This is a genomic window from Falsibacillus pallidus (assembly GCF_003350505.1).
GTDB lineage: Bacteria > Bacillota > Bacilli > Bacillales > DSM-25281 > Falsibacillus > Falsibacillus pallidus.
Genome location: NZ_QQAY01000020.1, coordinates 1 through 56509, shown reverse-complemented (window position 1 = coordinate 56509; position 56509 = coordinate 1). Strand labels below are relative to the sequence as shown.

Annotated in this window: 54 protein-coding genes, 2 tRNA genes, 2 rRNA genes and 3 riboswitches; of the genes, 5 read left to right on the top strand and 53 right to left on the bottom strand. The window is 42.4% G+C overall.

What is annotated here, in order from left to right; all coding sequences use genetic code 11:
• The 24 genes from DFR59_RS18265 to cpaB form a co-directional block, all read right to left on the bottom strand.
• A 16S ribosomal RNA gene (locus DFR59_RS18265) occupies positions 1-74 on the bottom strand; the annotation flags it as partial.
• Between the two features lie 348 nt (positions 75-422).
• A complete protein-coding gene (gene ptsG, locus DFR59_RS18260) occupies positions 423-2486 on the bottom strand; it encodes a glucose-specific PTS transporter subunit IIBC (RefSeq protein ID WP_114747106.1) in 2064 nt (687 codons plus the stop codon).
• A 176-nt stretch (positions 2487-2662) separates the two neighbouring features.
• A complete protein-coding gene (glcT, locus tag DFR59_RS18255) occupies positions 2663-3508 on the bottom strand; it encodes a glucose PTS transporter transcription antiterminator GlcT (RefSeq protein WP_114747105.1) in 846 nt (281 codons plus the stop codon).
• Between the two features lie 159 nt (positions 3509-3667).
• Positions 3668-5005 (bottom strand): NCS2 family permease, encoded by a 1338-nt coding sequence (locus DFR59_RS18250; protein WP_114747104.1) that lies wholly within the window; start codon positions 5003-5005, stop codon positions 3668-3670.
• Positions 5006-5190: 185 nt separating this feature from the next.
• A riboswitch (purine riboswitch) is annotated at positions 5191-5292 on the bottom strand.
• Between the two features lie 94 nt (positions 5293-5386).
• Positions 5387-6940: a glutamine-hydrolyzing GMP synthase gene (guaA, locus tag DFR59_RS18245; protein ID WP_114747103.1), complete on the bottom strand. Its 1554-nt coding sequence runs from the start codon at positions 6938-6940 to the stop codon at positions 5387-5389.
• Between the two features lie 160 nt (positions 6941-7100).
• A riboswitch (purine riboswitch) is annotated at positions 7101-7202 on the bottom strand.
• A 63-nt stretch (positions 7203-7265) separates the two neighbouring features.
• Complete coding sequence (locus DFR59_RS18240; RefSeq protein WP_114747102.1) at positions 7266-9464, bottom strand: DUF4129 domain-containing transglutaminase family protein; 2199 nt, start codon at positions 9462-9464, stop codon at positions 7266-7268.
• A complete protein-coding gene (locus tag DFR59_RS18235; protein WP_114747101.1) occupies positions 9461-10681 on the bottom strand; it encodes a DUF58 domain-containing protein in 1221 nt (406 codons plus the stop codon). Before DFR59_RS18235 ends, DFR59_RS18240 begins: the two co-directional genes overlap by 4 nt.
• Before the next feature lie 2 nt (positions 10682-10683).
• Complete coding sequence (locus DFR59_RS18230) at positions 10684-11637, bottom strand: AAA family ATPase (RefSeq protein WP_114747100.1); 954 nt, start codon at positions 11635-11637, stop codon at positions 10684-10686.
• 329 nt (positions 11638-11966) lie between these two features.
• Positions 11967-12794 carry an ammonia-dependent NAD(+) synthetase gene (gene nadE, locus DFR59_RS18225; protein WP_114747099.1) on the bottom strand — a complete coding sequence of 276 codons (828 nt, stop codon included), beginning with the start codon at positions 12792-12794 and terminating at the stop codon, positions 11967-11969.
• 195 nt (positions 12795-12989) lie between these two features.
• Positions 12990-14366 (bottom strand): vWA domain-containing protein, encoded by a 1377-nt coding sequence (locus DFR59_RS18220; RefSeq protein WP_114747098.1) that lies wholly within the window; start codon positions 14364-14366, stop codon positions 12990-12992.
• A 129-nt stretch (positions 14367-14495) separates the two neighbouring features.
• Entirely contained in the window at positions 14496-15320 is an 825-nt protein-coding gene (locus tag DFR59_RS18215; RefSeq protein ID WP_114747097.1) for a hypothetical protein, read from the bottom strand.
• A 140-nt stretch (positions 15321-15460) separates the two neighbouring features.
• Positions 15461-15667, bottom strand: a complete 207-nt coding sequence (locus DFR59_RS18210) for a hypothetical protein (RefSeq protein ID WP_114747096.1) — start codon at positions 15665-15667, stop codon at positions 15461-15463.
• A 15-nt stretch (positions 15668-15682) separates the two neighbouring features.
• A complete protein-coding gene (locus DFR59_RS18205; RefSeq protein WP_114747095.1) occupies positions 15683-16375 on the bottom strand; it encodes a Tad domain-containing protein in 693 nt (230 codons plus the stop codon).
• Positions 16365-16775 (bottom strand): TadE family protein, encoded by a 411-nt coding sequence (locus tag DFR59_RS18200; protein ID WP_245948530.1) that lies wholly within the window; start codon positions 16773-16775, stop codon positions 16365-16367. Before DFR59_RS18200 ends, DFR59_RS18205 begins: the two co-directional genes overlap by 11 nt.
• Before the next feature lie 18 nt (positions 16776-16793).
• Positions 16794-17480, bottom strand: coding sequence for a hypothetical protein (locus DFR59_RS18195; protein ID WP_114747094.1), 687 nt, complete (start codon positions 17478-17480; stop codon positions 16794-16796).
• On the bottom strand, positions 17477-18319 hold the full coding sequence (locus tag DFR59_RS18190) for a hypothetical protein (protein WP_114747093.1): 843 nt from the start codon (positions 18317-18319) through the stop codon (positions 17477-17479). The genes DFR59_RS18195 and DFR59_RS18190 overlap by 4 nt, the downstream gene beginning before the upstream one ends.
• A 16-nt stretch (positions 18320-18335) precedes the next feature.
• Complete coding sequence (locus DFR59_RS18185) at positions 18336-19607, bottom strand: hypothetical protein (RefSeq protein WP_114747092.1); 1272 nt, start codon at positions 19605-19607, stop codon at positions 18336-18338.
• A gap of 50 nt (positions 19608-19657) precedes the next feature.
• Positions 19658-21043: a VWA domain-containing protein gene (locus tag DFR59_RS18180; protein WP_158538436.1), complete on the bottom strand. Its 1386-nt coding sequence runs from the start codon at positions 21041-21043 to the stop codon at positions 19658-19660.
• A 24-nt stretch (positions 21044-21067) separates the two neighbouring features.
• On the bottom strand, positions 21068-21286 hold the full coding sequence (locus tag DFR59_RS18175; protein ID WP_114747090.1) for a hypothetical protein: 219 nt from the start codon (positions 21284-21286) through the stop codon (positions 21068-21070).
• 16 nt (positions 21287-21302) lie between these two features.
• Positions 21303-22244, bottom strand: coding sequence for a type II secretion system F family protein (locus DFR59_RS18170; protein ID WP_114747089.1), 942 nt, complete (start codon positions 22242-22244; stop codon positions 21303-21305).
• Between the two features lie 3 nt (positions 22245-22247).
• Positions 22248-23180 carry a type II secretion system F family protein gene (locus DFR59_RS18165; protein WP_114747088.1) on the bottom strand — a complete coding sequence of 311 codons (933 nt, stop codon included), beginning with the start codon at positions 23178-23180 and terminating at the stop codon, positions 22248-22250.
• Positions 23149-24528, bottom strand: coding sequence for a TadA family conjugal transfer-associated ATPase (locus DFR59_RS18160; RefSeq protein WP_114747087.1), 1380 nt, complete (start codon positions 24526-24528; stop codon positions 23149-23151). The genes DFR59_RS18165 and DFR59_RS18160 overlap by 32 nt, the downstream gene beginning before the upstream one ends.
• Before the next feature lie 27 nt (positions 24529-24555).
• A complete protein-coding gene (locus DFR59_RS18155) occupies positions 24556-25704 on the bottom strand; it encodes a CpaE/TadZ family protein (RefSeq protein ID WP_114747086.1) in 1149 nt (382 codons plus the stop codon).
• A gap of 33 nt (positions 25705-25737) precedes the next feature.
• On the bottom strand, positions 25738-26544 hold the full coding sequence (gene cpaB / locus DFR59_RS18150; protein WP_114747085.1) for a Flp pilus assembly protein CpaB: 807 nt from the start codon (positions 26542-26544) through the stop codon (positions 25738-25740).
• A 696-nt stretch (positions 26545-27240) separates the two neighbouring features.
• Here cpaB and DFR59_RS18145 point away from each other — a divergent pair.
• Positions 27241-28017, top strand: a complete 777-nt coding sequence (locus tag DFR59_RS18145; protein ID WP_114747084.1) for an NUDIX hydrolase — start codon at positions 27241-27243, stop codon at positions 28015-28017.
• A 56-nt stretch (positions 28018-28073) separates the two neighbouring features.
• Here DFR59_RS18145 and DFR59_RS18140 read toward each other — a convergent pair whose 3' ends face one another.
• The 15 genes from DFR59_RS18140 to groES all read right to left on the bottom strand — a co-directional run bounded on the left by DFR59_RS18140 (position 28074) and on the right by groES (position 41953).
• Complete coding sequence (locus DFR59_RS18140) at positions 28074-28691, bottom strand: HAD family hydrolase (RefSeq protein ID WP_114747083.1); 618 nt, start codon at positions 28689-28691, stop codon at positions 28074-28076.
• Positions 28692-28822: 131 nt separating this feature from the next.
• Positions 28823-30217: a hypothetical protein gene (locus DFR59_RS18135; protein WP_114747082.1), complete on the bottom strand. Its 1395-nt coding sequence runs from the start codon at positions 30215-30217 to the stop codon at positions 28823-28825.
• 123 nt (positions 30218-30340) lie between these two features.
• Entirely contained in the window at positions 30341-30601 is a 261-nt protein-coding gene (locus tag DFR59_RS18130) for a hypothetical protein (protein ID WP_114747081.1), read from the bottom strand.
• Between the two features lie 146 nt (positions 30602-30747).
• Positions 30748-31077, bottom strand: a complete 330-nt coding sequence (locus DFR59_RS18125; protein WP_114747080.1) for a hypothetical protein — start codon at positions 31075-31077, stop codon at positions 30748-30750.
• 380 nt (positions 31078-31457) lie between these two features.
• Positions 31458-31985 (bottom strand): ABC transporter permease, encoded by a 528-nt coding sequence (locus DFR59_RS18120; RefSeq protein WP_245948529.1) that lies wholly within the window; start codon positions 31983-31985, stop codon positions 31458-31460.
• Positions 31986-32196: 211 nt separating this feature from the next.
• On the bottom strand, positions 32197-33927 hold the full coding sequence (gene abc-f / locus DFR59_RS18115; protein ID WP_114747079.1) for a ribosomal protection-like ABC-F family protein: 1731 nt from the start codon (positions 33925-33927) through the stop codon (positions 32197-32199).
• Positions 33928-34284: 357 nt separating this feature from the next.
• On the bottom strand, positions 34285-34782 hold the full coding sequence (locus DFR59_RS18110; RefSeq protein ID WP_114747078.1) for an LURP-one-related/scramblase family protein: 498 nt from the start codon (positions 34780-34782) through the stop codon (positions 34285-34287).
• Positions 34783-35017: 235 nt separating this feature from the next.
• Complete coding sequence (locus tag DFR59_RS18105; protein WP_114747077.1) at positions 35018-36091, bottom strand: beta-propeller fold lactonase family protein; 1074 nt, start codon at positions 36089-36091, stop codon at positions 35018-35020.
• Between the two features lie 207 nt (positions 36092-36298).
• Positions 36299-36631 (bottom strand): hypothetical protein, encoded by a 333-nt coding sequence (locus tag DFR59_RS18100; protein ID WP_114747076.1) that lies wholly within the window; start codon positions 36629-36631, stop codon positions 36299-36301.
• 189 nt (positions 36632-36820) lie between these two features.
• Positions 36821-38041 carry a multidrug effflux MFS transporter gene (locus DFR59_RS18095; RefSeq protein WP_114747075.1) on the bottom strand — a complete coding sequence of 407 codons (1221 nt, stop codon included), beginning with the start codon at positions 38039-38041 and terminating at the stop codon, positions 36821-36823.
• Between the two features lie 303 nt (positions 38042-38344).
• On the bottom strand, positions 38345-38638 hold the full coding sequence (locus DFR59_RS18090) for a hypothetical protein (RefSeq protein ID WP_114747074.1): 294 nt from the start codon (positions 38636-38638) through the stop codon (positions 38345-38347).
• 24 nt (positions 38639-38662) lie between these two features.
• Positions 38663-39313 carry a permease prefix domain 1-containing protein gene (locus DFR59_RS18085; protein WP_114747073.1) on the bottom strand — a complete coding sequence of 217 codons (651 nt, stop codon included), beginning with the start codon at positions 39311-39313 and terminating at the stop codon, positions 38663-38665.
• Positions 39310-39636 (bottom strand): PadR family transcriptional regulator, encoded by a 327-nt coding sequence (locus tag DFR59_RS18080; protein ID WP_114747072.1) that lies wholly within the window; start codon positions 39634-39636, stop codon positions 39310-39312. The genes DFR59_RS18085 and DFR59_RS18080 overlap by 4 nt, the downstream gene beginning before the upstream one ends.
• A gap of 349 nt (positions 39637-39985) precedes the next feature.
• Positions 39986-41620: a chaperonin GroEL gene (groL, locus tag DFR59_RS18075; RefSeq protein ID WP_114747071.1), complete on the bottom strand. Its 1635-nt coding sequence runs from the start codon at positions 41618-41620 to the stop codon at positions 39986-39988.
• Between the two features lie 45 nt (positions 41621-41665).
• Positions 41666-41953 carry a co-chaperone GroES gene (gene groES, locus DFR59_RS18070; protein ID WP_114747070.1) on the bottom strand — a complete coding sequence of 96 codons (288 nt, stop codon included), beginning with the start codon at positions 41951-41953 and terminating at the stop codon, positions 41666-41668.
• A gap of 307 nt (positions 41954-42260) precedes the next feature.
• On the opposite strand from groES, the gene DFR59_RS18065 reads away from it, so the two are divergent.
• Both DFR59_RS18065 and DFR59_RS18060 read left to right on the top strand, forming a co-directional pair.
• Positions 42261-43004 (top strand): CPBP family intramembrane glutamic endopeptidase, encoded by a 744-nt coding sequence (locus tag DFR59_RS18065; protein ID WP_114747069.1) that lies wholly within the window; start codon positions 42261-42263, stop codon positions 43002-43004.
• The gene (locus DFR59_RS18060) at positions 43001-43213 is read left to right on the top strand and encodes a YdiK family protein (protein WP_114747068.1); all 213 of its coding nucleotides are present in this window, start codon (positions 43001-43003) and stop codon (positions 43211-43213) included. Before DFR59_RS18065 ends, DFR59_RS18060 begins: the two co-directional genes overlap by 4 nt.
• Before the next feature lie 26 nt (positions 43214-43239).
• Here DFR59_RS18060 and tatC read toward each other — a convergent pair whose 3' ends face one another.
• The 4 genes from tatC to moaC are packed head-to-tail and all read right to left on the bottom strand — an operon-like array spanning position 43240 to position 45443.
• Positions 43240-44001 (bottom strand): twin-arginine translocase subunit TatC, encoded by a 762-nt coding sequence (gene tatC, locus DFR59_RS18055; RefSeq protein ID WP_114747067.1) that lies wholly within the window; start codon positions 43999-44001, stop codon positions 43240-43242.
• A gap of 15 nt (positions 44002-44016) precedes the next feature.
• The gene (locus DFR59_RS18050; RefSeq protein WP_114747066.1) at positions 44017-44193 is read right to left on the bottom strand and encodes a twin-arginine translocase TatA/TatE family subunit; all 177 of its coding nucleotides are present in this window, start codon (positions 44191-44193) and stop codon (positions 44017-44019) included.
• A gap of 50 nt (positions 44194-44243) precedes the next feature.
• Entirely contained in the window at positions 44244-44921 is a 678-nt protein-coding gene (locus tag DFR59_RS18045; RefSeq protein ID WP_114747065.1) for a redox-sensing transcriptional repressor Rex, read from the bottom strand.
• A gap of 27 nt (positions 44922-44948) precedes the next feature.
• Positions 44949-45443 (bottom strand): cyclic pyranopterin monophosphate synthase MoaC, encoded by a 495-nt coding sequence (moaC, locus tag DFR59_RS18040; protein ID WP_114747064.1) that lies wholly within the window; start codon positions 45441-45443, stop codon positions 44949-44951.
• Positions 45444-45603: 160 nt separating this feature from the next.
• Between moaC and DFR59_RS18035 the strand changes: the two genes are divergently transcribed.
• A complete protein-coding gene (locus tag DFR59_RS18035) occupies positions 45604-47547 on the top strand; it encodes an ABC-F family ATP-binding cassette domain-containing protein (protein WP_114747063.1) in 1944 nt (647 codons plus the stop codon).
• A 257-nt stretch (positions 47548-47804) separates the two neighbouring features.
• Here the strand turns inward: DFR59_RS18035 and DFR59_RS18030 are convergent, their stop codons facing one another.
• The 7 genes from DFR59_RS18030 to tsaE form a co-directional block, all read right to left on the bottom strand.
• Positions 47805-48815, bottom strand: coding sequence for a homoserine dehydrogenase (locus tag DFR59_RS18030; protein WP_114747062.1), 1011 nt, complete (start codon positions 48813-48815; stop codon positions 47805-47807).
• Positions 48805-49878 (bottom strand): homoserine O-acetyltransferase MetX, encoded by a 1074-nt coding sequence (gene metX, locus DFR59_RS18025; protein ID WP_245948528.1) that lies wholly within the window; start codon positions 49876-49878, stop codon positions 48805-48807. Before metX ends, DFR59_RS18030 begins: the two co-directional genes overlap by 11 nt.
• Entirely contained in the window at positions 49868-51175 is a 1308-nt protein-coding gene (locus DFR59_RS18020; protein WP_114747060.1) for a homocysteine synthase, read from the bottom strand. Before DFR59_RS18020 ends, metX begins: the two co-directional genes overlap by 11 nt.
• Before the next feature lie 84 nt (positions 51176-51259).
• Positions 51260-51373, bottom strand: a riboswitch (SAM riboswitch).
• A 536-nt stretch (positions 51374-51909) separates the two neighbouring features.
• Positions 51910-52929 (bottom strand): tRNA (adenosine(37)-N6)-threonylcarbamoyltransferase complex transferase subunit TsaD, encoded by a 1020-nt coding sequence (gene tsaD / locus DFR59_RS18015; RefSeq protein WP_114747059.1) that lies wholly within the window; start codon positions 52927-52929, stop codon positions 51910-51912.
• The gene (gene rimI, locus DFR59_RS18010) at positions 52922-53386 is read right to left on the bottom strand and encodes a ribosomal protein S18-alanine N-acetyltransferase (protein WP_211318573.1); all 465 of its coding nucleotides are present in this window, start codon (positions 53384-53386) and stop codon (positions 52922-52924) included. Before rimI ends, tsaD begins: the two co-directional genes overlap by 8 nt.
• Positions 53387-53391: 5 nt before the next feature.
• Positions 53392-54090, bottom strand: coding sequence for a tRNA (adenosine(37)-N6)-threonylcarbamoyltransferase complex dimerization subunit type 1 TsaB (gene tsaB / locus DFR59_RS18005; RefSeq protein WP_114747058.1), 699 nt, complete (start codon positions 54088-54090; stop codon positions 53392-53394).
• Positions 54087-54542, bottom strand: coding sequence for a tRNA (adenosine(37)-N6)-threonylcarbamoyltransferase complex ATPase subunit type 1 TsaE (gene tsaE / locus DFR59_RS18000; protein WP_114747057.1), 456 nt, complete (start codon positions 54540-54542; stop codon positions 54087-54089). Before tsaE ends, tsaB begins: the two co-directional genes overlap by 4 nt.
• A 225-nt stretch (positions 54543-54767) precedes the next feature.
• On the opposite strand from tsaE, the gene DFR59_RS17995 reads away from it, so the two are divergent.
• Positions 54768-55979 (top strand): hypothetical protein, encoded by a 1212-nt coding sequence (locus DFR59_RS17995; protein ID WP_114747056.1) that lies wholly within the window; start codon positions 54768-54770, stop codon positions 55977-55979.
• Between the two features lie 129 nt (positions 55980-56108).
• Here the strand turns inward: DFR59_RS17995 and DFR59_RS17990 are convergent.
• The 3 genes from DFR59_RS17990 to rrf form a co-directional block, all read right to left on the bottom strand.
• Positions 56109-56185 (bottom strand) — tRNA-Asp (locus DFR59_RS17990).
• Between the two features lie 74 nt (positions 56186-56259).
• Positions 56260-56333 (bottom strand) — tRNA-Met (locus DFR59_RS17985).
• Between the two features lie 82 nt (positions 56334-56415).
• Positions 56416-56509 (bottom strand): 5S ribosomal RNA (gene rrf, locus DFR59_RS17980); the annotation flags it as partial.

The following is a 56509-nucleotide window of genomic DNA, read 5'->3' as shown; positions in this document are numbered from 1 at the left end:
TCAATCCGCTCGACTTGCATGTATTAGGCACGCCGCCAGCGTTCGTCCTGAGCCAGGATCAAACTCTCCGAAAAATTGTTGGCTCAAAGCCACAAAGTTTCAAGCTTGATTAGCTCGATTTTTAAAAAATAGATTAACGTTGACGTTTTGTTTTGTTCAGTTTTCAAAGATCAATTTCGCCTCGTCTCTCAGAAGCGACTTTATTAATTTACCATGCTAGCGAGTTAAAGTCAATAACTTTTTTCGAAAGTTTTTTTCGTTCAACTTGTCTTTGCTTGGCTCGTCTGTTGTGACGATGTTTATAATATTATCACCCTCCCACCTCCTCGTCAATATATTTTTCGACATTATTTATAATAAGTTTAAATTAGTAAAAAACACCCATCCCTTTTCAATAAGGGATGGGTGTTTTGACACACAGATTATTTAATATCAATGATGTCTTTTTGTTTTAAGTCTACGTTTCCTTCTTTATTGATGACAACCTGTTCGCCTTCTTTTAGATTCGTAAAGACGATAGGAGTAATAATGGAAGGAGCGTTCGATTTGATGAAGTCCAGATCTACTTTAAGAAGAGGCTGCCCTGCTTCTACAATATCCCCTTCTGAAACTAATGTTTCAAAACCTTCACCTTGAAGTTTCACTGTATCGATTCCGACATGGATCAAGATTTCACGGCCTGCTTCGGATTCGATTCCGATCGCATGCTTCGTCGGGAATAGGTTTACGATCTTACCATTGACCGGAGATACAATGGTACCTTCGGATGGAACGATCGCAAAACCGTCGCCCATCATTTTGCCTGAGAATACTTGGTCAGGAACTTCTGTGATCGGCTTCAATTCACCTTTAATAGGAGAAATGATTTTTTCGCTTGAAGGATCTACTTCTGATTGCAATGCTGCTGGATTTACTTCTTCAATTTGCTGCTGTACTTCTTCTTCCGGGTTTGTTTTAACCGGTCTTGGACGTTTTCCATCAATAATATCCTTCATTTGGGATTTGATTGTATCGGATTTTGGTCCAAAGATTGCCTGTACGTTGTTTCCTACTTCCAGTACACCCGCAGCGCCCAATTTCTTCAGGCGGTTTTTATCTACATTTTTAATATCGTTTACAGAAATGCGCAGACGTGTGATACACGCATCCAAATGGCTGATGTTTTCTTTTCCGCCGAATGCTTCAAGGATTTCATATGGAAGGTCGCTGGTTGGACCTGCAGTACCTTCATCTTCGTCCACTTCATCTTCACGTCCTGGTGTTTTCAAGTTGAATTTGCGGATCGCAAAACGGAATCCGAAATAGTAGATGACAGAGAATACTAAACCTACTGGGATTACCAACCACCAATGTGTCTGTGGATTAAGTACTCCAAATAGAATGAAGTCGATCAGACCGCCTGAGAAAGTCATCCCGATCTTAACATCCAATAGATGCATGACCATGAATGATAAACCTGCAAAGATTGTATGGATACCAAACAATACTGGTGCTACGAATAAGAATGAGAATTCAATTGGTTCAGTGATACCTGTTAGGAATGCAGTCAATGCTGCAGATCCCATGATACCTGCTACGAACTTTTTGCGTTCTGGACGTGCTTCGTGATAGATAGCAAGTGCTGCAGCTGGAAGACCGAACATCATGAACGGGAATTTACCTGTCATGAATGTACCTGCAGTCAAGTTTTTCACGCCGTCTTTAACCTGCGCCATGAAGATCGCCTGGTCACCGTGTACGATGTTTCCTGCAGCTGTTTTGTAAGAACCAAACTCAAACCAGAATGGTGCATAGAAGATATGATGAAGACCGAACGGAATCAAGGCACGTTCTACCACACCAAAGATAAATGCAGCCAGTGTCAAGTTGGAATTCAGCATGTTTTCAGAGAAGTTATTCAAGCCTGTTTGGATTGGAGGCCAGATAACGATCATGATCAATCCGAGGATAACCGCACTTGCTGCAGTTGCAATCGGAACGAAGCGCTTTCCTGCAAAGAATCCTAAATAAGACGGAAGTTCAATTTCAAAGAATTTGTTGTACATATACGCCGCGATAATCCCCAGGATAATCCCGCCGAATACTCCTGTTTGAAGGGTAGGAATCCCTAAAACGCTTGCATATTCCGGATGGCCTTTAAGGTCAGTAGCATCGATCCCCAATGCTGTGCCCATCGTCACGTTCATGATTAAGAATCCAACGATGGCCGCTAAACCAGCAACCCCTTCTCCGCCAGCCAGCCCAATGGCTACCCCTACAGCGAATAGAAGTGCTAAGTTTCCAAATATGATACCGCCGGCATCTTCCATAACTGATGCAATCATGACAACTACATGATTGTTAAGGAAAGGCGCCATTTCAGTCAATGTCGGGTTTTGCAGTGCATTACCAAGTGCAAGCAGGATACCTGCTGCAGGCAAGATTGCTACCGGGAGCATCAATCCTTTACCGACTTTTTGCAGAACGCCAAAAGCTTTTTTAAACATGTGGTTTACCTCCTGAAATTTTTATATTGCTTCATCAAAATAGAGCTGCAAACGCAAAAAAGGCATGAGGAAAGAAGATACTAAAATGCTTATAGGGATAGAGTACCCCTATTTCAACATTTCATTTATCTTCCTCACTCATGCCTGATCGTATCAGTAACACGTAAGAAAAATAGCTATTTGATTTTGTCCTGTATCCTCTGAAGATGCATGGTCAGATATACCGCCTCAGCATCATATACAGGTTTTTTTAACGTTTGCTGCATCATTTTGACCAGCTTCCATGAGAGATTGTAGCACAAAGGGTACTCTTCTTTCAATAAGGAAGCTATTTTTTTTGGTTCTTCCACTATTTCCCCGGTCAATACGCGCTCGATTGTATAGCGAAGATGTCGGACAAGCCTCATGTAGTCGACGCTTTCCTTATTCAATTCGATCTTGAATTGTTCTTCGATAGTTTGAATCAAGCTTCCGATCAGCTGTGAGTGCTGATTGATCTCGGATAAATCTTTGTTGACCATGGCACTGTGGATATGAAGGGCGATGAAACCGATCTCCCCTTCCGGAAGATTCACATTGGCTGTTTCATTGATCAGCTCAACCACTTCCCGCGCCACCTCATATTCAAATGGATATAAGGCCCTTGTTTCGATAAGGAATGGATTTCTGATGGACATCCCTCTCATAAGCCTGGTAATGGCAAACATGATATGGTCCGTCAAAGCCACGTGGATATGTTCATTGAGGAAAGTGTTTGTTCTTTCCCTGATCAATTCAATAGAGGAAATGATGATGCCAAGCATGTCTTCGTCAATGAATGGGAGTAGCTTTTTATATTGTTCTTTTTCTTTTTCACCCTTCAGGACAAAGGTTTTTTCGACCGAAGATTCATCAATGGAATCTCCTTTTTTTCGATTGAACCCAATCCCTTTGCCGATTAGGACAACCTCATCCTTTTCCTCGGCAAACTGTGCTATGAGCACATTATTATTCAATACTCTTGCGACAATATATTCAGCCATAGTTGTTCTCCCTATTTCGACATGATTCGACTTTTCCCTCTTTCCTCCTATTTTAGCGGACCTTTGACTTATTATCAATTGAAATCGCTCTCAGTATGAGCAGCAATGTTTTAATAAAAAGAAAAACCCCGGGAAATTCCCGAGGCTAAACGGTTTTCATTAAGGTGCAAGGAAAATGAAGTAAAGAACAAAGATAACAAACAAGAAATACATGATTGGGTTAATTTCTTTCGCTCTTCCTTTTACGATCATTGTGATTGGATAGAAAATGAATCCACAGGCAATCCCTGTTGCGATTGAGTAAGTCAATGGCATTGCAATGATGGTCAAGAATGCCGGAACAGCAACTTCAAATCGTTTCCAGTCTATTTCAGAAAGACTAGAAACCATGAGCACCCCTACAATAATTAAAGCCGGGGCAGTAACTGATGCTGTGATGACAGACAACAGCGGGAAGAAGAATAAAGATAAAATGAACAATGCTGCAGTTACCAGTGAAGCAAATCCTGTTCTTGCTCCGGCTGCTACACCTGCTGATGATTCGATGTAAGCAGTAGTCGTAGATGTACCCAGGATGGCACCTACTACAGTGGCAGTGGAATCTGCCAATAACCCGCGGCCAGCACGTGGAAGGACGTTATCCTTCATTAACCCTGCTTGGTTGGATACTGCAACAAGTGTACCTGCTGTATCGAAGAAATCGACGAATAAGAAAGTCAAGATGACGACAATCATCTGGATGTTGAACACTTTATCCGGATGATGGATGAAGTTGTCGATTGCAACACCGAATGTCGGCTTGATGCTTGGAACCGATGAAACCACTTGATGCGGTACTTCAATCAAACCTGCGAACATTCCAACGATGGCTGTGATGACCATCCCGAAGAATACTCCGCCTTTGACGCCTCTTGTCATAAGGATGACCGTGATGATCAATCCAAAGATGGCAAGCAGCGTATGTCCTGCAGTTAAATCCCCGATTCCTACAAGAACTGCGTCATTATTGACGATGATTCCTGCATTTTGGAAACCGATGAATGTAATGAATAATCCGATCCCTGCTCCAACAGCAAATTTCAATTCTGCCGGAATGGCATTGATAATTTTTTCACGTACCCCTGATAAGGTTAAAAGAATGAATATAATACCTGAACATAAAACACCTGATAAAGCAGTTTGCCAAGGGATGTGATAAGTCAGCATAACGGTATAAGCAAAAAAAGCATTCAATCCCATACCCGGCGCAAGGGCTATCGGGTACCTCGCAAGCAGCCCCATGATAATCGACCCGATTGCTGCTGCAAGTGCTGTCGCAACGAATACCGCACCGTAGTCCATACGCATTGCATCCGGCAGATCTTTAACCGAAGACAAGGAAAGTGTCAGCGGGTTGACGGCCAAAATATAAGCCATGGATAAAAAGGTAGTCAATCCACCAAGGATTTCACGGCGGTAATTCGTACCCAGTTCTTCAAACTGAAAATACTTTTTCATTATTTCTTCTCCCTTCGTTTTATTACGTCTGTATTTCTTGCATGCCTGTTTCTTTTATCGTTGGCTTAAGTCCTGTGTTTTATTACTTCCGACAAAAGGAAAAGCCCCAAACGAGACGTCGCTTGGAGCTTTCTGACTGAAAGGTTAGGGAGAAGAAATTGTAAGCTTTAATAAAGCGACAATCTTCTATATCCGCATTACCTCGTAGTCAAGCCATTTACGGTAGCTTGGTAGAAACTTTTGGGCCATATCCCCAACATTATACGACGTAAACATATTTAATTATTGCGTTCTGTTGCTATTTTATCAGCCAAATGTACTGTTCGTCAATATTAAACACGAACATTTTTTGATAATTTTAAACGAATGTTCGTTTATCAATTATTCCCATTCGATTGTTGCAGGCGGCTTGCTCGTTACATCGTAGACGACACGGTTGATATGATCGACCTCGTTGACAATGCGTGTAGAGATTTTCTCCAGCACATCCCAAGGGATCCTTGCCCAGTCGGAAGTCATTCCATCAATGGATGTAACGGCACGGATGCCGATTGTGTAGTCATATGTTCTAGCATCCCCCATGACACCGACGCTTCGGATATCAGGAAGGACAGTGAAATACTGCCAGATGTCGCGGTCAAGTCCCGCTTTTTTGATTTCTTCGCGGAGAATCGCATCGGATTCGCGGACGATTTCCAGTTTTTCTTCAGAAATTGCCCCCAATACACGGATGCCAAGTCCAGGACCTGGGAAAGGCTGTCTCCAAACGATTTCATCCGGAATGCCCAATTCGGATCCAAGAGCGCGCACTTCATCTTTGAAAAGAGTATTCAACGGTTCAATCAACGTGAATTGCATATCTTCCGGCAGACCGCCTACGTTATGGTGGGACTTGATTGTCTGTGCAGTAGCCGTACCGCTCTCGATGATATCTGTGTAAAGAGTCCCTTGAGCAAGGAAGTCGATTCCTTGGAGTTTATGTGCTTCATCATCAAATACATATATGAATTCGTTTCCGATGATTTTTCGCTTCTGCTCCGGATCGGATACGCCTTCTAATTTAGATAAGAAGCGGTCCCTTGCATCCACTTTGATGACGTTCATATTGAAGCCGTCAGCGAAAGTTTTCATGACGCTGTCCGCTTCCCCTTTGCGAAGCAAACCGTGGTCGACAAAGATACATGTCAATTGGTCGCCGATTGCCTTATGGATCAGCACTGCGACAACAGAGGAATCTACCCCGCCGCTCAATGCACAAAGAACTTTTTTATCTCCGACCGTTTGGCGGATTTTTTCCATTTCGATCTCGATGAAGTTTTCCATTGACCACTCATCATTGCATCCACATGCGCCGAAGACGAAATTCTTCAGAATATCGTTCCCATATTGGGAATGGCGAACTTCCGGATGGAATTGAACGGCATAAAGCTTTCTTGCTTCATCGCTCATGGAAGCAATCGGACAGGATGGGTTGGTTGCATCCACTGTGAAGCCTTCTGGTGCTTCCACAACAAGGTCGCCATGGCTCATCCACACAACCTGCTCCTGCGGAAGGTCGCTGAAAAGAGCTGATTGGTTATGAATGTTCATCGTAGCTTTCCCGTATTCACGGTGTTTCGCTCTTTCTACTTTTCCACCGAAATGCTTCGTCATCAGCTGCATTCCGTAGCAGATGCCAAGGACTGGCACGCCAAGATCAAAAATCCGTTCGTCGCAAGAAAATGCGTTGTCGCCGTAGACGCTGTTTGGCCCGCCGGAGAAAATGATTCCCTTTGGATTCATTTCTTTGATTTCTTCCACTGTAATGGTATGTGGATGAAGTTCGCTGTAAACGCCAAATTCACGAATGCGTCTTGTAATCAATTGGTTATACTGGCTTCCAAAATCCAGGACTACGATGATTTCCTGGTTATGTAGTTCTGCTTTACCTGTCATGATTAGTCACCCCAAGTTTTATTTGAATTATGATGGAAGTAAGAAACGGCCTACAGCCTTCGCATTCCTTTAGTTTATCCTTTTTAAAAAAATAAAAACTAGAATTCCCGCCTCTACAATAAATAAGAAGACAGAATTCTAGTTTTTGGTATGAGAAAAAAATCAGAATTTCTGCCTTCATAGTCAAATCATTTACGGTGATTTGGTAGAAACTTTCGAACCATATTATCGAGGATATACGAAGGACTGTATGAGAGGGCTTCTTAAATGCCCTCACCGCACAATATATTATTTTTTCTCATTTTATACTTGATTAATATAAGGGTCAACCCGTTGTCTTTTTAATTAAATTTTCCCACAATTTCCGCGTTTCATCCCAATTCGCCGCATCCTTCTCTCTTCGATAGAGAACACGTTCATAGATGGCAGTCAATCGGCTCATTTCCCTTGTGGAGAAAAAGGAATCGATATATTTGGCATAGCCTCTCAGCGTCTGGCCGTCATCCATCTTCAGACCGGACCGATCAAGCTGCTTCAACAAGGAAAGATAGGCTTTTTCAAATGTATCATCCCCATGCTTCCTCTTATATTTGATTAAAAGGAAATAAGGAATCCATCTTCCCCTTGCTTTGTAGAAGATCCAGCTGATGATGCCAAGCATGACTGCCCCAAGCAGGATCCAGCCCCAGGAGTTCTTCCAGAAAGAAACAATATCATTCCACATATCAATGAAAGAAAAGCGATCTGTGTTTTTGACGGTCGTTTCTTTCCCTAGATCTTTTGCAGGCTTCTTCTCCGGAGTTTCCGGCTTTTTGACTGGTGGAGGCGTGGTGCTTTTATCCACATTCAAATCATACTTGTAGTTGATGTTTCCGTCGAAGCCTTTCGTCGGTTCGAACGGAACCCAGCCGACGTTTGGAAAATAAACTTCGACCCAGGAATGAGCATCATTATTGGTTACTTCATACACCTTGAAATTTCCCGTTTTTGAAAACTTGAATTGCCCGTCGCTGTATCCTTTTACCCAGCGGGAAGGAATGCCAACGGATCTCAGGAGCACGATCATCGAGGTAGAAAAGTTATCACAGTACCCTTTTTGTGTATCAAATAAAAATTGATCCACATAATCCTGGTTCTTGCCTGGGACTGCCACATCTGATTGATCATAGATAAAGCCAGGATTTTTAAAATAGCCTTCAATGGCTTTCGCTTGATCGAACCAGTTATCCTTTCCTTCTATGATGCTTTTCGCCAATTCTTTTACCCTGAGCGGAACTGTATCCGGCAGCTGCGTATATCTTTTGAGGATGTCCGCTTCCACATGTTCACCGGTCGTCCCTCTCATCGCCTTCATACTGTAAGAAGGCTCTTTGTAATCAAGCGTATACTTTTCAATTTCATATGGCTTTCCTTTTCGATACGGCACCCACTTTTCCGAAGCCGTATTCAAATGATATTCATCGTTCTGCTGCCCATTGATTTGAAGAAGGCCAGCAGGCTGGACAATGAATTCATACGGAAGATTAAAGGAGAGCTTTGCCGTTTCATCAGGACTGTCAGCTGAAACTGATGGATTGACATCCGGAACCTGCTCGCCGGGTCCAATCACTTTCTCTTCATTTGGTGCATCCGACAGCACCCAGCCCTTTCCAGTGTACTGATCCTTTGTTTCGATCTTCCAATAATGCTTCGTCGTATCTTCAGCGGTAAATACGATTGTATTATCGCCATTGAACGGTCCGCCAAGCTGCGTATCATCCGTACCGTAGCCGATTTTGGCCACTCCACCAGGACCAGTGCCAGCCCCTTCGGCATAGGATTTCAAATAAGGAACAGGATCCGGCCAGATCGGATCGGCCTTCGGAGCAGCATAGGCAGCCACAGCGCTTCCACCGACCATGATCGCAAGCGGCAATATCCATTTTCTCATCTGAAGACCCTGCTCTTCGATCCCTTCCCTTTCCGTCAAGCGGTTAAAGAATAAGATCCCCAGCAAAATGAAGCCCACGACAATGATCCTGATAATTGCATGATCCGCTTTATATGGAGAAAACGTATCTAATATAGTGATATAAATAATCGTCAAAAAATAGAAAATGAAGATCTTTTTCCTGACCATCAGCCAATAGTGCATCAAGTATGCCATCAGCCATAGCAATACAAAAAACAGAAGGCTTCTGAACAAATCCGAGAGACCATACCAATCCTGGTGAACAATCAAGCTCAGATTATGCGATAGATCTCCAAAGAAATACTTAAGCCATTGCAGTTCCATTAAAGGCCCTTCAAAGAAGATGAGATGAAGCGTAAATAAAAGGTAGACCACTTTAATAATGGAAGAAATGGCCCAATGAACAGAGAAAAACGATAGGACGAGACATAAAATGATAAAAACAAGAAACCGCTGAATTTCACCCGTCATCGTCAATTGCTCTAGCGGACGGATCCACTCCCAGAGTAAAAGAAAGCCGAGAAAATATAATACAGCCCCATAAACGCCTTTTACATTCAGACCTTGGCTCATGCCCGCTTCACCTCCGTAAAAGCATAGGTAAATTCAGGTTCATGAAGCACTTTGACATGGACTCCCCTTGCAGCAGCCATTTCGCGGAAAGCCGCTTCTTCTTTTCCTAACGGCTCTTTTTCAGGCTTGATGACAAAAAGGACCACGACGCCCCTCCGCTTTGCATGATAGCCAGCTGTTTGGACAAGCTCCTGAGTCAACTCTGACGAAATAATCAACATCGTAACACTCTGTTGAAAATAATTGACTTCCTCCTTAAGGATTTTACCGATCGGAATGCCGCTGTCAGGCTTTACCTTGGCAAGGTGGTAGAAAAGCTGCTGCTGCTGGAAATCCCCTCCTCTGATTGGGAATGAAGCCGGGGTTTCCCCGATGGAGATCATCCCCATCTGTGCGCCTCTTTTCAAAATGGCCTTCACAATAGATGCCGTGAATTTGACCATCAGCTCAAAGCTTCTAGAAGGCGTACGGTCCAGGACAACGAGTACATCATGGGATTCCTTTTCTTCGAATTCCTTCGTCATGATCGTATTGGTCTTTGCCGTTGCTTTCCAATGCACCCACGACACACGGTCCCCAGGGAGATATTCTCTGACGCCCGAGACCATCGTCGTATCCTTTTGGATTTTCACTTTCGACGAAGTCGTCCCTTGATCATATCGGCTCTCAAGCGTGCGATACGTCAAATCTGTATAAGACGGGTAGACAAGCAGATCCGATTGCTTAGAGACGAGCCTCTCTTTTTCAATCAGTCCGATCGCATCCCCGGTTTTGAGTTTGAATTCAGAAAAAATGTGCTCACCACGCGGAAGACGCTTTATCGCATACTCATACTTCATCTTCCGTTTAAAGCCCGGGAAGAGAACTCTTTTCCCCCTGGCAGCAGGCAGAATCCCAGCCAGCGTCTCAGGGACTACATCCTCGACAATGAGGAAAAACAGAGGGATGGAGATGCTGCGTTCTATGGTCACAGTGACTGCAAGAGAGTCGCCGTCTTTTAAATCCCCAGACCGGTTAAATGTTCGCTGAACAGTAAAATCCCCAAGCGGATAAAATGCCAGAAGCACAGAATACAGACCAAAAGGCATGAAGCTGTAAAAAAGGAACCAGCTGACAAATCCGCCCTGAAACATGGAATAAGAAAAAGCCAGTGCGATAAATAAGAATAAGAGGACAATCTTGGTGATTGATTTAATCCATAATATATTCTTCTTCATTATTATCTAGCTGCCTTTTGCACCGGAATCGGAATCCTCGTCATCACCATTTTGACCACTTCCTCTGTAGTGGTGCCTTCATACTTCGCTTCTGCTTTCAGGATGATGCGGTGGGAGAAGACAAATGGGGCGAGATATTGAACATCGTCCGGAATCACGAAGTCGCGGTCATGGATGTAGGCATAAGCCTGAGCTGCCTTCATCAGTGCAATGGATCCACGAGGGCTGGCACCGAGGTATACATCTGAATGGGTACGCGTCCTTCTGGCGATTTCAACGATGTATCGTTTAAGCGTTTCATCTACGAAAACGTTCTTCACTTCCTGTTGAAGGTCACGCAGTTCATTAATGGAAATGACAGGCTCAAGATCTTCGATTGGCGGAACCTTTTGCGCACGGCTCAACACTTCCATTTCTTCATCCAATTCGGGATAGCCCATTTCTAATTTTAATAGGAAACGGTCAAGCTGTGCTTCCGGAAGCGGATAAGTGCCCTCGTACTCAATCGGGTTCTGTGTTGCCATGACAAAGAACGGCCTATCTAATTTATGTGTGACGCCGTCCATCGTGATGCTCTTTTCTTCCATCCCTTCAAGCAGGGCCGACTGGGTTTTAGGTGAAGTACGATTGATTTCATCTGCTAAAATAATATTGCCCATGATGGGACCTGGACGGAATTGAAATTCCATTTCTTTTGGATTATAAATGGAGACGCCGATGACATCTGAAGGAAGCAGATCTGGGGTGAATTGGATTCGTTTGAACTGTGCATTGATCGATTTGGCAAGGGCGCGGACCATCATGGTCTTCCCTACCCCCGGCACATCTTCGAGTAGGACATGCCCTTCTGCAAGAATGGCAACAAGGCTCAACTCGGCCACTTTTGTTTTTCCGATCATGACTCTTTCAATATTATCTATTACTTTCTTTAATGTTGGATGGTAGCTTTCTATCATCTTTTTATTCCCCCTTTGGATTACCGACAAAAAAAGTGTAACCATTTTACTATTCTCTGAATAATGCCATTTTTCCTCTAAAATAATGAAATTCGAACCATTTCCAATTATTTTCAACACGAAAAGCGGAAGCGCCTGTTCAGAGGCGCCGAGGTTGGACTGAAGCACCACGAGATAAAGGAATCACGATGAGCTTTAGCGAATCGATGATGACTTATCGTAAGTGTGCTGAAGGAAACCTCCCAGCCTCTAGGCGCTGGAGCTGGACAAGTGAAAAGCCGAAAGCTCACACTCAGCTTTCGGCTTTATTTTATCAAATGAACCTTATTTCATTTCCAAAAATCATCATAGATCGTAATCGGCAAATGACGTTTATGGGCGGATTTGAGGTAGTGGGATTCAATGGTTTTTCGCGCCTCTTCCCCTACATCCTTCCCTTCAAGGAAATCATCGATTTGATCATATGTGACGCCAAGCGCCGTTTCATCCGGCAGCTGAGGACGATCTTCTTCAAGGTCGGCCGTCGGCTTTTTCATATAAAGATGCTCAGGACATCCAAGTTCCTTCAGGAGCATTTTCCCTTGCCTCTTATTGAGACGGAAAATCGGCACTAAGTCAGCGCCGCCATCGCCATATTTCGTATAGAACCCAGTGACGGCTTCTGCAGAATGGTCTGTTCCAAGAACGACACAATTATTCATGGCCGCTACACTGTAGTGAACCTTCATGCGCTCTCTTGCTTTCTCATTCCCTTTAACAAAGTCGGAAAGCTCGATGCCTGCTTCTTTCAAAGAAGAAACACTCGCATCGACTGCAGGTTTAATATTGACTGTCATCACTTTCGTCGGTTCAATAAAACGGATGGCATCCTGGCAGTCGTCTTCATCTTTCTGAACCCCGTAAGGAAGGCGGATAGCAATGAATTGATAGTCTTGCGTGCCGCTTTCGTCATTCATTTCATTGATGGCCATTTGAGCTAATTTACCCGTTAATGTTGAATCCTGTCCTCCTGAAATCCCCAGGACAAAACCTTTCAAAAAGCTGTGCTTCTTCAAGTACGCTTTCAGGAAATCCACACTCTTGCGAACTTCTTCCTTCGGATCGATCGTTGGCTGAACCTTCAATTCCTCAATGATTTCTCTCTGCAAAGCATCCATTTCAACACCACTCCTTATATATGAATCTGATTCACACAATACATATTTAATACCACTAGAATACCACCAAAAACCACCCATTACTATTATGGCAGATCAAGCACCAAAAAAACCGGAGCGACACCAAAGTGACAGGCACGCCCCGGTTTTTGTCGGAATATGTTTTTTGGTGCCGCTACTGCCCCAATTGAAAAATCAATTCCCGCTATTCTGCTTATACTTATCTTCAATCTGCTTTTTCATTTCTTCATAAGTGAGGTCGTTGATGTTATGAAGATCTTTTGCAAATTGGTCCTTCAGCTGGATGATCATTCGTCTCCGCTCGTGTTCTTTATTCGAAATGTACCTATAATTTTTACCCGTCAATACTTCTTTTTCATCCCTCAAATAAAGCAGGGTATCCATTATGTTCGTATCCTCATCAAAGCTTTTTTGCGACCAATCATTATCCAGCGCTATTATGTCATAACCACGAAAGAGAGCGGTACCAATGGCGTCAGAATTAGATTTAATCTTCCATGTATCCCACTTCTCAGCGATTTCCTTCGCATTGTTGAATTCATTCTGCAGCTCTGATTGGTCAGTTACATTGGCATAAAGCCCATCCGCAGCTTCTGCGACTTCTTGAAGCTGTTTTTGTCCCGCCGCATCCACATCAAAGCCGATCACATTGACAATCGGAGACACATTGGATTCTTTTAATTCTTTTGCGGCTGCGACAGGGTCTCCATCACATGTTTCTATCCCGTCGCTTACGAGATAAACGATATTGGTATTGTTTTCTTCCGGATACGCAGATAAATCCTCTTTCGCTTTCTGAAGGGAAGCAGCCACCGGAGTCCACCCTTTCGGTTCGAACTTGTTCAAGGAATCCTTCAGTTTGCCCTCTTCGTAGGGAGCAAACGAATACATAAGCTCATTGCTGCTGCAGGACATTTGTTTATCGCTGTCAGAACCGCTTCCCTTAAATCCGTAAACCCGGAGTGCCACATTAGCGCTTTTTGGAAGGGACGCCGCAAATTCGGTAATGGCTTCCTTCGCGAGTTCCATCCTCGATTTCCCACCCATTTTTTCCGCCATACTTCCACTTGAATCCAGAATAATTTCCACGTTCAAATGGTCTTTGAATTGATAGCGTGGATCTTTGATTTCAGGGTCTCCGAATGATTTGACCTTCATTTCTTCGAATAGATATGCTGGATCCTTATAATCCTTGGAGAATAAAGAAACCAATGTCCGCCAGTAGGCATCCAGCACCTCTTGATCTGCATCCTCTTTTAATTTTGGAAGCTTATCAAGCCTTGCAGTAATCTCTTCTTTATTTTCTTTGAAATTCTTATTGGCGAATGGACCAGCAGGATAGCTGGAAATTTCTTTAACCGTTTGAGGCAGTTCCGGCGCTTTTTTCAATTCGGCATATTCATCCTTAGCCGCCTCTTTTCCGTTGGTATCTTCTACTTGTTTTTCTGCAGCAGGCTGATCCTTTTTCTCAGAGGATGCCTTCTCATTATTTTGGCAAGCGGTTAATAGTATAAGGAGCAAAATAACCGCTGAATATAGGAGCTTTTTCAAATGATCTTCCTCCCTCAAATATCTTGTTGTCTTAAATATGTAACAAGAGAACCCGACACCAAAGTGACAGGCACCCCCCGGATTTTGTCGGAAAATGTTTATTACGCGGTGACGGTGACAGTTTATGATTTAATTTCGAATGTTCGGAACGGAGTTTTTCTGTAATATCATTTCTGTTTCTTTATCTTTCATTTGCTTAAACATCTCTGCCCCTTCTTCATTTATTGGAAGGGTCCTCGGATCGCCTATAGAAGGTTCTACCATATTCTTAATAGAATCTTTAAGAATTCTTTTTCTCTCTATTCCAATCAAAAGCTTTAAATTTTTGATGGCCCATCTTTTTTCCCTAAAGGTCTGTCCTTTCAAAAAATCGATCAGAACGGGAATCGTTGAGAGATTCTTGTCCTGGAGCATACCATCCAAGAACAGTCTTCGGTGCGTTTCGTTATAGGCTTCAAGGATTCTCTCATAAAACTCATTGGATAATAGACTCTTCTGCAGAACTTCATCATACGCAAGCTTAATAGTTTGGTGAATCTCAATTAATCTTTCTTTATTGTCATTTAGATACACACTCATATGCTCAAAGTTCTTGAAAGCTTCCTGCACTTTCGGATCGCTGCTTCTCTCCACCACCGGTTTGATTGCATCTGAAGTTTTGATCAAAAAACCAGGGGAGCGCTGTATGTTTTCCGTTAACCCCGTCCTTGCAAATCTAATGATAGAGTTGATTATTTCTGGTCGGAATGCAACCGCAATCGCTGTCTGCCGATCCGGCATTTCGCCGTTTTCTTCTATAACAAATGCTCCTGTTCCCTTTCGTGTAATAATATTTTTATAGAGGAAATAAAAGTAGACTTTATGATTAAATTCTACTGAATAGGTGTATTTTTCTTTTATCTCAAGCATCCCTTTTGGGGCAGTGGCTGCTTTTTCTATTACTCCTGTACTCAATTGCAATTCCACCTTTCTTTGTGTGGATGACTCATTTCTATTAATCGAGACTATCCTGCTTAGCTCGCCCATTTTTGTTTATTCGTTATGAACTAAATAAAAAACCTGCACTTTCCAATTCGAAAGGCAGGCATTGTATCTTAAGCTCCAGGGTTTTCTTTTGCCTGAATTTGCTGAAGGTGATTTTTTCTGATGGCAGGCAATGCTCCCCCGACAACGACTGCCGTTATAGGAAGACTCCCGTCGCCGCCAAGCCATTCTAAAATGGAAACAGGTACGAAGATTGCATAGATGAATATCATCATAATCAGATAGAATCGTCTCCAACGCTTTTCTTTTTTAGACATTCCTTCATCTCCCAGCTAATAGTCTAGTGATCGAACAATTTCATGTGGAAAATAATCGAGCTCTTCCATAAAGTCCACTTTTGGACCTCCTGAGGTTTGAAAGAGGTCTCCTGTTAAATTGTGAAAAAATCCTTTGATGGAAGTCCCACTCACTTTATTCGAAGCCCGGACATATACTTGACCATTTTCAATGACAAGCTGCGCACCAGTCAGTTTTCCGTGGTTATCCAGGATTGTTTGGCGAGCTTGTTTCATCATTTCCGGCAGAATCTCATTTCTTATGTGCTGTTCCAATACTTCGTCCAGCTTTTTATTACCGATTCCATGCCTCAATTCATCTGTCAGTACAATATCCATCGCTTCCAGGGATATTTCATTGTTTGAGTAATCACTGTAGCTGGAATCTGACTGCAGCTCGACCTTTTTCTTATCGATTTTCATTTCGATCGATTCTGGAAGAGAATCAACAGTTCCAATCAACGTTGTCTCGTAATCTTTAATCGCTTCATCCAGGCCACCGTACAGCACTGCAGTTGCTGCCAAACTTGCTTGCTGGGTCGTAGTCTGGGCTTCTTCCTTTACAGCGAACACTTTCGTCAGATTGAATACAAAGACGAATAGCACCATCATGATACCCAGCATCCCAATCATGAATAATGCTGCATTTCCCCGTTCTTCCTTGAGGCAGGCACTGATTCTAGCTTTCATTCTTAATCACCTTGCCGCTTGCCTTAGAAGAGTAGGAAATCGATGGTGCCTGATGATTTGAAAAGATGCTTTTCGGAATAAAAACCAAATCGATGTTTACGTTGACCGTAGTGGTGAAATCTTTATCGAACAATCCGGTTGCACTCTCAAACTTCAAATAAGATCCCCCGGTATTGACAATCTTCCGGGCTGCCTGCTCAGCCTCCACCGGATTGTCCGTTATAGAGTAGACCTTTGCCGCTTCATTCGCAGCAGACTGCGTGACGACGATTGCCTGGACCGTTACAATCAGCTGCCAGGCGATCATGATGACAATCAAAATAAAAGGAAGAATCCCGAGGAACTCTATCGTGGACGAACCTTCTTCATTTTTCAGTTTCATATTTATCAAGTTCCACACATTTTTTCACCATCCTGACTAGGCCAGCTGATATTTCTCTTTCCACTCCATATAAAAATACGTCACCCAGATTGCCAAAAAAGGAAAAACCAATAAATTCAACAGCATTTGAAACAATACTTGAGCTAACAGTGATGGAGTAATGGAATAAATCAGGTACATGCTGATCCAGCCGATTATCAATTCCACCAAGCTGACAAAGAATATCAGAAATAATAGCGGAAAGAATTTCTTTTTCGCAAAGATAATTGATGTTTTAGTAGATTTCCATACAGAGCGATTCTCCAATATGGCTTCATAGGGGGATGCAAACAAAAAGAGAAGAACGACCAATCCAGGGATGATAAAGAGCATAACCCCTATGGATGTTAATAAAGATAGGCAAATACCATAAACAAACAAAGAAAAAGCGTTTGTTATGAACACATAAAATATATTTTTGTATCTGATTTCCCCTTCCTGTTCATACAATTTTACAAATTGGATAAACGGAATCTGTGAGACGACAAAGAAAATGAACGTCAAGAACACATAGTAAAAATCAGCTAATGCGGATGTAAAAGCATTAAATACAAATGCATATACAATATTCAGCAAGTACCAATCTATTAATAGCAGAGGAAGGAGGATAGTGAGGGAGAGCAGTGCCACTCCCTCAAACTTTCCAGTATAGATCCTCCAGCTATTCCTAAATGAGTTGATCATCCTCTTGCCTCCTGAACCGAAGGATTACGGACTCTTCTTTTGATGAAGTCTTCATTTAAAGGTTTAACAATACCTTTTTCATAACGTTCGATTTGATTCTTTATAAGTTCATCATGTGATTTCTCTTTTAGTTCATCTATTTTTCCAAACTGATGTAATGAACCATCAACTTTTCTAAATGAATCTTCGTCAACCATTAGTTTGGTTTTTTTATAGATTGATTTTAGTTCTCCCTTTAGATTGTAGCTACCCATGAATTGATAGAGAACTCTAGTCTGTTCCAAGAGTCTTTTTTGCACCAAGAATTCCTCAAATTGAATAGCTAAACATTCACCAAAGATATGCCTTAGTTGATTTAATTGTAAGTCCGTAAAATATCCCTTGCTTTCTATCATTTTAAGTATCCCTGTATATTCCTTATAAAGCTCCCTTATTTTCCCCAGCGCATCTTCCACATAATTTATAGAATCAACTATAGAATTTACTTCGTTCGAAATTTGACTGAATTCTGGATTATTTACTATTAGTCTTTTAATATCATTTCTGTAGCCAAAATAGCCTGAGGAATAATCTCTAGATGCATATTCATTAGCTTTAGAAATTTTATTTTTCATGTATTCCTCAAGTAAAATAATGCTATAAAACACATCTTTAGCTTCCTCAAAGGAAAGATCATATGGGGTCATGAGGAAGTTCCAATAAAGCTTCGAAGTTAGCTTATAGAAATGGGCCATTTGATACACTTTGTTGTTTTTATGATACTCATATGGATAAACGGATATTTGTTCCATGAATTTCTTATGCTTTTCCGCTAACTGATGTATTGATTCATTAGTCATATACTATTACCTCCACTTATGAGAACCAGCCTTTTACCGTGGACCAGGTTTTTTTTGCTTTGTTTGCAACAGATTTCCCAAATTTCTTAGCACTCTTTATCGGGTGTTTCACAGTATTGACAATGGTACCCCAATGTTTGACTGCTGCACCTCCAAGCCACGCTGCAGCCCCTAATCCCAATAAAGCTCCACCTACAACTTGGCCACCAGGAAAAGCGGCAACTCCTGTGCCTACATTCATTAAAAAGCTGCCCGCATTTTGGGCAATGTCTGCCCCTGCTTTTACTTTATTATCCGCAGAAGAAAAAGCAGCTATGCTTTTACCTGTATCCCATGCAGAAAATCCTGCCCCGACGGCCGCTCCAACCACGTTCAATTTTCCAAGAGGAGCCATCGCTTTGAATGAACTTACTGAATTTTTACCAAATTGCAGGCCGGATGATACAACCTCGGAAAACTTTGCACTTCTTACTACATTAAGCATTTCTTGTGGGTTAGAAATAAAACCTGATATACCAGTTTTTGCGTAATTAGAAACCATCTGAATATTAGAAATGTTACTTTTGAAATCTTTAAAATTCTTCCCAACATCCAGCCCATCCCCAGCTGCTTCGAGCCAGTCTGTATCTTTTCCACTGAATTTAAAGGAATTCTGTAAAAGATTTGCATAGAATGCTTTTGATTTTATGTTCCATGTACCCAAATCGCTTAATTTTATACCTTCTTGTGCAATTAACTGGATAGTACTCATCCCTACATCATTGACACCAAATTTAAACCAATCATAGGAAGAGTATATCGGATCGTCTTTTGTAGGGATAGGTGGAGCAGGCTTTATCTGTGTTTCATTACCAGTGGTTCCATTTCCCTGAAAAGGAGTTCCGTTCGTCCCATTCCCTTGGAAGGGAAGCCCGTTTGTTCCATTTCCAGTAAAAGGAGAGCCTGTCGTACCATTTCCTTGAAACCCATTAGGGTTCCATCCATTTTTTACCCAAGGATCATAGGACCATCCGTTTCCATTCCAGGATTGACCATTCGTTCCTTGTCCATCTGTTCCGTTTCCTTTTGTCCCGTTGCCTTCCCAATCATTTCCTTCCCACGTATTGCCGTTCCATGAATTCCCTTCCCATGAATTACCGTCCCAAGGGCTGCCGCTCCAGCTATTGCCCGACCAAGGAGTTCCGTTCCATGGATGAACACTCGCGTAAATCGGCAAAGAAAATGATTGGAAAAGAACGATGAGTAGAGCCAGGATAACAAAAACCCTTTTTATCAGCCGTTCAGTCATCGTTCCATTCCCTTTCTATTCATAAGGTTTTATGCTTTACTCATCGAAGTTTAGTTTGGAATCGTATTTGTATTGTATTTTTCGTTTATTTCTTTTTTGATTTTTTCGTAGTTCTCTTTACTTAAACTATTAAGTTCTTCCTTAAGATCTTTAAATGTTTCCCTTTCAAGTTCTATATTATTGCGAATTCTCTTATCAATTTCTTCTTTTTGGTTATAATTGTATTTCCCTTGATTCAGTAAGAAGGTTGCCACAGAATCTAAATTATTCCCTTGAGTAAGCCCTTTTAGATCCCAATCATTCAAGAATGCTAAAATCTCAAAATAATCATCTACTTTTTTTACCTCTGCGTCAGATAAAGCCCCTTTTTTCCAATCCTCCCACTTATCCATTACTTGCTGTGCCCGCTTAAATTCTTTTGTTAATTGATCTCCATTTGAAACGGTTGAATAAAATCCATTGGCACTGCTGGCAACATCTTGGAGTTGTTTTTGCGCTTTTGAATCAACATTAAAACCAATTACATTGATAATAGGGGAAATATTAGAATCCCCAAAGGATTTCGCTACTTTTACCGGATCACCGCCACAAGTTTCTATTCCGTCGCTCACTAAATAAATAAGATTTGTAGATTCCTTAGAATCGTATTCTTCAAATGCTTTCTTGGATTCTTCCAAGGCACTCGCGATCGGGGTCCATCCGCTGGGTTTAAATTTGTTTAATGCATTACTAAACTCCTCTTTGTTAAACTTCTTAAACCCATATACCTGTTCGATGCTTGAACAGGATTTTTGTTTGTCATCATCTGACCCAGTACCCTTGTGTCCGTAAACACGCAGAGAAATATTTGCATCTTCGGGTGCTTTTGAAATAAATTGTTGGATTGCGTCTTTAGCTAGCTCCATCTGAGATTTACCATTGATTTTTTTCGCCATGCTGCCGCTGGAATCCAAGATTATCTCAATATTAAAATGATCTTTAAATTGATAACGGTTATCTGGCAAATCGGGGTTGCCATACATTGAAAATTCAAGTTTTTTTGTCATTTCCTGAGGATCTGGAAAATCTTGTGACACTAATGAATAAATATACTTAAAATATTGGTCATACTGCTTTTCAGTTGGTTTTTCGGGCAGTGGGGGCAAGTCCTTTATATCAGCTGCCAGCTTTTCTCGCCATCCATCCCAAACTCCAGCATATTCACCATTTTTTTGATGAATAAATCCATTTTCATCTTTTGGAACTTCTGGAATACCGGAGAAAAATTCATCAAATTTGTCTTTAGTGTTAACGGAAACATTTTTCGAGTTTTGATCTTGCGATGGGTGTGTTGATTCACTTGCTTGTTTTGTATTTTCTACTTTTTTTGATCCTTCATTGCTGCAGCCCCCGAGAAGAAAGAGGGCAATAATTAATACCACAATTCTGTTTATCACTTTCATTCCCCCGAATAAATGAAATTAGTTGCCTCCAATCTGCCCGATTAGAGAATTAAACTTTTCAACAACTTTGTTTCCAAATTCATTATTATTTGAAAAAGCTGTTGAAATGATTCCAACTACAATCACAACTACCGCTGCGATCCCTATCCATTCCAATGTTTGGGAGCCTTTTTCATTTCTGATCATTTCTTGTACCTTTATTGATGCTTTTACATAAAGTTCTGTCAGTTTATTCATTTTTTGTTTCCTCCATTTATAAGTTTTTAAATAGATTTAAAATGCTGTTTTCCCCGTAAATCATGTTCAAGATCATTAATCCCGCGATCATGAGAATGGATACCGGTGCGACGACGAATGTCGTAACAAGTGTTACTTTAGGAGATGCTTTGGCTGCAAGCTCCTTCACCTGCTCCTCTCGGAATTGCCTCATGTCCTCAGCCTGAACTTTAAAGGTCGTGGCAATCGGAACTCCTAATTTCAAACCTTGCAATAAGGATTTAATTAAGCTTTGAAACTCAGGGTTGTCATTTCTCTCCAATAAATTGCGATAAGCGGTTTCTCTTTGAACTCCTAGATCGATTTCTTGGTTGAATCTCGAGAATTCTTCCCTAAGAGGACCCTCAAAGAACCGTATCACCTCCCTTAATGCTTGATCTAAGCTGACACCTGCTTGAAGGCTGGTGCTGATTGTATCTAAAAAGTCGGGCAAGTCGTGTCTCAGTGCATCCTGGCGCTTCTTGGCCTGATTCCTTACAATAATGATCGGCAAGAAAAATCCGATTATCGGGTTCAATACAAGCGCATATTGAGATAACGGAAGGCCAATGACCAATGCCAAAAAACCTGAAATAAACCCGATTAATAATAATACGATTTTCAATCCTTGGAATTGTTCTACAGACAATTCATACTTGTTTCCGGACTTTCGCAGCCAATCCTTTACATCTTGATTTTCACTGAAGAAGTTAATTCTTTGACCGAGATCCGCAAATTCATCTGCGTATTTAGTGAGCTTCTGAATAAGGCTTCCACTCTTTTTCTTTCTTTTTTTCTTTTCAAATACATCTACATCGGTTACGTCTGAAATATGGTCAATCAGCATCCTCTTTTCCTTTAAATAGGTGAAAACATGACTGATAGCGATGACGAAGGTAATCCAAAATAAAAGAATCGTTAATAGAATGATGGCATCCATAATCTACACCTTTATGTTTGTAATTTTTCGAATAAGGAAGAATGAGAGGACAATTCCTGATAAGAAAAGACCAAGTATGATCATTCCGGGAACGGTTCGCAATGAATCTGTAAATCCATCGATGATGTTATTCATCATCAGGACGATAAAGATCGGCATAACAGGAACAATGATAGAAATATAACGTTGTTCCGATGTCATCGTTTTAATCGTTTGATTCAATATCTTGCGATCTTCCAGTGTGCTTGACATGGAATCCAATGTGGCAGCTAGGTTGCCTCCCGTTTTCTTTTGAATTAAAATCGTCGCAATAAAGAGTTGGAACTCCCTTGATTGATTGCGTTTTTGCATAGATCGAAGTGCAGTCTCGAGGGGGACGCCAAGTTTAAGTTCGTTGGCGATCCTACGGAATTCGTCACCAGCTGGTGACGGCACCTCCCTAGCAGCCATTTCGATTCCCTGATTAATCGTGAGTCCCGATCTCGCCCCGTTGCCCAACAGCCGGCAAATATCGGCAAGCTGATTGTTGAAACGTTCTTCATATTTATTCTTTCGCAAGTAGAATAATAGAAAGTGTGAGGCGATCAAAATCCCCGGAATAATCAGGATGACCAGCTTTATTGGGAGTTTGAAAATATTGAATAAAAGAACAAATAAAACTAGTGCTCCCAGCACATGAATCCCTAAGTATTCTGATGGCAGAAGGTGAAGATTTGAGTTCTGTAGTTTCATTGTCAGGGATTCCGCCATTTTCGACTGATCAAATCTGTCGCCTATGACACTGATTGAGCTTTTCCTCTTTTGCTCCGGGTACCATTCATTGACCTTCTGTTTCCATTCTCGTTTTTGGCTGCGATAGCCAAGAAAGAAGTATAAGCCCCATAGAAAACACAAGATGGCTAAACTATAAAGTATGGATACGGTCAACAGCTGCATGGTTCATCCCCTCCTTTGGCTGAAACAAGGAATCATCGATGTCGACTCCATGAATTCTCAGTCGATTCAAGCATCTTGGACGGATTCCCGTTGGCTTGAACTCCCCTATGACTTCGCCGTTTTTTCCAAGGCCGGTTCTTTCAAAGACGAAAATATCTTGAACTTTTATTTGATTTTCATCATTCACGTACACTTCAGATATGTTCATGATTTTTCTTTTCCCATCGGACAAACGTTCAGCTTGAACGATGAAATCCAATGCGCCGACAATGTATTCACGTATAATATGAGTCGGCAAATCCATCCCGGCCATGACGACCATCCCTTCAATCCGGCTGATGGCATCTGACGGTGAGTTTGCATGGACAGTTGTAATTGATCCTTCATGACCGGTATTCATTGCTTGAAGCATATCAAAGGCCTCGGATCCCCTGACCTCCCCGACAATGATTCTGTCAGGACGCATACGAAGTGCATTCTTTACCAGACTGCGGATGGTTACTTCACCTGATCCTTCCACATTGGCGGGTCTTGCTTCCATTCCAACGACACTGGCCCGGTTAAGGCGCAACTCAGCAGAATCTTCTATTGTAATTACGCGCTCTTTAAGCGGAATCGATTTAGCCATCGCATTGAGGAGGGTTGTTTTCCCGCTCCCCGTCCCACCAGAAACTAAAATATTCATTTTTGACTTGACGATCGCTTCAAGGAATATGGCCATGTCACCTGTAAATGTTCCATAGTCCATCAAGTCTTCCATTTCAAATGGCGTCTTTTTAAACTTTCGGATCGAGATTAATGTCCCATTTAAACTAATGGGGGGGATGACCGCATTTACACGGCTGCCATCGGGCAACCTTGCATCAACCATAGGCGAACTTTCATCAATCCTTCTCCCAAGGGGTGCTACGACACGGTCAATGATATGCCTTACATGCTCCTCGTTCTTAAACGCAACAGCAGATTTTTGTAATTTCCCGTTTTTCTCAATGAACACTTCTGAAGGGCCGTTCACCAATATTTCTGTAATGCTGTCGTCCTGCAGCAAGGGTTCCAACGGACCGAAGCCTACGCTTTCATCTATTAATCTTGAAAGCATGGATTCTTTGTCATGACTTGGGATGACGACCTTTTCTTCTGCCATGAACTGATTTACGAGCCGTTCGATTGACAGTCTTCTTTCTCCCGAGCGAAGACTGGTCAACTCTTCTAAGTTTGTCTCAGTCAACAACCTCGTCTTATAATGCTCAATCAATTCCTCTATATATGGGTTTGCTGATGAAGGGATTCTTTCTTCAAGAAGAATATTCTTTTTCTCCTGCTTCTGATTTCTCTGAAAGAGTGACATCTCCTCACCCCTTTCTATTTAGATCACTCATTTCAACATAGCGGTAACCCATTTTTGAATATCCTTTGCAGGTGCAGTCAACTTCTTTTCCTTAATACCTTTCCTTAACGGCTCACCTTGATTGATGGCTGCCTGAACGCCCTTAATATCCCGTCTAATCTCTGTTGAAATCGGTATATCTACAAATTTCTCAATGTCTTTTTTGGTAAGCTCGTTTTCCCTTCCAGTAAAGTTAATGACCAACTCCATACGATTTTGCGTGTGAACTCCCAGCCTGTTCAGTAAATCTTCGACATGCTTTAGAACTCTTATGGCAGGGGTATCAAGAGTCATAACGTAATAGATATGGTCAGCTTCCTCCAAGGCGGTATATGTCTTCACATCGATAGTGGACGGCAAGTCGATGATGATAAAGTCATAGCTTCGCTTGCACGCCCTTAACAGCCGTATAACAAAATCTTCATCTATTTTTTCAGCCATTTCTGCATCCCGGGGACTTACCAGCACCTCTAATTTGGAATGGGATTCATGCTCAGAAATATTCTTTATATGGTGTTCATTTAATTCATTAATGACTGGAAGAAGGTCGATCAAGGAACGATTGCTTTCAATCCCCAAGTACGTTTCTGAACCGCCGTATTGCAAGTTGAAATCGATATGAATCACTTGGGCGGTAGATTCAAATTTCAATGTCTGGGCAAAGGCTGTACTGAGCAAGGTCTTTCCCGCTCCTCCCTTACCGCTGTAAAATGCGAAAATCTTTCCGTTCCCCCGTTTATAGGTTCCAGAAGAAACCGCTGCTTCCGACCTTGTTTGATGCTGCTGAAACAGCTGATTGATTCGTTCTTCAATAACATCTCTCTCATCGGGGAAGACAATGAAATCCTCGGCTCCCGCTCTGGTTGCTTCCCGCAGCAGATCAAAGTCCTCCTCTGAATGGACATATAGGGAAGATGCATTTGGAAAATCCAGCCCCAGTTCCTTGATTGATTCCACCGGAGATTGATTTTCACCCTGATAGAATAGGACAATAATAGGTTCATATTTTCTTAATTCATTGGCCCATGAATGGTGTGGGATATAGATGACTTCAAAAGAAGGATTAAGAGTTTCCACCAGACTTTGATTCAATTCATTATCTTCTCCTACTAGGAATAGTTGATTTTCCTTGCTCATATGGACCCTCCGTTAACGTTATGTGTCAAATGATTATGGCTTTTTCGTAGTTGTTTTCGCTGGTTGTTTGCTTGTATCTTTAGCTGGCTGCTTTTGTGTCGGCTTCTGTTCTTTTGGCTGCGCTGCTGGTTTTGTTTCCGGCTTTGTTTCGGTCTTTTGTTCTGTTGGTGTTTTTTGTTCAGTTGGTGTTTTTTCTTCCTGATCCTCAGCAGCTGGTCTTGAATCTGATGACTCGGATTTTCCTACGTTTGCTTTGATGACCCGCAGGCTGTCCGCATAGTTCTGCATTTGAATCAAGTCGGGAACTTTGTCCAGCGGAACTTCAACCTGAATCATCTTGCTATTATCTGACACTCGCGCCACTTTAACATCCCGCATAAAAATCTTTGTTTCTTCCTTACCGGAAAAGCGGTCAGAGACGATAAGATCGACACGATCTAGTGAAAATAATTGTTCATCAAAAAACACACGTTCATTTTGAGCCAATGTAATCAATCGATTATTCTCATCGACCACTTCAGATGCGGTCTTTAAGACATTTTTCGTGATGATGTCTCCATTGGCTAAAGGCACTACCGACACTTTATTGACCAAGTCATTAACATCCGTAATATGGTATCCCTTTTTCAAATATTTCTTTGGGATTTCTTCGGTTTTGACATCATCCGGTGTAATGAGGGACCTCGAAGGGATAGTATCCTTGGCAACAAAGATTTTTACACTGGTTCCCAGATTTGTATTTAATGCCTGCACTTTCTTTAACACCAGGAAACCTGCTGTTGCTGCGAGTAATACGGATATCACGATAAAAATGATTGCTTTACGCTTCGACTCTAACATTCCTTGACCTCTCTTCCATTGACTTGGCTTTCATACCGATACGTATATGGCTCAACAAAGTTCCTAAACATGTGTAAAATGGTAATTTTGTAGCATATTTAGGAAAAGTGTTCCATTCATTTCCTATAAATACCTCGATTTCCTAAAAAAGAAACACAATTATTCAAAAAAATGTCACAAACGTCCTTATATGTATTTATCACCTGTTCATTTTTTGGTCAAATTCACTCAGATCTTTGTCGAAACGTGTCTGTTATTTTCTTACTATTTTTACTCTCATTTCAAGATAATTTACAGGTAAATGGTATGAGTAACTGGAGCTGATTATTGGTGATAAAAGTATGATAGCTTGTCATTTAACATGGATATTTATTACAAATATTAAATTTTATAGGTATTTAGGAGGTATTTTGAAGCAGAATTCGTTTTATACGTTAAAGTGAAAAAATGTTGATAGACCGGGATGCGCGAGGGGGTATTTGTGTGGTTTGGATGGGGATTACTTGGTTTGACTGAGTGCTCATTCGAGAAAAGAAACTCACATAGAGCATACTCCCCGCCTTTTGCGAGCGAAAAGTCAATTTTACGAGCGTAATTCAGGATTTGCGAGCGAATTTTCAAAAATACGATCGATTTCCCATTTAAAAGGAAAAACAGTCCCCTTTGTGGAACTTATTGAACAAGGGGGAATCAAATATGATCTATAGAAGAATTACTTATAAAGTTAACCCGGAAACGCTGGAGGAGTTTAACCATTTCTTTCATTCCTATATTTATCCCAATTACTTGAGCCACGGTGCAAAATTAATCGGGCGTTGGGTGAATGATAATAGAGATGAGGTCATGGAAGTCTGGAATTATCACAGCATGGAGCATTACGAGCAAGTTGAAACACTCATCAGAAATAGTGAACTCAACAAATTAGCAAATGAGAAAAGTGTAGAAGCAGGAGACCTTTACATCGACAGAAATGAAGATTTCTTATCCTCAACGGCAACCTATCACGTCCCAAGACATATCCTATCAGTCAGCGGATATATCACAAATGATGCAGGCGACGTATTACTGGTCAGGAATTTCCACCGTTCAGATACAATGGAAATGCCCGGTGGCCAAGTTGAAGAAGGCGAAACGTTGGAAGAGGCTGTTCATCGGGAGATTTTCGAGGAAACCGGAGTCAAAGTTCATCTCCTCGGTATCACTGGCATTTATCAAAACATGACAGCCGGGGTAACCGGTGTTGTATTTAGAGGAACGTATACATCTGGTGAACCAAGACCAGCTGAAAATGAAACGTCGGAAGTGTCATTTACTGAATTAACTAGAGAAAATATTCATCAATATATTACAAGAGAGCAATTTAGAAGCCGGACCCTCGATGCCATGGAAGCCAATTATTTACCCTATGAGACATTCAAGGTTAAGCCATACGAACTTCTTAGCAGATACGAGGCCAAGAAAGAATATTGCTAAATAATAAAAGGGAGTGCAAAGGACAAATCGTCCTACACGCACTCCCTTTTCATTGCTCAAAACAACCTTAATAGATCCCTGAATTCATCGATTACATAATCATACTTCTCAACTTCTCCAAATCCGTACCGTGCATAAACGAATGGGATGCCAGCAGATTCCGACGCTTTGCGGTCCCCTTCCGTGTCGCCTACATAAACGGGGCTCTCCAAATGGTTTCTTTCCATGATCAATTTGATATTTTCCCCTTTGGACAACCCCGTGCGGCCGGGATTTTCAAAGTCTAAAAATAACGGATCTAATTTGTGATAGTCATAAAAGGATTCGATATATCCCGCTTGGCAGTTGCTGACGATGAATAGTTTATATTTTTTGGACAGTGCGTTGAGCACCTCTTCCACATTTTCATAAACGCTCCCGCCAGATTTTTTCAAATAATCGCATTCACTATCACAGCATTCCTGCAGGAACACTTCCCGTTCCTCTGCCGATAGTGAGGGAAATAGGATCTCTCCAATCTCTTTCATCTGAAGTCCCATTGTCTGTTTGAAATCTTCCGCTGTTAACGGTTGATTCAATTTTTCATGCTGCTCAATCTTTTCATTCCATGCTTCTAAAACGGTTTCCCGCGAGTCCCACAACGTTCCATCTAAATCAAAAATGATGCTGTCCATAAAAAATCTCCTCATTATATACATTTAGGTTTCCATTAAGATGATATAAAATAATTCAGTTGCCCTTTTTCCATTTTACAGGAAGGCTGCAGCCAAATACCAGTAAATCACAGGTTCCGTTCTATTGCTTTCTAAGCCTGCTTCTGAAGCTGAACACACAAATCGCGATAGGCTTCTGATTCCTGGATCATCCCTTTTTCCCGATAGATCTTGGATACCCATTGGACTGGATGGGGATCAGCGGGTTCGAGCTCCATTTCCCAGCTAAAGCACTCGAGGGCTTTATCCAGCTGCTTAAATTCGTAATACATTTTTCCAAGCGTTTGCATTTGGTCTAAGTCGTCGCTGATCTGATGCATCGTATCGATTGTTTTAAAGATCCGCGGCATTTCATTATTTTCTTTCAAAGGCTTGAGCCATTCTTTCATATAAACCAAATCATTTGTCTTTAATAAGGTGATGACGAATTTATTCAGAAGCTGCTCGGATTTTTCCGGGTGTAAATGAATGACCGATTTCAGCAGGGTTTGAAGTGTCTCGGGCTGTATTGAATGTGTTTCTGGATCCATCTGTTCCAACACGTCGCCCAGCAGTTGAACTTGGGAGCTATCAAGGGTGAATTCATGGTTATTGACCATTCGGAAAACTCCATCGATATGATGACTTTGTAAATATCTTTTGAATAAATCCTTTTGTAAAGGAAGATAGGAAGGTATTTGAAAGGATAATTTTTCTAAAATATCTATCGTTTCATTTTCGGTAAAATGCTGTTGAAGCAGATTAATGAGGTTGCTGTAATGGTCAGCAGAAGGAATTGAGGTAAGCTTGTAAATATATAGAGCAGTCAGTTCAATCCATCGGGATTCTTTTTCTAAAATGGCGGCAAGCTGCTCAAAGTATGGATCAACATCTTTCTGGGAAAATAACATGTTTTCTGCAGCAAGCTGGTCTTTAGCCATTAGATTCTCTGGCTTTTCATTGTAGAGATTGGCAAATTTATTGAACATGATGTTATGGGCAAGCTCTTTTACCAAACTATGTTTCGGTGCAAAATTCATTAAAATACGGACGATTTGGTAGCCGAGATACATCTGCCCGTTTCGGCGATATGTATAATAAATTGATTTCAGTTCTTCAAATAGTTGTTTTTTAGGAATGACGGATTCAAAAAATGTGAGAATGAAGGCTTTTTCCTGCGGAGTATACAGTGTATCTAATTTTCTCAGTAATGGTTGAAAACTGTTGATCTGGCAGGGGTGATTGGAAGTAATCAATGAATGGATGAGCGGATGAGGTGATTGGATAACGATGCCTTTTTTATAAGCCTGTTCAATGTAGGAAAGACGGGCAACTCTTTTCGCTTTTTTCGCAGTGAGAAAACGGGATTTATAGAAGAACAAATAGTACAATTCATTGTCCCCGCTTATCGCTTCAATGATCTCCCCTTGCAAATAAAATGCGGCGTTTTGAGGCTGCAGCTGAATCTCTTTGTGATGATCATACAATTTAATCTGATCTTCCATCATATCCAAACCCCTTTATTAGAGTATTTATTAACTCCTACTATAACATAGTTTGGATGTGGAAGCGTGGGGGCGGTTCTTAGGCTTCCGAAGTTAATGGGAAGCATGCGAACCGTTCCCCATGCTTTATATTTTTCTTCGCACCCCTATATATGGCTGCTCAATCACCTTTATCTCTTCATTGTTCGTATGAAAAATATATAATTCTCGATTCTGGTTCTCCATATGAAGTTTTTTGTAGACTTTCCATGCAGCATTTCCATTTTCAAAATCATCGATAACCGCCATTTCCTCTATGAATTTTTCTTTTCCTTTTGTTTGTGATTGCAGTGCTTCTACTAATACACAACGTTCCGGAAAGAGCTTGCGTACTTCAGACCATTTCATAGATTAGTCCCTCCGCATAAGGATAGTGGTTTGAATCATTATATCATTGATTGAAATTATCTTTTGATGGAGTTTGGATTAAAGATTTATGAGTGGACAAGTATAGTGGATTAGAATTTGAGGTATTCCGCAGAAGATTAATAAGTTTATCCAAATAACACTTTTACACTTCCTTCTTCTTTTGCTGTGACTAAACAATTTTGCAAGAAATCCGAAATTTGCTTTTTATCCCACTCTTCGAATTCATCTTCTGCCTTTGTATCCTCTTTTTTATAATATTGATGATAAGCTTTTAAGGCATTTTCAATTTGCACGATAGAAAACTTAGATCCACCTCCTGATCCACTGGCTCCCGCATGATAATCAAGTGCATCTAAAAAACTGTACAATAAAGAAGCATTATAATTGCCCATACTAAAACGTGCGTAGGCAATTTCCTTCCCTGAATGATTGTAGCCCGAAATATCGTGACCCATTAATTGTCCTCCTTCATATACAAATAAAATAGCCTGTCTGAAAATATTAAACTAATCTATTCTTTACAAGGCATATCACCTCCTAAAAAATATGTTATTGATTTTAAAGGGAAAATGAATGTTAAAGAGTTGCGAGAGAATCCTGAGGGAAAGGCCATTTGAAGGTAGCCTATCATATCTTGCAGCAAGGGAGAATACTAATTGTTAGAGGAAAATAGAGGTTGTCTAAATACATAATTTCATGCTCCGCTATGATTGTCAATATTTCTCACTAAAGTAATTATAATATTCAGACTAAAAAAACCGATCGGAATGTATCTTTGTATTACCATAGTTAAGAGGAAGCAGCAGAAACGTCCCGCTGCTTCCCATAGTATCGTTTATCGCAAATCTACAAGTCTAGCACCTGAAAAAGAATTAACTCCGCTTCCTGGTACTGAAGCTAAAATGCTTCCAGCGACGGAACTTTGCACAAAAACTTCTACAGTATCATCCGCTTCCAGCTTTAAGATGGCGGTGACTGCGACTGCATTGGCATATGGGACTCCTGTGCCCCAGAAATCATTGTCTGCAGCTTCAAACGGCTGGCCATTTATTCTGAATTCCACTCTGGCTCTGTAATTTTCATTAAAACTTTCAGGTTGAAATCCAACAGTTGTCGTAATTAAATAGACTCCGTCATTACGCGGCTCAAAGACGGACGGACAAGGCTCGTATTCATGGCCAAGATCGAACTCTTCCCTATCAAAATACACTTTTACCGTTTGATTGGCCTCTACAGGCTGGGCTTTAGTATTGATTGCCCGAAAAGCGGACTCCCTTCTGTTTTTATGCTTGCCATCTTTCCGATGCTTTTTCACATCCGGACATTCGATGCACTTGCCTTCATTATCATAGTCTAGATACATACTCTATTCACCTCCCTATCAACTCGATAGGCTCCTCTTAAAAAAGAAACCTCCACATTCATACTATGTAGATGTCAGACAAGAGACAGGGAGGTTGTCCATCCTCTTGCAAAAACCCTTCATACGTCTAATAGTAATAGAAAACCCTCCAGACCAAAAATGTCCAGAGGGTACTTATTTCCGCTGTATCTCACTATTATGCCAATAGGAGTTACAACAGCTTCTTCAACCCGCGCTTCGCTTCCATGCACGCCGCCAGCTCTTTATCAATGCGGTTATATTCTTCCGTATCCTTCACCAAGAAGCTGATTTTCCCCAGCAGCTCTGTCATTTTTGTTTCAACCAGAGCCAGTTCTTCGAGGACATTTCGTTCTTCTTGTGAATGCACGTTCTTTTTTCGTTCTTCATATTCTTTCAATCCTATTTCAAAAGGCTGGATCTTTCCGTCTTCAATGACCAGCAATTTATTACACAGCTTTTCAATCAAGTAGCGGTCATGCGACACGATGATCAGGGTTCCGGTAAACGTACTCAGCGTTCTCTCCAGCTCTTCCCTGCTCGGCAAATCCAGATGGTTCGTCGGTTCATCTAAAATCAACAAGTCATATTCCATCAGGATCATCTGAATGAGCTTGATCCTGGTCCGCTCTCCAAGACTTAACTGAGAAATCGGCTTCTCCAGAATTTCCTGCCCGATCCCCATAGTAGAAATGAGGGTTCTCGCTTTCGTCTGCAGCTGCTTCTCTGTCAGATCCAAGTACTCTAGCGGCGTCTTTTCGCTAGGAAGGTCGCTCACATCCTGTGATAGGTAAGCGCATTTCGTCGATTCACTGATCCATAGTTCCCCGCCCGTAAGCACCTCTTTTTGAAGCAGGATATTAATGAATGTCGTTTTCCCTGCTCCATTCGGTCCAAGCAAGCCGATCCGTTCCCCATGCTTCACGTAAAAATTGCTTTTATCAAACAGCACCCGGCTGCCGAACTCTTTTTTGATTCCTTTTGCTTCCAAAATCCGCTTGCCCCGCTTGATGTCTGATTCAAATTGAAACGTAACGGATTTCTCTTCTTTCGGCTTCTTCACTTCATTCTTCGATAATTCCAGGTTCAGCCGTTTCATCTTCGACTTTACCTGGTTGTCGGTTTTCTTGGCTTTTGCCCGCTCGAATTCACGCAGTCCCATCTGGCGGTTTTCCGAATCTGACCCGCCTTTCCCCGCTTCGCGATGGGCTTTCGCTGACCATTCTTTTAAATTGGTGATCTGCTTTTCGATCATCTCTACCTTCCGCTGCTGTTTTTCATAATCCCGCTTATTCTGTTCATACCTTCTATGCTTCTCCTGTTGATAAGCGGAGTAATTCCCGTCGTATATCGTAAGCTCCCCATCTTCCAGCTCAAATATTTTCGAGACGGTTTCATCTAAAAAGTAGCGGTCATGAGAAATGATGATGGCAGCACCCGTGTAGCTACTCACCTCATCAATCAGCCAACCCACCCCCTGCATATCCATATGGTTGGTCGGTTCATCCAGGATCAAGAACTCCGGCGAATTCGCCCAGATTTTCGCAAGGGACAACTTCAGCTTTTCTCCCCCGCTCAAATGCCCAAACTCCTCTTGATCCAAACGATCCTTCGCGAGACCAAGCAGCTTGCTGGTCTCCATTAACTTTTCCCCATCATTCAACAGTTCAGAATCAATCGACAAGGAATAGTCTGTCGACTGCGGCAGGTAGCCGATCCTCAAGTTTGCCGGCCACATCGTCACGGATCCTTTGTCAGGCTTCATCATGTCCATAAGAATCTTCACAAACGTTGACTTCCCAGCACCATTCCAGCCGACAAGGCCGATCTTCTCCCCTTTTCGTATATCAAAATGAACATCCCGCAGGATCTCACGTTCTCCAAAACTTTTCTGTAATCCTTTTCCTTGTATGACCATTGTCATAACTATCACCTCTGTTTACGTTCTTTTTGAGAGGTTTTTTCAAAATAAAAAGCCTCTCCAAGAACCCTGGAGAGGCTAGCATCTATATCCATCACAAATAAACTTGCATACGTTTAATTCCATACAAATACATGCACAAAAAAACTCTGTGTGTATTTGTAAGGCAAACGGCAAAGGCTCTTATGGACAGACTAATCCTATTTCTCCAGGTTCTCATTTTCATATTCATATGAGTGTTATCCCTTCCAAAATAAGATTAATTCCACATTCGCTCAGTACCATTCCTTTTCTAGATTTTGAAACTTTCATCATTAGTATATTTTTACATGGATGAGAATGTCAATGTTTTTTCTGAATTTAATTATTCGCTGCTGAAGAAGCTGCGGCCTGGTCGGCCTTCACACAATCAATCGCCACAACCAACGCAATAAGGATGGTCTCCATCTCATCTTTCATAACTTGGACCCTGTAGCTGTCTCCCCAAGTGAACCATTCCTTGCTCACCTGCCCGATCACTTCCCCATTCTGCAAGACTTGAAAATCCATATCCAGCCAGTTGCCCTTAACTTCAATTCCCGCCGCATCAATCGTATAGCGTGCTTTCAAGAACGAAAACTCTTTCTTAATGGTCAACACTTCCTGCCCATTTACCTCCACAAAAAACTTCGGCAAAAAGCTCATGACCTTTTTCGTGACAAGTGCAACCTCTTCTCCTGCTGTATTCATAACGGAGAACGTCTTCGGGATTTTTAAAAAGCTTCCTTCAACATAATAAGCATCATTCTCCTCCTGATCCTTGACCGTAAACTTACTGTTCAAACTGAACACCTTTTGCTTAATATAAAGCTGTTTCATACAGCACCCCTCTCCCACAATAAAAGAATATTCAATTAATTACAGTTTAACACACGGGACATGGGGACAGGTTTACTGTCCCATTTCCACTGGCAGCAAGCAGCCATTCTCGAATATCCCACCTTCATAGAAAAAGCCCTGCACCACCAAAGTGATACAGGACTTGAACGTATTATTTCAAAATGTGGTTTTTATATTCGGAAGCACCGGAACCGTCCCCCTGCTTCCCCACTTTTTAGTTTTCATGATGTTCACTGTTGATTCTGCACACTCTGCCTATCGCTATTAAATTGGGAAATACTCCGACATCAATTGTGCGGATTACTTTATTGGTGAATGTGTCGATTACTGAGACGTTGTTATCAAAGTTGTTCGGGACATATGCTTTTAATCCATTAGCGGTAAAGGCGACATCGCTCGGTGAGTCTCCTACATTTTTCACAATGACATCGACGACTGTATTATAGGTAGGAGATGTGGGGGCTGCGTCTATGACGTAAATTTCATCAGATTCTTCATTGGTAACATAAGCTCTTATCCCATATGGAGTATTTCCGATTCCAACACCTGTAGGAGCCCTGCCTACCGCAATCGTCGTCACCTTATTCGTTCCTGTATCAATCGCGGACACTGTATTACTAAATTCATTTGTTACATAAGCCGTGCTCCGGTCTGGGGTGAGCGCTACATCCACCGGTCCATCCCCTACAGAGATCGTAAAAATGACTTTATTATAAAACTTCGAATTCGGATTGGCATTTATGACGGAAACCGTGTCGTCATAAAAATTCGCAACATAATCCCTTGTTCCGAAAGGGGTGTTGCCCACTGCTTGGCCTAAAGGAAAGTGTCTAACAGGTATAACATCCGTGACTACATTACTGGTAAGATCAATAACAGACACTGTATTCTCTCGAAAATTAGACACATAAGCCCTCGTAGCGTCAGGAGTAATTACGATAGTTACCGGACCATTTCCAACTGAATCGATCGTATCAACCACTTTACCAGCTGCCGTATCAATCACCGATACCGAGTTGTCTTCCCGATTAGCTACATAAACTCTTCTGCCATTAGGTGTAATCGCCACCCCGGTTGGCCGACTCCCTACTTTAATCGTATCGACTACACGATCCGTTTCCGTATCAATGACCGATACCGTATTACCTGGACAGTCATCCGTCCCCGAATTAGTTACATAAGCAAGCTCCCGGCATACATGTCTCATCCTATCCTTATCGCTTCCATGACTGCCTTCATTTTGACTCAAATCCCGCAGTCGTTTAGAACTATTATGAATTCCTCTCATTCTAATTCACCTCCTAACATACTATCCTATGAAAATCCGCGGGACATGGGGACAGGTTTACTGTCCCAATTTCACTGATAACAATAAGCAAATCACGGAGTTTTACCATAATAGAAAAAGCCCTGGACCACCGAAGTGATTCAGGACTTTAGGATTTTAATATCTATATTAGAAAACACCAAAACCGCAACGCCGCTCCCTCGAACGCTAAATCACGATCTGCTTCTTCGCCTCGGCAGCCGCCCGCTCGATGGCGTCCACCCACTCTCCTGCTTTATTCACTACATAGCGCACCTCATGCCCCTCGTGTGTGGTCACTTTCAATCCATTATTGATCAGTGGAAGCCCCAGCAGCCTAGAGCGTTCACGCTCCACTTTCGAAATATCCGTCAATGGAAGATACGTCTCCTCTCTCTGGAAGTTAATAGCATGTGGCTTATGGTGAAGCATTTCTGAACTCAGGTACAGCTTGCCGCCAACGCCCTCTTTGCCTTTCCACATGTTGGCCAAACCTTCGCGAATGTAATGCTTTTCTGTCATTCATCATCTTCCTTTCGTATTTAAATTACTATTCTTCGATCTCCGATGCCTTTACAAGAATTCAAGTCTCTCGAATGAAGCTAACACTACACAATACCCAAAAATACCCAACTTAAAATGCTTATTTCATAAAAAAAATGCCCCCTGTACAATACAGGAAGCATCTCTTACCTACGTGAGAAAAGTTAATTATTGATAAAGCTTTCTCCCAGATTTTAAATTAATGGAACCTTTGTTGACTAAGACAAAGTAGGATAAAAAGGCCATGAAGCTTGCTGAGAACATAACAATTCCCATTGGGATCGCTGTATATTCTCCTGCTATTCCGACTAATGGGGATGTCAGGGAACCTAGCAGAAATGGCAGCACGCCCAATAACGCTGATGCACTTCCGGCCATATGGCCCTTGGTTTCAATTGCCAAGGAAAAGGATGATGTCCCGATAATGCTAATGGACATAACCACAAAGAAAATGGGAATCGCAACAGCTATTAAAGGTGCTTTTACGATCAGCGCAAAAAGCAGCACCAATGCAGCTGTATTAGAAAGAAGCAGACCGATCTTCAAGAACGTTTTTTCAGTAAAAATCGCAAAGCGGCCAACAAGCTGTGTACCAATGATCAACCCGATGCCATTGACTCCAAATAGGAAACTAAAAGTTTGAGGCGAAACGCCATATATATTCTGATAAACAAAGGAAATTCCAGATACATATGCAAAAATACCCGCAACAGTAAAAGCCTGTGTAAATGCGTATCCTGCAAATTCACGATCCTTCAGCAAAGAGCCAAAGTTACCAAGTACTTGTTTAAAATTGCTTGGAATCCGTCTCTCAGCAGGCAGCGTCTCCTCCAGTTTCATTGTAACCGTCAACGTGAGAATCAGTCCAATGCAAGCCAGGACAATAAAAACACCTTTCCAATTGGCAAACGTAAGAATAAAGCCACCTGAAATCGGTGCGACAATCGGACCGAGATTCCCGATCAACATCAATGATGCAAAAAACTTCGTGAGTTCCCTTCCGCTATAAAGATCGCGCACAACGGCTCTGGAAATAACCAATCCTCCCGCTGCCGCAAACCCTTGAATAAAACGGGCTGCAATCAATGTGTAAATATTCGGTGCTGCAGCACATGCTAACGAAGACAGCAAATACAAGCTAAGAAAAATAATAAGAGGCTTTCGACGGCCCGTTATATCACTCAACGGCCCAATCAGCAATTGCCCCAATCCCAACCCTAGCAAGCAAGTAGTCAAGCTGACCTGCACCAGAGAAGCATGCGTATGGAAATCATTCACAATCGTTGGAAACGAAGGCAAATAAGTATCTATCGTAAAAGGACCAATAAGCGAAAGCGACCCTAATAAAAGAGCAAGCTGCAACCGCTTGGACTTTGATAAAGTATTCAAATCTATATTCCCCCATCTAGTTGTATAATAAAATCACACTTTACTAAGTGTATAACTTTAAACCTAAACTTTCACTAAAAAAGTTTTGGGACATGGGGACAGGTTTAGTGTCCCGTTTCACCTGGGGAAGCAGCAGGACCGTCCCTCCGCTTCCAAAACAAAAAATCCCCGAACAAAAAAGTCCAGAGGGATTTCAAAAGTGTATGGCCTAAAGCTACTATGACAGGTTCTCGTATGACCCAAGCAGTTGGAAAAGTCTGTAGATATAATCCATACATATTTCATACTACCTATAGGTAATAATTAACCAATCATAATAAGGATTCCATCAAAGAAAACCGCTATAGGGAAAATAATAAACATCCAGTTGCAAATTTGAAAAAATCTCAACAAAGGAATTAGATTTTCCCCCTCTAACTTTCTAATGTATATAAGAGACATCAAACCAATTATAGGTGTAAAGAAACCCGCTACTCCGTAATTTGGATCAGAGGCATCGATTAATTCTTCAATAAGAAATGCTGAGAATAGTAGATTGATAACGAATAATAACAGTGGAATCAGTATATTCTTCTTTTTCATTGTAATATCAAACAATTAAACGACCTCCATACTATCACTTTAATTAACCTTCGTCGTATTATAATTATTTTTATTGCGCACAAAGAGAGAAGTAAACAGCTGCCTTGAGATGATGTATGCAAATGCACCGATTGGAACGGCATACAAGTCCAGCCACAAGCTACCCTGATATTGTTCTGGATGTTTAAACAGCTGTGGCGTTTGAATTCCGCCAACTATCAATGACGGCACCAAAAAGAAAAGCCAAGGATTTAACACCCATTTCACCTGTACCAGACTGGAAATGGCTTCATACAAAACCTCACCTAGCCCGGCGATAAGGGTCACTATGAACATGCCCATCAACACACTGTATGCTGGTAAATGATTATCAAATTCCGGGTGGTAGTATTCCATAGAAGAATAGGAAACAAGGCATAAAAACGCTGTAACCAAAATAACACTCCACACAAATCGAATCGGCTTATAATAGGGAAAAAGTGTCCTCTTTAACTCCCGATTCAATTTATCTTGATTACCAAAGGATTTAATTGCGTACCGGATCGCTTTTTCTTCAGAATATCCTTTAATTATAAGTTCTTTGACATGGTCCTGAAGGTGTATATAAATCTCTTCCCTTAATTCCTTCTGTTGATCATCCGGCAAATCCAAGGTGATTTCATTTACATACTTCTCGATTATCTCCTTCACGATAATCCCTCCACTGTATTTTCAATTAACTTATTGATTTGTTTCCAGTTCTGCAGCTTTTCCTCCAAAACAGTACGCCCGGTTTTGGTAATAGAGTAATATTTCCTCCGGCCGCCATCCGACCCCTGACTCCAATACGATGTCACACATTCTTTTTTCTCCAACCTTTTTAAAGCAGGGTACAGTGTTCCCTCATTCATATGGTAGGCGTCATCACTTAATACCCGTAATTTTTTTGTCATTTCATAACCATAACAATCCGCTTCCGCTAATAATGAAAGCAATAATATTTCAATACTGCCCTTCAGCAGTTCCCTGTCCATAGAAATACCTCCATTTATTTACATTAACATTGTAAAACAATTTACATCGTATAACAATGCTCTTTCAATAGAAAAAACAAATTTTACCATTAAACACAATCACTATCATTTCAAACAAAACAACATTGAAATAAAATTCATCAAATGAAAGGACAATTCAATTTGAGTAAGTTCTTTTAAAAAGAAAAAGGCTCCCCAAAAGTTAAATTAACTAATGAGGAGCCTTTTTACTTTATGTTAGCAATTTGTCAGCAAATCACTTCAAAACCCTTCTTTATCATCCCAAAACCAAAAACCCCCCCGAACCAATAAGGTCCAGAGGGATTTTTCAAAAAGGTGTGGGCAATGATTACATCATTCCGCCCATTCCACCCATACCGCCCATGCCGCTCATGTCTGGCATGCCGCCGTTTTCTTCAGGGATGTCTGCTACTACTGCTTCAGTAGTTAGGAACATCGCTGCTACGGATGCTGCGTTTTGAAGAGCGTAACGCGTTACTTTTGTTGGGTCAACGATACCGGATTCGATCATGTTTACCCATTCGCCAGTTGCTGCGTTGAAACCTACGCCGATTTCTTCGCGTTTTAGACGGTCTACTACGATAGAACCTTCTAAGCCAGCGTTGTGGGAGATTTGACGGATTGGCTCTTCCAATGCGCGAAGAACGATGTTCACACCAGTTGCAACGTCGCCTTCTGCTTCGATAGCAGCCACTTTATTGTATACGTTCACTAGAGCTGTACCACCACCGGATACGATTCCTTCTTCTACTGCTGCGCGAGTAGAGTTCAAGGCGTCTTCGATGCGTAGTTTGCGCTCTTTCAATTCTGTTTCAGTTGCTGCACCGACTTTAACCACTGCAACACCGCCAGCTAGCTTAGCAAGGCGCTCTTGTAGTTTTTCACGGTCAAATTCAGAAGAAGTTTCTTCTAATTGAGCACGGATTTGGTTAACGCGGGCTGCGATTTTTTCAGATTCGCCTGAACCTTCAACAACCGTTGTGTTTTCTTTCGAAACAACAACCTTCGCTGCACGGCCCAATTGAGTAATGTTTGCAGATTTAAGATCCAAGCCAAGATCTTCAGTGATGACTTCACCGCCAGTAAGGACGGCAAGGTCTTCAAGCATTGCTTTACGGCGATCGCCGAAGCCAGGAGCTTTAACAGCTACTGCATTGAATGTTCCGCGAAGTTTGTTCACTACTAATGTAGCAAGTGCTTCACCTTCAACATCTTCTGCTACAAGCAATAGTGGCTTGCCTTGCTGTACCACTTGCTCAAGGACAGGAAGGATTTCCTGGATGCTTGTGATTTTCTTGTCAGTGATCAAGATGTATGGATTTTCAAGGACTGCTTCCATTTTGTCGGAATCAGTAACCATGTATGGAGATGCATATCCACGGTCGAACTGCATACCTTCCACTACATCAAGCTCAGTAGAGAATCCTTTAGATTCTTCAATTGTGATAACGCCGTCGTTTCCAACGCGCTCCATTGCTTCTGCAATCAATTGGCCAACTTCTTCGTCAGCTGCAGAGATTGCTGCAACCTGTGCGATGGAAGCTTTGCCTTCGATTGGCTTAGAGATCGCTTTAAGTTCTTCGATAGCAGTCTGAACCGCTTTTTCGATTCCTTTGCGAAGTCCGACTGGGTTTGCACCGGCTGTTACGTTTTTAAGGCCTTCACGGATCATTGCTTGTGCAAGAACCGTTGCGGTTGTTGTACCGTCGCCGGCAACATCGTTTGTTTTGCTTGCTACTTCAGCTACAAGCTTTGCACCCATGTTCTCGAATGCATCTTCAAGTTCGATTTCTTTCGCGATTGTTACACCGTCGTTGGTGATCAACGGGGAACCGTATTTTTTCTCAAGTACGACGTTGCGTCCTTTTGGTCCAAGCGTTACTTTTACTGCGTTTGCTAATTTATCTACACCGCGAAGCATGGAACGGCGTGCTTCTTCGCTGAATTTAATTTCCTTAGCCATTATGAAACAACCTCCTCAAATTTTATCGATGAATGTTGAATTGGATTATTTGCCTACTACTGCTAAAATATCGCTTTCGCGAAGGATTAAATATTCAGTTCCTTGGTATTTCACTTCTGTACCAGCATACTTAGAGAAGATGATGCGGTCTTCTACAGCTACTTCAAGAGCCACGCGCTCTCCGCTTTCTAATACACGACCTGTACCGACAGCAACGATTTTACCTTCTTGCGGCTTTTCTTTTGCTGAGTCTGGCAGCACGATTCCGCTAGCCGTTTTTTCCTCTGACTCTACTAGTTCGATAATGACGCGGTCACCTAGTGGTTTTAACAAGTGAAACAACCTCCTCAGAAATAATATGTAATTGGTTATTTATTAGCACTCTTACTCATTGAGTGCTAACACAATTATTATATTAAATAACTCATGCCTATTTTGCAAGCAGGAACCTACAATTTTTTTCGAAAAAAATCCTCCAAATTTCGCGGGCCCCGCCTCTATTTGACACACCTTGATAATATATGCTTATCCAATGGGTTTATTCTAATGAAATCGATGAATGGTTCAAATTTGAACATGCAGGGGATAACTAGTAGAATGGACAGTGATTTCACTTTATTCGGAGAGGAAGTCAGGCACTGTGAAAAAAGAGTATGGCTATATACTGATTGCCTACATAATCATGCAGCTATCCAGCCTGATCGGATATCCGCTTGTCAATAAAATCGGCACCTCGGTATTTGATGTAAATGAGAACCGGATGGAGTCATTGACTACTGTCATTTGGATTGTTTTTAGCTTCACCGCTGCTCTTCTTTATGTACTGTTCGTATTGCGAAAAACCGAAAGACATACCAAAATAGACAAAGCTGAACCGCTTTCCATTGGAGCTTCTATCCTTTGGGCAATAGGCGGGGTCTTCCTTGCGTTCATTGCCCAGTCTGTCGCCATTAATATAGAAGCGATGCTCGGGATCAAAATCGGTTCAAAAAATACAGAAACGATTATTAACATTATTGAAGCCGCTCCGATCGTCATCTTCGTCAGTTCGGTAGTCGGACCTATATTGGAAGAGATTGTTTTTAGAAAAATTATCTTTGGAAGTCTGTACGAAAGATTTTCGTTCTTTCCATCCGCACTCATCAGTTCTTTAATATTTGGAATCGCTCATTTTGAGCCTATCCATATCATTTTATATACGGCCATGGGCTTTACGTTTGCCTTCTTATATATCCGTACAAAGAGGATCATCGTTCCGATCGTGGCCCATGTCACGATGAATACCATCGTCGTGGTTGCCCAGTCTGTCTTTAAAGATGATATCGAGAGAATGATGAACGAAGCAGATAAGATCCAAGGATTCATTGGAGGATTTTTCACATGAGGCCGTCACCATTATTTTCAGGATTTTTCTACTGCGTTTTAGGCGTGTTCTTCACGATCTTCGCCATCCAAAATGTCAACGACCACGGCTGGGGATTCTTTGCATTCATCCTCGTGTTCCTGGCAACCCTTGATTTTGGATCCGGAATCCGGATGATCATGCTGCATTTTCGGATTAAACGCAAACTGAATCACAGCAAAAAGAAATAGACCTTCCGCAATGGGAGGTCTATTTTTTATTCTTCTTCACTTGATTCTTCCTGCTCCAGAAGCTTCTCTGCCTCAAGCGATTTGCGGTATCCGATTCTCGCAATGGCGATGCTGATTTCATATAAAATCAACAGCGGAACCGTCACCATCATATGGGACACGATATCCGGAGGCGTAATGATCGCCGCAATGACGAGAAGGACAAAGTAAGCATACTTCCTGATTTTCCCGAGGAACATCGGCGTGACAATTCCGAGCCTTGTCAGGAACAGCATGACAACCGGCAGCTGGAAAAGGAAGCCGAACGGCACGGTAATCTGGAATAGGAATTGGAAGTATTCGTTGATTCCGATGACCTGCTGGATCTCCATATCCCCTGACAAATTCATCATGAACTTGATGATGTTCGGGAAAAGGATGAAGTAGGAAAACGCCAGCCCTCCCAAGAACAGGATGACGGAAAACGGTATGTAGCTGAGTGTCACTTTACGTTCCCGTTCATACAACCCCGGGCTGATAAACGCCCATAATTGATAAAGGATCACAGGAGACGTCAGGATCACCGCTAAGAAAAAAATCATTTCCATATATACTTTGAATGGATCTGTTATGCGAAAAGCGTTCATCGTCAGCTGGCTTGCTTCATCCGCATGCTGCAGAAAACGGATCAGCGGCTGGGAAATGAAGAAGCTTGCCACGATAGCAACGAAGAAGAAAACGACTACAATGATGAGCCGTTTTCTCAATTCGCCTATATGTTCAAAAATCGTCATATCTCTTTGGTTCATTGCCAAATCATCCTATCATTGCTTTGAGCTGTCTTTTTTAACATCTTCATCGTCGTCAGCCAAGCCTTTTGTTGCGTTTTTGAATTCGCGCAATGTATTTCCAGCAGCTTTTCCAAGTTCAGGCAACTTCTTCGGCCCAAAAATGAGCAATGCTACAAATACGATAACAATCATACTACCTACACCTACCATTGCGCACACCTCCCTTTTATTAACATCATAACGGAAATAATTTGTAATGGCTATTCCGTTTTACTTTCTTCCTGTGACAAATCTGTTTCATCCATTGGATAATGCTTCAGGAAATAAACCAATGACTGCAGCTCCACCGCGAGATCAATGTGATGGACCCGGATGGAGTTCGGGACATTCAGCCTTGCCGGGGTGAAATTCAAAATCCCCTTCACATTGGCCTGGACAAGATGATCCGTGATGCTCTGAGCCACTTGCGCCGGTACCGTCAGGATCGCAACGGTAATCCCGGAATCGGCAAGCTTCTCTTCTAAATTCTTCAAACTGTAGATGGGGACCTCCCCAATGGAAGAACCGATTTTTTCATCATCGATATCAAAAGCCATCTCGATCTTGGTATTGTTATTTTTAAGAAAGTTATAATGAAGAAATGCGGTTCCTAAATTACCGACACCGATCAGCGCAACCTTGGTCAATTCATCCTGATCAAGGGTTTTGCTGAAAAACGAGAGCAAGTAATTCACATTATAGCCATATCCCTTTTTACCCAACGCTCCAAAGTAGGAAAAATCCCGGCGGATCGTTGCGGAATCCACTTTGACCGCTTCGCTCAGTTCAGCAGAGGACACCCTCTGTTTCCCCGAAGAATGCAAGTTTTTCAAAAAACGATAATATAATGGCAAACGCTTTGCTGTTGCTTGTGGTATTTTAGTTAACTCCTGCGTCATAAATTCAACCCCTAAAACGTTAAGTCCTTATTCTTCAATCAATCGCTTATAATCGGGGCTCGAAACTCCCCCGGTCTTCTCAAGCAACTGGGTAGGTCCGATCACCATGCCTTTATCGACCGCTTTGCACATATCGTAAATCGTCAGTGCAGTGACGGATGCTGCTGTTAACGCTTCCATTTCCACCCCGGTGCTTCCCTTCGTTTTGACGGAAACGGTGATTTCGAGCTGATGGTCTTCCCCTGCTTCTTTCCATCTAAATGAGATATCGATCCCTTTCAATGGAATGGGATGGCACATCGGGATGATGTCCCATGTTTTCTTGGCAGCCATGATTCCAGCTACCTGGGCCACTCCGAGGACATCGCCTTTTTTATTCTCGTTGTTCTGTATCTGTCTGTAGACATCCTGATTGACAGTGATGGAAGAAAGTGCGACAGCCGTCCGCGTTGTATCCGGCTTATTGCTGACATCCACCATTCTCGCCCTGCCTTCTTCATTAAAATGAGTAAAGTCCTTCATAAGCTGACACCTCTTTGTTCATGATACACTATTTTTCCTCTATTGTCTGTTGCATGTTGCATATCCACTTATATTGCCGAAAGTGCCTGAAGTACGATAAACTTGTTCTAATGGAACCTAGTAATAATAGAGTTCCCGGCATTCATAGAGGTGAAGAAAAATGATACTACTGCAAGTTCATCAGCTTACAAAATTATTTGGCGCTGAACTTATTTTATCGAATATAAAGCTCGAAGTACAAACAAGAGACCGCATTGCCCTCGTTGGAAGAAACGGTGCAGGGAAATCGACTCTCTTAAAAATCATCGCAGGGCATATGTCCCACGATTCAGGCGAGATCATGAAGCCAAAGGAAGTCTCCATCGGCTATCTCGCACAGAACACCGGACTCGAATCGTCGCTGTCCATCTGGGAAGAAATGCTTTTGGTCTTCAAAGATCTGCAGGAGATGGAAAAGGAACTGCGTTCAATCGAACAAAGCATGGCAGACCCCTCCATCTATGAAGACGAGGAAAGATACAGCCGTCTTCTGAAGGAATATGACCAGCTGCAAGTCAAATTCAAGGATCAAGGCGGCTATCAGTTCGAAGCGGACATCCGCTCCGTCCTGCATGGGCTGAACTTCGCATCCTTTGACTACGACACGAAAATCTCCGCGCTCAGCGGAGGACAGAAGACCCGTCTTGCACTTGGAAAGCTGCTATTGACGAAACCGGATATTCTCATCCTGGATGAGCCGACCAATCACTTGGATATCGATACGCTGTCCTGGCTGGAGCAATACCTTCAAGGCTATCCGGGTGCCGTCCTGATCGTTTCCCATGACCGCTACTTCCTGGATAAAGTCGTGAATCAAGTGTATGAAGTCTCCAGAAAGAAAATCAGCAAATATAAAGGCAACTATAGTTCCTACCTGGATCAAAAGGCTGACGAGTACGAACGGAACATGAAGCAGTATGAGAAACAGCAGGAAGAAGTCGCAAAGCTTCAGGATTTCATCCAAAAGAATCTCGCACGTGCTTCGACAACAAAGCGGGCGCAAAGCAGGCGGAAGCAATTAGATCGGATGGAATTGATGGATAAGCCGCTTGGCGATGAAAAATCCGCGAGCTTCCATTTTGACATTGAGAGGCAGAGCGGCAATGAAGTGCTACAAGTCACGGATGGTTCTGTTGGATACAATGGACAGGCCGTATCGAATGGCATCAATGTCCGCATCACAAAAGGCGAAAGCATTGCCCTTGTCGGACCAAATGGAATCGGCAAATCCACCCTATTAAAAACGATTGTTGAAAGGCTTCCCCTTCTCAGAGGAAATATCCATCTTGGCACCAACGTTTCCCTTGGCTACTACGACCAGGAACAGGCAGAGCTTTCTTCCAATAAAACGGTGCTCAGCGAACTATGGGATGAATATCCGATGAAAACGGAGAAGGAAATTCGAACGGTGCTCGGCAATTTCCTCTTTTCCGGAGATGACGTCTTAAAGCCTGTCCATGCACTGAGCGGCGGTGAAAAAGCCCGTCTCGCCCTTTCAAAGCTCATGATGCAGCGCTGCAATTTCTTGATCCTTGATGAGCCGACGAACCACTTGGATCTCGACAGCAAGGAAGTATTGGAGAACTCTTTGATTGACTATCCGGGTACTATTTTATTTGTTTCCCATGACCGCTATTTTATCAACCGGATTGCCACAAAGGTTGTGGAGCTTTCCGAAGACGGTGCACAGGAATACCTCGGAGACTACGATTATTTCATTGAGAAAAAGAACGAAATGATCGAGCTGGCAGAATGGGAGAACAATCAGTCCCCTTCAGCAGCTTCCACTGCACAGGAATCCTCCACTGATAAACAAAGCTTCTTAAAAGATAAAGAAGCCAAAAAGCTGGAGCGTCAGCGTAAAAGAAGAATTGAAGAAATTGAAGAAAAGATGGAAGAGCTTGAGGCCATTGTGGCGGAAAAAGAAGAGCTCCTTTGCGATCCCGAAGTCTTTCAGGACCACGAAAAAGTAATGGAATACAACGAAATCATCCAATCTTCCAAAGCAGAAATCGAATCGTTGATGGAAGAATGGGCTGAACTTGAAGAATTATTGCAAGCGTAGAATATAAAAGATGATGGCGAGTGTCGTGCCATCATCTTTTTTTCACAGGTTATTCTACAATTATCAACAAAATTGTACACAGAGAAACGTTGGTTTTAACGTTATTCACAGAGTTTTTCCACACTGTCCACAAGACACCTTCGTGTAATCCACAGAAATGAGTGGTTATCCACAGGGTATTGTTGATAGTTTTACACATCAAAACGACATTTATCTACAACTTATGCACAACATGTGCACAAAACATTTGTTCTGTTTTAACGGATTGCCCTGACCTTGGATGTCTCCACGAACGGTTTTTGATATGGCTTACTTCGAAAATGCTGCGTCAAATCTTCCAGTATGGCGCTGGCAGTTGGAGGTCCACCTGCTCCCGGCCCTTGAAGAAACAGCCTTCCCAACAGGTCAGTATGAACAACAATTCCATTATCCACACCTTCTACATGATATAAAGGGTGATTTTCATCTAATGAGTGAGGTTCAACAGCTGCTGTGAGATTTCCGTTTTCATCTTTTCCAATGGAAGCAACCAATTTAATTCGTTTTCCACCTGCTCCTGCCTCCTCGAGATCGTTTAGCACAAGCTCGTTGATTCCTGTGCAGTCTACCTCATCCCACTCTGGCTGTTTTCCAAATACGAGCTCACTAAGGATCATCAATTTGTAAAAGGAGTCTTTCCCAAGGATATCATTTGATGGATCCGCTTCAGCGTAGCCATTTCGCTGTGCCCTCTCAAGCGCTTCAGCAAAGGAAATGCCCTCTTCCCGCATGGTGGATAAGATAAAATTAGAGGTTCCATTCAAAATCCCTTCGATTTTTGAAATGCGGTTGGCATGCAATAATTGCTTAAGGACGGCAATGATAGGGATGCCGCCTGCAACTGCTGCTTCAAAATGAAATTCTGTTCCATTCGCTTCTGCTTCCTTCCGCAGTTTTCCTCCTTTATGAGCAGCCATTTCTTTATTGGCCGTTATGACCGGAATGCCGGCATTTAAGAATTGCTTCCCATACGTAAATGCAGGTTCCACTCCAACAATTGCTTCAATGGCAGCGTGGATGTTCGGAAGCTCCAGCAATTTCTTAAAATCTGTCGTGACAAGAACATCACTCGCTATATTCCGAGATTTGCGGGCATCCTTCACAAGGACCCCCTTCACCACTATATCCGTTCCCAATATGTTTCTTAAACCATCCTGATGGGAAGCAATGGTGCGGTAGACACTTTCTCCAACAGTCCCAAAACCGAGCAGTACCACATTAATCGGCATCCAATCTCTCCTTTATGATAGGTCCCCATTTCTCGAATTCAACGAGGAACCCATCATGACCGTATTTTGTTTCAATCTCTATAAAATCAGCGGGAGTGCCCATCCCTTGGAGCCGTTCGGCAGCATCTTTCATGACCTCCGGTGGATACAAAAGATCGTCCTGAAAAGCAATGAGCAACGTTTCTGCTTTAATCTTACTCAAGGCGTTTTCAATCCCGCCCCGCTTCCTCCCGATATCATGGGAGTCCATGGCTTTCAGTAAATAAATATAGCTGTTTGCATCAAATCGTCTCGTCAATTTCTCTCCCTGGTAATGCAGGTAGCTTTCCACGTCATATTCCAGGTTGCCAATCCCGCTTTCTTCTTGGATTCGCCTTCTCTTGGACCGTTCATTAAAGGCATCCCTGGAACGATAGGTCACCATCCCGATCATTCTTGCTGTGATCAATCCGTTCAGAGGTGGGGCAGTCACGTCATATTTTCCATTCTTCCAGAGGGGGTCGTCATAGATGGCTTTCCTGCCAATTGCGTTAAACGCGATCCCATAGTCTGATAGGGCTGGTGTTACCGCCAGCGGGATTATGAGATTCATAAAATCAGGATGCATGATGCCGAACTCCAAGGTCTGCATTCCACCTAGTGAACCTCCTATGACAGCGTGAAGATGGCGGATGCCCAACTTTTTCAGTGCTTCATACTGCACTGTGACCATATCTCTTATTGTAATCAGGGGAAAATCAGTCTGGTACAGCGTTCCCACCCCGGGCCGCTCACTTGCCGGACCGGTTGTTCCGTCGCAGCCGCCAAGTACATTCATCGTGATTATCTGCCAATCCCTTGTATCGATGAAACCTCCCTGGCCGATCAACCCAGCCCACCAGCCAGGCTCTTCTTCACTCCCGACTGCGCGGTGATTCCCTGTTAAGGCATGGCAAATCAATATGGCTGGCTTCTCACTATTTCCTGCCCATTCAAACGCAACCTCCACCTGATGGAGGATGGATCCTGATTCCAGTTTGATAGAATCGAGTGTGACAATCCCGGTTTCTGCTTTATACGGCACTGGCTTTCCCTGACCCAATCAGTAATGCCTGATTCAAGTCCGCAATCAAATCCTCAACCGTCTCTATCCCGACGGACAAGCGAATTAAATCTTCTGTCACACCCGTTGATTTCAGTTCCTCGGCATCCAATTGAAGGTGGGTCGTTGAAGCTGGATGGATGACCAGTGACTTTGCATCCCCGACGTTCGCTAAATGGGACCAGAGCTGAACGTTATCAATGAATGTCCTGCCCGCGTCCCTTCCGCCTTTGATGCCAAAATTCACGATGGCACCATAGCCGTCTTTCAAATATTTTTTTGCAAGATCATGGGATTGGTGCGTCTCAAGGCTTGGATGCGAAACCCATGCCACGGCGTCATGCTCCTCCAAGTATTGGGCGATTTTTTCTGCATTCCTGTTATGCTCCTTGATCCTTAAATGAAGGGTTTCAAGTCCCTGCAGGAGCAAGAATGAATTGAATGGACTTAAACAAGCACCGAAATCCCTTAAGAGCTGAACCCTTGCCTTTGTGATATAAGCAGCCGGGCCTACATCCTGTGCGTAGCGGATGCCGTGGTAGCTCTTATCCGGCTCAATGAAATCCGGGAACTTCGGATGGTTCCAGTCAAATTTTCCGCCGTCGACAATGACTCCTCCGATTGAGTTGCCGTGTCCGCCAATCCACTTTGTTGCGGAATGGACCACGATATCTGCTCCCCACTTAATCGGCTGGCAGACATATGGTGTGGCAAACGTATTATCGACAATCAATGGGATGGATGCTTCATGTGCGATTTCGGCCACCCGTTCCACATCTAGGACATTCAGGCTTGGATTGCCGATGATTTCCGCAAACACTGCTTTCGTCTTTTCTGTAATGGCACTGCGGAAATTTTCCGGATCCGTTGAATCCACGAATTTCACCTTGATGCCGTACCTTGGAAGGGTGACGGCGAATAAGTTATACGTTCCTCCATATAGGTTTGTCGCTGCCACAATCTCATCGCCGGCACCGGCAATATTGAGGATGGCAAACGTAATAGCCGCCATTCCGGAAGAGACCGCCAATGCGCCTATCCCTCCTTCAAGCAAAGCAATCCTCTTTTCCAGCACATCTGTCGTTGGATTCATGATCCGGGTATAGATATTTCCTGACTCTTGAAGAGAAAATAACTTCTGTGCATGTTCGGTACTTTCAAAGACATAGGAACTCGTTTGATAAATCGGTACTGCCCTCGATCCCGTCACAGCATCCGGTTCCTGGCCACCGTGAAGCAGCAGTGTTTCCAATCCAAATTCTTTTTTTACATCCGTCATTTCGTAAAACCTCCTCAAAATTTTAGATAAAACAAAAAGCCCTCTTCAAATAAGAAGAGGGCTGCGAGTATACAAAGCTTCCTCCTCTTATCTTTCAGGAAATCAATCCTGCAGGAATTAGCACCTTTTCAGATCAAGGACGATCTGATGGTTGCTGAGGTATCATAGGGCCAGCCCCTCCACCTCTCTGGATAAGAGATAAAACTATTCAATTAAGTTAATACACACCTTAACAAGGAAAAAGAAGAATGTCAATTGTTTATTTTGAAATTTCTAAAAAATCCTTTTACCATTCTATCCTATTTTCTTTGGATGGTGATTATGACATTTAATTTTAATAAAGGGGGAGGTGCGGGTGCCTGGGGTGAAGGTGCCTGTCACGCCCCGACTTTTGTCGGTTCGTGACGAATAATGTTGATGATTTTTTATTATGTAGGTGCCGGGGTTAGGCTTTGACCGAAAATCTTGGCACTGGCGCATAGGATGGTGATTTTCGCGCATAGCCTTTGCTGTCCCGCGCATAGCCGGGGATTTTTGGCGCATAGAAGACGAGCGGCGGCGCATAGACGGGCTTTTTTCGCGCATAGGGCTTGTGAGGAGGACCAGCCAACCGTATAATCAGCACTTTTTTCTCCCTCTGAAGACCTTAATTGGATTTTGGATGCCTCAAATATGAAATTTTCTAATCAAAATTAAAAAAATCCCCTCCCAAAAAAGGAAGAGGATCAAATTTTCTACATCGATTCGATATCCAGTCCTGGATGGGCATTCATCGCATAATTGCCCCGGTTGCCTTTTTCGAACAGCACCGTACCAGCGGCAGCGATCATCGCCGCATTATCCGTACATAAAGCGAGCGGCGGAATGATTAACTCAACGTCCTTAATTTCCGCGAAAGCAGATTCAAGGGCGCTCCTTAATCCCTTATTGGCTGCTACCCCGCCCGCAAGAAGGACTTGATTGACTTTGTATTCCTCCACAGCCTTGAGCGTCTTCGTCACTAGGACATCAATGACGCTTTCCTGAAAGCTTGCAGCCAGATCCTGAGGCTCAATGGTTTCGCCTCGCTGCTCCGCATTATGAAGGGTATTGATAACCGCTGATTTAAGTCCGCTGAAGCTGAAGTCATAGGATCCTTCCTCCAGCCATGCACGGGGCAGCTTCAATGTCGGCTGTCCTTCTTGTGCAAGACGATCAATATGAGGGCCGCCCGGATATGGAAGGTTCAATGTCCGCGCCACTTTATCGTAGGCTTCACCAGCTGCATCATCACGCGTCTCCCCGATTACTTCAAAAGAGCCGTGCTCCTTCATGTACACTAGTTCTGTATGCCCGCCAGAGACCACTAGCGAAATCAGCGGGAATTTCATATCCGCAATCAGACGGTTCGCATAGATATGCCCCGCGATATGATGAACCCCAACCAATGGGATGCCATGCGCAAATGCAAGTGCTTTTGCAGCATTGACGCCGACCAGCAGCGCCCCTACAAGACCCGGTCCCTCTGTTACGGCAATCGCATCGATATCGGAGAAGCCGACGGATGCTTCTTTCAAAGCTTCTTCAATCACGATCGTTATTTGCTCAACGTGGTGGCGTGATGCAATCTCCGGCACCACTCCGCCAAATCGTTTATGGCTTTCGATTTGGGAAGCCACAACATTTGATAAGATTTCCGTACCATTCTTAATGACGGCCGCGGCTGTTTCATCGCAGCTTGTTTCTATTCCAAGTACAATCGTATCTTTATTCATTAATAGTCACCCACATAATTAATGCATCCTCTTGATTATCCGTATAGTATCTCTTTCGGATCCCGCCTTCCTGGAATCCAAGTTTTCGATACATGGACTGTGCAGGCAGATTGCTCACCCTGACTTCCAGAGTTGCCGTTTTGGCGCCATGTTCCTGCGCCAGCTTCAGCATTTTCTCCATTAGAGTCAGGCCTATCCCTTTCCCGCGGAAATTAGGAAGTACGGCAACATTGGTGATATGAGCTTCATCCAAAACGAGCCAAACGCCGCAGTAGCCCGCAATCCTGCCATCCAACTCTGCTACAAGATAAAATGCAAATTGATTATTTTCGATTTCATTATAAAATGCTTCCCTGCTCCATGGGATGGTGAACGATTCATGCTCCACCTTCATAACATCCTCAAGATCATCCACCGCCATGAAACGATAAAGAACACTGTCTTTAATATTTTCCATATCCCTTATTCCTTTGCTTTTTGTGCTTCCAGCCATTTTGCTTCTGCTTCCGCAAGTCGAACGTAGTTAGGAACAATCGTATGCACATTTGCAGGTTCAGCATTCATCCCCAACAAAGCTAATTCAGAAGGACGCGGATTGTTCTGAGTCACGCCGGCAAAATGCGCCATGCCGCCAAGAATTTCTGTGATTTTCTCCCGATGAAGCGGCACATCATTCCCCACAAACAGAACAGGCTTGTCCATTTCCTTTAAGGATTGCACCCAATCCACCAGCATGACATTGCAGTCTTCTTGTATTTCTTCCAATTCACCATTTCGGAACTCATACAACCCAGTGTATACTTGCCCTCTCCTTGCATCGAACAAAGGACATATCAAGCCATCGAAATTCCTGCCGGACGCTGCCAGGAATGCAAGACTGGAGACACCTGAAATCGGAATATCCAAGCTCCATGCCAATGTTTTCGCAATGGTCATTCCGATTCTGACACCTGTATATGAGCCTGGTCCAAGTGCCACCACAATTTTGGAAAGATCCGCAGGCTTCGCATCACAATCCTTCAACAGCATGTCAATAGCAGGCATGACACGGATGCTGTGGTTCTTTTTCACGGTGGTGATATATTCGCCAATCACCAAGTCCTCTTCCATTAAAGCAAGACCTAATGTGTAATTAGATGTATCGATCGCTAATACTTTCATTTAAAAATCTCCTCGCACAAACGCTCATACTGTTCGCCAGCAGGAACCACTTCAATTCGGCGTTCATTATCTCCCCGGTGGAAAATAGAAATCTCCAGCCGTTCAGATGGGAGCTGGCTATCGATTAAATGTGCCCACTCGACTACAGTCACACCTTCACCTTCAAAATATTCATCAAAGCCAAGGTCTTCATCGGAATCGCTTACCCGATATACATCCATATGATATAAAGGCAGATTCCCCTGATACTCTTTAATGATTGTGAAAGTGGGGCTATTGACCGTCCTTTTGACGCCAAGACCCTTTGCCAAACCTTTGGTGAAGGTCGTTTTTCCAGCTCCAAGGTCTCCTTCCAAAAGAAGAACGGCACCCGCCCATAGCTTTGCGCCCAAATTCTCAGCAAAACCTTGCGTCTCTTCCGTATTATATAAATTCATTTCAAACTTCTTCATGATGAACTCCTCAATTCATATCAAACAAAATCAGTAAAAAAGAAAAACCCTAGGAATCAACCATCCTAAGGACACTAACCTAACAGTAGTTTACAACTTTTTAAAGAGAAGTGCAAAAGCATCCTGCCCAATCACCGGCAAAGTCATGAATCAGCCAAAGAGGAAATATATCTACAAATATGGAATTACATATAATAATCTACTATGGGGTGGGGTTAAAAACAGATGTCAGACTTTCAGAATCAACTTTACCAAGACATTGCTGCGGCAAATAAAGAAAGGTATTGGCCAGGTTTTGAGCTGGTTGCATTTGCGGTATATGATCATAGCCAAGTCTATTTATTCAATCATCCAAAATTCAAAACGGATCATCAAAGAGATTACCATGTAATAAAACGGAATGAACAATTTAACGGATGCACACTCATCCTGTATGAAGAATATCCCACAGCAATCGTCGATCTATCCTTGGTGGAAGGTTATGAAGATATATATTCCATCCTCATTCACGAGTTATTTCACGGATTCCAGTATCTAAAAGGAGAAAACAGGTTTCCAGATGAAATGAAAGGCATCACGTATCCTTTATTAAAAGAAAATATCGAGTTAAGGAATCGGGAACGAATAAATCTCTTTAACGCATTGATAGAAGAGGACAAGGTTAAAAAGAAACAGTATCTAAATTCTTTTATTGCACTCAGGGAACTAAGAGCCTCAAAAATAAATGAGTATCTAGAATATGAAACCTTAATTGAAACAGTAGAAGGACCTGCCTGGTATGTAGAATTAAAGGCTTATTCAGAGAAAAGTTCAAAATCATACAGTTCCGTGCTGAAAAAATATGGCCAATCCTTATTAGACATATATGAGTCCACTTCTAATTTAAGGAGAAGCTGCTATAGTTCAGGCTTATTTATGTGCTTACTGCTGGATGAGTTTTCCCCGGATTGGAAAGACCAATTCTTAAGTGGAAAGGGTACCTTATACGACATATTCAAACTGCTCTCAGATGAAGAATACTCAGATACACCCAGTGAAGGTGCAGAAATCTCCTTAGATCCAGACGACGTCATTCATTTTGCTCTTGAAAAGAGGGAAAATGAATTCAAGAAATTTCAAGAACAAAAGGGAGTGCGGCTGAACATTTTCGGTGAAATCACAGCCCGATCTTTTGATCCCATGAATATTATCACTTTAGGGGAACGGATGCTGCATAACAACTTCTTAAAGATAAGAATCAATAATGAAGATTATTTGCTGCAGCAGCCTGTCATTGCCTATAGCAAAAATGGGCTTAAAGACATTTATAAATTGAATTTAATCATAAAATCTGAACCTGTCGAAAATATTGGTTCGCTTGCGATTGAAGGTGTTGGAGAAATAAAGGGCAGGGTAATGAAGCAAGGAAATTCTTTTAATTTATTTACAAATGAATAAGCGGTACTCTTCAATATATTTCGGTATAGAAAAAGCTTGGAGCATGCAGCCCCAAGCTTTTTTATATTTCAATTCGATATAATTTTTGGACATAAAAAAAAACGAAATCAAGTTTCGTTATCTTTTAAGTGGCGGTCTGGACGGGACTCGAACCCGCGACCTCCTGCGTGACAGGCAGGCATTCTAACCAACTGAACTACCAGACCGAATTTTTTTGCTTTAGCAAAATAAATATCCTTAATTTACGCCAGCAAAATAACTTTCATTAATTTAAAGCAAATTGCGGGGACAGGATTTGAACCTGCGACCTTCGGGTTATGAGCCCGACGAGCTACCAGACTGCTCCACCCCGCGACGATAAGAAAATAAATCTTGACGATAATAAGTTACTCTTTAAATCATATGTTCAGTTAGCAAAAATATGATAAAAAGTAATGCCCGGCGACGTCCTACTCTTGCAGGGGGAAACCCCCAACTACCATTGGCGCTGAAGAGCTTAACTTCCGTGTTCGGTATGGGAACGGGTGTGG

What these genes read in the sequence shown, in the direction of transcription:
- DFR59_RS18155 (WP_114747086.1), bottom strand. Translation starts at nt 25,704, where the DNA reads ATGAGCAAGGAAAATCAACTATTCCTAGTAGGAGAAGATAATGAATTG.
- DFR59_RS17995 (WP_114747056.1), top strand. Translation starts at nt 54,768, where the DNA reads ATGTCAGACTTTCAGAATCAACTTTACCAAGACATTGCTGCGGCAAAT.
- nadE (WP_114747099.1), bottom strand. Translation starts at nt 12,794, where the DNA reads ATGGATGCTTTGCAGAGAGAAATCATTGAGGAATTGAAGGTTCAGCCA.
- tsaB (WP_114747058.1), bottom strand. Translation starts at nt 54,090, where the DNA reads ATGAAAGTATTAGCGATCGATACATCTAATTACACATTAGGTCTTGCT.
- DFR59_RS18240 (WP_114747102.1), bottom strand. Translation starts at nt 9,464, where the DNA reads ATGAGCCAAGGTCTGAATGTAAAAGGCGTTTATGGGGCTGTATTATAT.
- DFR59_RS18145 (WP_114747084.1), top strand. Translation starts at nt 27,241, where the DNA reads ATGATCTATAGAAGAATTACTTATAAAGTTAACCCGGAAACGCTGGAG.
- glcT (WP_114747105.1), bottom strand. Translation starts at nt 3,508, where the DNA reads ATGGCTGAATATATTGTCGCAAGAGTATTGAATAATAATGTGCTCATA.
- guaA (WP_114747103.1), bottom strand. Translation starts at nt 6,940, where the DNA reads ATGACAGGTAAAGCAGAACTACATAACCAGGAAATCATCGTAGTCCTG.
- abc-f (WP_114747079.1), bottom strand. Translation starts at nt 33,927, where the DNA reads ATGACAATGGTCATACAAGGAAAAGGATTACAGAAAAGTTTTGGAGAA.
- DFR59_RS18190 (WP_114747093.1), bottom strand. Translation starts at nt 18,319, where the DNA reads ATGACTAATGAATCAATACATCAGTTAGCGGAAAAGCATAAGAAATTC.
- cpaB (WP_114747085.1), bottom strand. Translation starts at nt 26,544, where the DNA reads ATGTTAGAGTCGAAGCGTAAAGCAATCATTTTTATCGTGATATCCGTA.
- DFR59_RS18125 (WP_114747080.1), bottom strand. Translation starts at nt 31,077, where the DNA reads ATGGGTCACGATATTTCGGGCTACAATCATTCAGGGAAGGAAATTGCC.
- DFR59_RS18020 (WP_114747060.1), bottom strand. Translation starts at nt 51,175, where the DNA reads ATGACGGATGTAAAAAAAGAATTTGGATTGGAAACACTGCTGCTTCAC.
- groL (WP_114747071.1), bottom strand. Translation starts at nt 41,620, where the DNA reads ATGGCTAAGGAAATTAAATTCAGCGAAGAAGCACGCCGTTCCATGCTT.
- ptsG (WP_114747106.1), bottom strand. Translation starts at nt 2,486, where the DNA reads ATGTTTAAAAAAGCTTTTGGCGTTCTGCAAAAAGTCGGTAAAGGATTG.
- DFR59_RS18230 (WP_114747100.1), bottom strand. Translation starts at nt 11,637, where the DNA reads ATGATAGAAAGCTACCATCCAACATTAAAGAAAGTAATAGATAATATT.
- rimI (WP_211318573.1), bottom strand. Translation starts at nt 53,386, where the DNA reads ATGGAAAATATTAAAGACAGTGTTCTTTATCGTTTCATGGCGGTGGAT.
- DFR59_RS18175 (WP_114747090.1), bottom strand. Translation starts at nt 21,286, where the DNA reads ATGAATAAACTGACAGAACTTTATGTAAAAGCATCAATAAAGGTACAA.
- DFR59_RS18030 (WP_114747062.1), bottom strand. Translation starts at nt 48,815, where the DNA reads ATGCCGATTAATGTGGTACTGCTCGGTTTTGGGACTGTTGGAGAAAGT.
- DFR59_RS18205 (WP_114747095.1), bottom strand. Translation starts at nt 16,375, where the DNA reads ATGAAAGCTAGAATCAGTGCCTGCCTCAAGGAAGAACGGGGAAATGCA.
- DFR59_RS18110 (WP_114747078.1), bottom strand. Translation starts at nt 34,782, where the DNA reads ATGAAACAGCTTTATATTAAGCAAAAGGTGTTCAGTTTGAACAGTAAG.
- DFR59_RS18035 (WP_114747063.1), top strand. Translation starts at nt 45,604, where the DNA reads ATGATACTACTGCAAGTTCATCAGCTTACAAAATTATTTGGCGCTGAA.
- DFR59_RS18135 (WP_114747082.1), bottom strand. Translation starts at nt 30,217, where the DNA reads ATGATGGAAGATCAGATTAAATTGTATGATCATCACAAAGAGATTCAG.
- DFR59_RS18235 (WP_114747101.1), bottom strand. Translation starts at nt 10,681, where the DNA reads ATGAAGAAGAATATATTATGGATTAAATCAATCACCAAGATTGTCCTC.
- tsaD (WP_114747059.1), bottom strand. Translation starts at nt 52,929, where the DNA reads ATGAATAAAGATACGATTGTACTTGGAATAGAAACAAGCTGCGATGAA.
- DFR59_RS18165 (WP_114747088.1), bottom strand. Translation starts at nt 23,180, where the DNA reads ATGCAGCTGTTGACCGTATCCATACTTTATAGTTTAGCCATCTTGTGT.
- tatC (WP_114747067.1), bottom strand. Translation starts at nt 44,001, where the DNA reads ATGAACCAAAGAGATATGACGATTTTTGAACATATAGGCGAATTGAGA.
- DFR59_RS18250 (WP_114747104.1), bottom strand. Translation starts at nt 5,005, where the DNA reads ATGAAAAAGTATTTTCAGTTTGAAGAACTGGGTACGAATTACCGCCGT.
- DFR59_RS18060 (WP_114747068.1), top strand. Translation starts at nt 43,001, where the DNA reads ATGAGGCCGTCACCATTATTTTCAGGATTTTTCTACTGCGTTTTAGGC.
- DFR59_RS18170 (WP_114747089.1), bottom strand. Translation starts at nt 22,244, where the DNA reads ATGGATGCCATCATTCTATTAACGATTCTTTTATTTTGGATTACCTTC.
- DFR59_RS18130 (WP_114747081.1), bottom strand. Translation starts at nt 30,601, where the DNA reads ATGAAATGGTCTGAAGTACGCAAGCTCTTTCCGGAACGTTGTGTATTA.
- tsaE (WP_114747057.1), bottom strand. Translation starts at nt 54,542, where the DNA reads ATGAAGAAGTTTGAAATGAATTTATATAATACGGAAGAGACGCAAGGT.
- DFR59_RS18045 (WP_114747065.1), bottom strand. Translation starts at nt 44,921, where the DNA reads ATGACGCAGGAGTTAACTAAAATACCACAAGCAACAGCAAAGCGTTTG.
- DFR59_RS18210 (WP_114747096.1), bottom strand. Translation starts at nt 15,667, where the DNA reads ATGTCTAAAAAAGAAAAGCGTTGGAGACGATTCTATCTGATTATGATG.
- DFR59_RS18195 (WP_114747094.1), bottom strand. Translation starts at nt 17,480, where the DNA reads ATGATCAACTCATTTAGGAATAGCTGGAGGATCTATACTGGAAAGTTT.
- DFR59_RS18185 (WP_114747092.1), bottom strand. Translation starts at nt 19,607, where the DNA reads ATGACTGAACGGCTGATAAAAAGGGTTTTTGTTATCCTGGCTCTACTC.
- moaC (WP_114747064.1), bottom strand. Translation starts at nt 45,443, where the DNA reads ATGAAGGACTTTACTCATTTTAATGAAGAAGGCAGGGCGAGAATGGTG.
- DFR59_RS18120 (WP_245948529.1), bottom strand. Translation starts at nt 31,985, where the DNA reads ATGTATCTAGACTATGATAATGAAGGCAAGTGCATCGAATGTCCGGAT.
- DFR59_RS18080 (WP_114747072.1), bottom strand. Translation starts at nt 39,636, where the DNA reads ATGGACAGGGAACTGCTGAAGGGCAGTATTGAAATATTATTGCTTTCA.
- DFR59_RS18050 (WP_114747066.1), bottom strand. Translation starts at nt 44,193, where the DNA reads ATGGTAGGTGTAGGTAGTATGATTGTTATCGTATTTGTAGCATTGCTC.
- DFR59_RS18105 (WP_114747077.1), bottom strand. Translation starts at nt 36,091, where the DNA reads ATGAGAGGAATTCATAATAGTTCTAAACGACTGCGGGATTTGAGTCAA.
- DFR59_RS18100 (WP_114747076.1), bottom strand. Translation starts at nt 36,631, where the DNA reads ATGACAGAAAAGCATTACATTCGCGAAGGTTTGGCCAACATGTGGAAA.
- DFR59_RS18140 (WP_114747083.1), bottom strand. Translation starts at nt 28,691, where the DNA reads ATGGACAGCATCATTTTTGATTTAGATGGAACGTTGTGGGACTCGCGG.
- DFR59_RS18160 (WP_114747087.1), bottom strand. Translation starts at nt 24,528, where the DNA reads ATGTCACTCTTTCAGAGAAATCAGAAGCAGGAGAAAAAGAATATTCTT.